At 44.4% G+C, this 57671-nt stretch carries 54 protein-coding genes and 1 tRNA gene (2 of these 55 cut by a window edge); 30 read left to right on the top strand and 25 right to left on the bottom strand.

Translation table 11 applies throughout. The annotated features are described in order from the left end of the window. Window positions 1-894, top strand: partial view of a potassium/proton antiporter gene (locus KIT51_07600; protein UYN88100.1) — the 3' portion only. The gene continues 576 nt to the left of window position 1, outside the view; only the last 894 of its 1470 coding nucleotides appear in the window; its start codon lies beyond the left edge, outside the window; it ends in the stop codon at window positions 892-894. Here KIT51_07600 and KIT51_07595 read toward each other — a convergent pair. Continuing rightward, window positions 891-2078, bottom strand: coding sequence for a molybdopterin molybdotransferase MoeA (locus tag KIT51_07595; GenBank protein ID UYN88099.1), 1188 nt, complete (start codon window positions 2076-2078; stop codon window positions 891-893). The genes KIT51_07600 and KIT51_07595 overlap by 4 nt on opposite strands. 34 nt (window positions 2079-2112) lie before the next feature. On the opposite strand from KIT51_07595, the gene moaC reads away from it, so the two are divergent. Genes moaC through KIT51_07580 form a run of 3 tightly spaced genes read left to right on the top strand, consistent with a single transcriptional unit; the run spans window position 2113 to window position 3972 of the window. Further along, window positions 2113-2595 carry a cyclic pyranopterin monophosphate synthase MoaC gene (moaC, locus tag KIT51_07590; GenBank protein ID UYN88098.1) on the top strand — a complete coding sequence of 161 codons (483 nt, stop codon included), beginning with the start codon at window positions 2113-2115 and terminating at the stop codon, window positions 2593-2595. Beyond that, a complete protein-coding gene (locus KIT51_07585; protein UYN88097.1) occupies window positions 2592-3389 on the top strand; it encodes an ion transporter in 798 nt (265 codons plus the stop codon). Before moaC ends, KIT51_07585 begins: the two co-directional genes overlap by 4 nt. Further along, window positions 3382-3972 carry a molybdenum cofactor guanylyltransferase gene (locus KIT51_07580; GenBank protein UYN88096.1) on the top strand — a complete coding sequence of 197 codons (591 nt, stop codon included), beginning with the start codon at window positions 3382-3384 and terminating at the stop codon, window positions 3970-3972. Before KIT51_07585 ends, KIT51_07580 begins: the two co-directional genes overlap by 8 nt. Before the next feature lie 376 nt (window positions 3973-4348). Here the strand turns inward: KIT51_07580 and KIT51_07575 are convergent, their stop codons facing one another. Both KIT51_07575 and KIT51_07570 read right to left on the bottom strand, forming a co-directional pair. Next, on the bottom strand, window positions 4349-4780 hold the full coding sequence (locus tag KIT51_07575) for a molybdenum cofactor biosynthesis protein MoaE (GenBank protein UYN88095.1): 432 nt from the start codon (window positions 4778-4780) through the stop codon (window positions 4349-4351). A gap of 97 nt (window positions 4781-4877) precedes the next feature. Further along, window positions 4878-5120, bottom strand: a complete 243-nt coding sequence (locus tag KIT51_07570) for a MoaD/ThiS family protein (GenBank protein UYN88528.1) — start codon at window positions 5118-5120, stop codon at window positions 4878-4880. Window positions 5121-5210: 90 nt separating this feature from the next. On the opposite strand from KIT51_07570, the gene moaA reads away from it, so the two are divergent. From moaA to KIT51_07550, 4 genes are all read left to right on the top strand, one after another. Continuing rightward, window positions 5211-6212, top strand: a complete 1002-nt coding sequence (gene moaA / locus KIT51_07565) for a GTP 3',8-cyclase MoaA (GenBank protein ID UYN88094.1) — start codon at window positions 5211-5213, stop codon at window positions 6210-6212. 4 nt (window positions 6213-6216) lie between these two features. After that, a complete protein-coding gene (locus tag KIT51_07560; GenBank protein ID UYN88093.1) occupies window positions 6217-6726 on the top strand; it encodes a hypothetical protein in 510 nt (169 codons plus the stop codon). A gap of 67 nt (window positions 6727-6793) precedes the next feature. Continuing rightward, complete coding sequence (locus tag KIT51_07555; GenBank protein ID UYN88092.1) at window positions 6794-9220, top strand: YfhO family protein; 2427 nt, start codon at window positions 6794-6796, stop codon at window positions 9218-9220. Window positions 9221-9229: 9 nt separating this feature from the next. Beyond that, window positions 9230-9766, top strand: a complete 537-nt coding sequence (locus KIT51_07550) for a GNAT family N-acetyltransferase (GenBank protein UYN88091.1) — start codon at window positions 9230-9232, stop codon at window positions 9764-9766. Here KIT51_07550 and KIT51_07545 read toward each other — a convergent pair. The 8 genes from KIT51_07545 to KIT51_07510 all read right to left on the bottom strand — a co-directional run bounded on the left by KIT51_07545 (window position 9753) and on the right by KIT51_07510 (window position 19085). Next, window positions 9753-10559 carry an SDR family oxidoreductase gene (locus KIT51_07545; GenBank protein ID UYN88090.1) on the bottom strand — a complete coding sequence of 269 codons (807 nt, stop codon included), beginning with the start codon at window positions 10557-10559 and terminating at the stop codon, window positions 9753-9755. The genes KIT51_07550 and KIT51_07545 overlap by 14 nt on opposite strands. Window positions 10560-10562: 3 nt before the next feature. After that, on the bottom strand, window positions 10563-11912 hold the full coding sequence (locus tag KIT51_07540) for a neutral/alkaline non-lysosomal ceramidase N-terminal domain-containing protein (GenBank protein UYN88089.1): 1350 nt from the start codon (window positions 11910-11912) through the stop codon (window positions 10563-10565). Window positions 11913-11976: 64 nt separating this feature from the next. Beyond that, a complete protein-coding gene (locus KIT51_07535) occupies window positions 11977-13410 on the bottom strand; it encodes a TolC family protein (protein ID UYN88527.1) in 1434 nt (477 codons plus the stop codon). 28 nt (window positions 13411-13438) lie between these two features. Continuing rightward, on the bottom strand, window positions 13439-14800 hold the full coding sequence (locus KIT51_07530; GenBank protein ID UYN88088.1) for an ABC transporter permease: 1362 nt from the start codon (window positions 14798-14800) through the stop codon (window positions 13439-13441). A gap of 3 nt (window positions 14801-14803) precedes the next feature. Further along, window positions 14804-16291, bottom strand: coding sequence for an HlyD family efflux transporter periplasmic adaptor subunit (locus tag KIT51_07525; protein UYN88087.1), 1488 nt, complete (start codon window positions 16289-16291; stop codon window positions 14804-14806). Window positions 16292-16401: 110 nt separating this feature from the next. Then, a complete protein-coding gene (locus tag KIT51_07520) occupies window positions 16402-17622 on the bottom strand; it encodes a hypothetical protein (protein UYN88086.1) in 1221 nt (406 codons plus the stop codon). Window positions 17623-17629: 7 nt separating this feature from the next. Then, window positions 17630-18487 carry a hypothetical protein gene (locus tag KIT51_07515; protein ID UYN88085.1) on the bottom strand — a complete coding sequence of 286 codons (858 nt, stop codon included), beginning with the start codon at window positions 18485-18487 and terminating at the stop codon, window positions 17630-17632. Further along, complete coding sequence (locus tag KIT51_07510) at window positions 18477-19085, bottom strand: RNA polymerase sigma factor (GenBank protein ID UYN88526.1); 609 nt, start codon at window positions 19083-19085, stop codon at window positions 18477-18479. Before KIT51_07510 ends, KIT51_07515 begins: the two co-directional genes overlap by 11 nt. 146 nt (window positions 19086-19231) lie before the next feature. Here KIT51_07510 and KIT51_07505 point away from each other — a divergent pair, with 146 nt between their 5' ends. Together KIT51_07505 and KIT51_07500 are read left to right on the top strand one after the other, a co-directional pair. Beyond that, window positions 19232-20002, top strand: coding sequence for a class I SAM-dependent methyltransferase (locus KIT51_07505; protein UYN88084.1), 771 nt, complete (start codon window positions 19232-19234; stop codon window positions 20000-20002). Window positions 20003-20004: 2 nt separating this feature from the next. Further along, on the top strand, window positions 20005-20661 hold the full coding sequence (locus KIT51_07500; GenBank protein ID UYN88083.1) for an HAD family phosphatase: 657 nt from the start codon (window positions 20005-20007) through the stop codon (window positions 20659-20661). 75 nt (window positions 20662-20736) lie between these two features. On the opposite strand, the gene mdh is transcribed toward KIT51_07500, so the two are convergent. Both mdh and tilS read right to left on the bottom strand, forming a co-directional pair. Further along, window positions 20737-21666: a malate dehydrogenase gene (mdh, locus tag KIT51_07495; GenBank protein ID UYN88082.1), complete on the bottom strand. Its 930-nt coding sequence runs from the start codon at window positions 21664-21666 to the stop codon at window positions 20737-20739. A 106-nt stretch (window positions 21667-21772) separates the two neighbouring features. Continuing rightward, a complete protein-coding gene (gene tilS, locus KIT51_07490) occupies window positions 21773-23137 on the bottom strand; it encodes a tRNA lysidine(34) synthetase TilS (protein UYN88081.1) in 1365 nt (454 codons plus the stop codon). A gap of 29 nt (window positions 23138-23166) precedes the next feature. Here tilS and KIT51_07485 point away from each other — a divergent pair, with 29 nt between their 5' ends. From KIT51_07485 to KIT51_07445, 9 genes are all read left to right on the top strand, one after another. Then, window positions 23167-24705 (top strand): Organic solvent tolerance protein OstA, encoded by a 1539-nt coding sequence (locus KIT51_07485; GenBank protein UYN88080.1) that lies wholly within the window; start codon window positions 23167-23169, stop codon window positions 24703-24705. Window positions 24706-24791: 86 nt separating this feature from the next. Continuing rightward, on the top strand, window positions 24792-25496 hold the full coding sequence (locus KIT51_07480; protein UYN88079.1) for a T9SS type A sorting domain-containing protein: 705 nt from the start codon (window positions 24792-24794) through the stop codon (window positions 25494-25496). Between the two features lie 79 nt (window positions 25497-25575). Then, window positions 25576-26388 (top strand): outer membrane protein assembly factor BamD, encoded by an 813-nt coding sequence (gene bamD, locus KIT51_07475; protein ID UYN88078.1) that lies wholly within the window; start codon window positions 25576-25578, stop codon window positions 26386-26388. 2 nt (window positions 26389-26390) lie between these two features. Continuing rightward, window positions 26391-26714: a DNA-directed RNA polymerase subunit omega gene (locus tag KIT51_07470; GenBank protein ID UYN88077.1), complete on the top strand. Its 324-nt coding sequence runs from the start codon at window positions 26391-26393 to the stop codon at window positions 26712-26714. Window positions 26715-26724: 10 nt separating this feature from the next. Continuing rightward, window positions 26725-27927 (top strand): bifunctional phosphopantothenoylcysteine decarboxylase/phosphopantothenate--cysteine ligase CoaBC, encoded by a 1203-nt coding sequence (gene coaBC, locus KIT51_07465; protein ID UYN88076.1) that lies wholly within the window; start codon window positions 26725-26727, stop codon window positions 27925-27927. Continuing rightward, the gene (locus KIT51_07460) at window positions 27920-28819 is read left to right on the top strand and encodes a DUF4835 family protein (GenBank protein UYN88075.1); all 900 of its coding nucleotides are present in this window, start codon (window positions 27920-27922) and stop codon (window positions 28817-28819) included. Before coaBC ends, KIT51_07460 begins: the two co-directional genes overlap by 8 nt. A gap of 91 nt (window positions 28820-28910) precedes the next feature. Continuing rightward, window positions 28911-30563, top strand: coding sequence for a DNA repair protein RecN (recN, locus tag KIT51_07455; GenBank protein UYN88074.1), 1653 nt, complete (start codon window positions 28911-28913; stop codon window positions 30561-30563). A gap of 420 nt (window positions 30564-30983) precedes the next feature. Then, window positions 30984-31472 (top strand): hypothetical protein, encoded by a 489-nt coding sequence (locus KIT51_07450; GenBank protein UYN88073.1) that lies wholly within the window; start codon window positions 30984-30986, stop codon window positions 31470-31472. A gap of 303 nt (window positions 31473-31775) precedes the next feature. Then, window positions 31776-32243 (top strand): hypothetical protein, encoded by a 468-nt coding sequence (locus tag KIT51_07445; protein ID UYN88072.1) that lies wholly within the window; start codon window positions 31776-31778, stop codon window positions 32241-32243. Window positions 32244-32311: 68 nt separating this feature from the next. On the opposite strand, the gene KIT51_07440 is transcribed toward KIT51_07445, so the two are convergent. The 7 genes from KIT51_07440 to KIT51_07410 all read right to left on the bottom strand — a co-directional run bounded on the left by KIT51_07440 (window position 32312) and on the right by KIT51_07410 (window position 40903). Next, window positions 32312-33097 (bottom strand): lipocalin family protein, encoded by a 786-nt coding sequence (locus KIT51_07440; GenBank protein ID UYN88071.1) that lies wholly within the window; start codon window positions 33095-33097, stop codon window positions 32312-32314. 135 nt (window positions 33098-33232) lie between these two features. Further along, window positions 33233-34054, bottom strand: a complete 822-nt coding sequence (locus tag KIT51_07435) for an AraC family transcriptional regulator (protein ID UYN88070.1) — start codon at window positions 34052-34054, stop codon at window positions 33233-33235. A 63-nt stretch (window positions 34055-34117) separates the two neighbouring features. After that, on the bottom strand, window positions 34118-36028 hold the full coding sequence (locus KIT51_07430; GenBank protein ID UYN88525.1) for a RecQ family ATP-dependent DNA helicase: 1911 nt from the start codon (window positions 36026-36028) through the stop codon (window positions 34118-34120). Between the two features lie 70 nt (window positions 36029-36098). Beyond that, window positions 36099-36953: a transporter substrate-binding domain-containing protein gene (locus KIT51_07425; protein ID UYN88069.1), complete on the bottom strand. Its 855-nt coding sequence runs from the start codon at window positions 36951-36953 to the stop codon at window positions 36099-36101. 94 nt (window positions 36954-37047) lie between these two features. Beyond that, window positions 37048-37815 carry an enoyl-CoA hydratase/isomerase family protein gene (locus KIT51_07420; protein UYN88068.1) on the bottom strand — a complete coding sequence of 256 codons (768 nt, stop codon included), beginning with the start codon at window positions 37813-37815 and terminating at the stop codon, window positions 37048-37050. A 6-nt stretch (window positions 37816-37821) separates the two neighbouring features. After that, window positions 37822-39897 carry a ComEC family competence protein gene (locus tag KIT51_07415; GenBank protein ID UYN88067.1) on the bottom strand — a complete coding sequence of 692 codons (2076 nt, stop codon included), beginning with the start codon at window positions 39895-39897 and terminating at the stop codon, window positions 37822-37824. 55 nt (window positions 39898-39952) lie between these two features. Beyond that, window positions 39953-40903 carry a PhoH family protein gene (locus KIT51_07410; GenBank protein UYN88066.1) on the bottom strand — a complete coding sequence of 317 codons (951 nt, stop codon included), beginning with the start codon at window positions 40901-40903 and terminating at the stop codon, window positions 39953-39955. A 90-nt stretch (window positions 40904-40993) separates the two neighbouring features. Between KIT51_07410 and KIT51_07405 the strand changes: the two genes are divergently transcribed. The 8 genes from KIT51_07405 to KIT51_07370 all read left to right on the top strand — a co-directional run bounded on the left by KIT51_07405 (window position 40994) and on the right by KIT51_07370 (window position 44953). Then, window positions 40994-41773, top strand: coding sequence for an SAM-dependent chlorinase/fluorinase (locus tag KIT51_07405; GenBank protein ID UYN88524.1), 780 nt, complete (start codon window positions 40994-40996; stop codon window positions 41771-41773). A gap of 36 nt (window positions 41774-41809) precedes the next feature. After that, window positions 41810-42103, top strand: a complete 294-nt coding sequence (locus KIT51_07400) for an antibiotic biosynthesis monooxygenase (GenBank protein UYN88065.1) — start codon at window positions 41810-41812, stop codon at window positions 42101-42103. Between the two features lie 66 nt (window positions 42104-42169). Continuing rightward, window positions 42170-42253, top strand: a tRNA-Leu gene (locus KIT51_07395). A 35-nt stretch (window positions 42254-42288) separates the two neighbouring features. After that, on the top strand, window positions 42289-42543 hold the full coding sequence (locus tag KIT51_07390; protein ID UYN88523.1) for a GIY-YIG nuclease family protein: 255 nt from the start codon (window positions 42289-42291) through the stop codon (window positions 42541-42543). 195 nt (window positions 42544-42738) lie between these two features. Continuing rightward, window positions 42739-43443, top strand: a complete 705-nt coding sequence (gene bla, locus KIT51_07385; GenBank protein UYN88064.1) for a subclass B1 metallo-beta-lactamase — start codon at window positions 42739-42741, stop codon at window positions 43441-43443. 117 nt (window positions 43444-43560) lie between these two features. Further along, complete coding sequence (locus KIT51_07380; protein UYN88063.1) at window positions 43561-44043, top strand: peptidylprolyl isomerase; 483 nt, start codon at window positions 43561-43563, stop codon at window positions 44041-44043. 14 nt (window positions 44044-44057) lie between these two features. Then, complete coding sequence (locus tag KIT51_07375; protein ID UYN88062.1) at window positions 44058-44483, top strand: DUF4440 domain-containing protein; 426 nt, start codon at window positions 44058-44060, stop codon at window positions 44481-44483. 155 nt (window positions 44484-44638) lie between these two features. Then, complete coding sequence (locus KIT51_07370) at window positions 44639-44953, top strand: RNA-binding protein (protein ID UYN88061.1); 315 nt, start codon at window positions 44639-44641, stop codon at window positions 44951-44953. Window positions 44954-45010: 57 nt separating this feature from the next. On the opposite strand, the gene KIT51_07365 is transcribed toward KIT51_07370, so the two are convergent. After that, on the bottom strand, window positions 45011-46489 hold the full coding sequence (locus KIT51_07365) for an aldehyde dehydrogenase (NADP(+)) (GenBank protein ID UYN88060.1): 1479 nt from the start codon (window positions 46487-46489) through the stop codon (window positions 45011-45013). A gap of 68 nt (window positions 46490-46557) precedes the next feature. Here KIT51_07365 and KIT51_07360 point away from each other — a divergent pair, with 68 nt between their 5' ends. The 3 genes from KIT51_07360 to KIT51_07350 are packed head-to-tail and all read left to right on the top strand — an operon-like array spanning window position 46558 to window position 50622. Beyond that, complete coding sequence (locus tag KIT51_07360) at window positions 46558-48903, top strand: DUF2339 domain-containing protein (protein UYN88059.1); 2346 nt, start codon at window positions 46558-46560, stop codon at window positions 48901-48903. Then, window positions 48900-50114: a DUF3999 family protein gene (locus KIT51_07355; GenBank protein ID UYN88058.1), complete on the top strand. Its 1215-nt coding sequence runs from the start codon at window positions 48900-48902 to the stop codon at window positions 50112-50114. Before KIT51_07360 ends, KIT51_07355 begins: the two co-directional genes overlap by 4 nt. 49 nt (window positions 50115-50163) lie before the next feature. Further along, entirely contained in the window at window positions 50164-50622 is a 459-nt protein-coding gene (locus KIT51_07350; protein UYN88057.1) for a DoxX family protein, read from the top strand. A gap of 60 nt (window positions 50623-50682) precedes the next feature. Here KIT51_07350 and KIT51_07345 read toward each other — a convergent pair whose 3' ends face one another. The 4 genes from KIT51_07345 to KIT51_07330 form a co-directional block, all read right to left on the bottom strand. Next, the gene (locus KIT51_07345; protein ID UYN88056.1) at window positions 50683-51930 is read right to left on the bottom strand and encodes a metallophosphoesterase; all 1248 of its coding nucleotides are present in this window, start codon (window positions 51928-51930) and stop codon (window positions 50683-50685) included. 63 nt (window positions 51931-51993) lie between these two features. Then, window positions 51994-55410 carry an efflux RND transporter permease subunit gene (locus KIT51_07340; protein ID UYN88055.1) on the bottom strand — a complete coding sequence of 1139 codons (3417 nt, stop codon included), beginning with the start codon at window positions 55408-55410 and terminating at the stop codon, window positions 51994-51996. 21 nt (window positions 55411-55431) lie between these two features. Then, window positions 55432-56613 carry an efflux RND transporter periplasmic adaptor subunit gene (locus KIT51_07335; protein UYN88054.1) on the bottom strand — a complete coding sequence of 394 codons (1182 nt, stop codon included), beginning with the start codon at window positions 56611-56613 and terminating at the stop codon, window positions 55432-55434. An 18-nt stretch (window positions 56614-56631) separates the two neighbouring features. Next, window positions 56632-57671, bottom strand: the 3' portion of a protein-coding gene (locus KIT51_07330) for a TolC family protein (protein UYN88053.1). It continues 379 nt past the right edge of the window; 1040 of the gene's 1419 nt are visible here — the last part of the coding sequence; its start codon lies off the right edge, out of view; its stop codon occupies window positions 56632-56634.

The raw sequence follows: 57671 nt of genomic DNA, 5'->3' as shown, positions 1-57671 counted from the left end.
AAGCAAATGTTCATTGGTGGTGGGTTAGGATACCTGATGGGCCGTGCCATGGCTTTCATTATAAACAAGATAAATCTTGATGTTGACGGGCTTTATCCGGTATTGGTTACCGCCCTTGTATTGTTCACTTTTGCAATAACAGATTTTATAGGGGGAAATGGTTTCCTGGCAGTTTACATCAGTGCCGTAATTCTTGGTAACTCAAGCTTCATCCATAAAAAAAGTTTAATCCGTTTTTATGATGGTGTAGCCTGGCTTATGCAGATCATCATGTTCCTTACTTTGGGACTTCTTGTTTTTCCCTCGGAGATTCCTCCTGTTGTTGGTCCAGGAATATTGCTGGCGCTTTTCCTGATGTTTATTGCAAGGCCCCTTAGTGTATTTATAAGTCTTGCATTTTTTAAAATGAACTACCGCGAGAAACTATTTATTTCGTGGGTTGGGTTGCGTGGAGCCGTGCCTATAGTGTTTGCTACTTATCCATTGTTGGCGGGAGTAGAACAGGCCAGTATGATTTTTAATCTTGTATTCTTTATTACTGTATCCTCTGTGTTGCTTCAGGGCACTACGCTTTCGCAAGTTGCCAAGTGGTTGCACCTTTCTGTTCCGCAAAAAATCAAAAAACGGTCTCCCCTTGAGATTGAATTGAATGATTCCTTTAAATCAGAATTATTTGAAGTGGAGTTGGGCAGCAATAATCCTGTGGTTGGTAAATCCATTGTTCAATTATCGTTCCCGAAAACTGCCATCATTATCATGATCAACCGGCATGGAAAATTCATTCGGCCCGGAGGATCCACTGTTTTGGAGGCAGGTGACAAACTGGCCATTCTGGCGGATAATAAAGAGGCGCTTCCCCAGGTATACCAATCACTAAAAATCAATCCTGCCTAACGAAAAAAATAGTAATCGAATACCTCGCCAGCGCTGAAGTGCGATAATGAAGATGGCAACTCCAAAAAGCCGGATACGCCCGCCAGGTTGGCAAAATCGCCTGAGCCGCCTCCGGGTATCGGGTAGGCCACTAATGTGCCGTTTTCATTTTCCACCCGCACTTGCAAATAATAGGTTAAGGGTGGGCTAAATTCAAAAGATGATGCCAGTTTGGCTTTCGAAACCCGCACAGGATTCTGCATTTGATTGTGTATCCACGGTTTGATGTAGCGGTAAAAGCACAAAAAAGTTGACACCGGATTGCCCGGCAGTGCAAATACAATTTTGTTCGAGGCTGATTTCCCAAACCAAAAAGGCTTGCCCGGCTTTTGGCTAACCTGGTGAAAAAGTTTTTGAATGCCCAGGTCGTTCAGTGCTTCGGGGATAAAATCAAATTTTCCTTTCGAGACACCACCGGATAAAATGACAACATCATGCCCCAACAATACATGCTGAAGGCGCTCGTGTATAGTAAACCGATCGTCAGGCAAATGATACAGGCGTGCCTGCCAACCCAACTGAAGCATAGCTGCCTGCAGGGCATAAGCATTCGATCGCCTGATTTGATGCGGTTCCGGAACGGTTCCGATTTCAACCAATTCGTTGCCGGATGAAATTATTGCTGTTCGTGGAAATTCATAAACATGAACTTCGGTTTTACCTACCGATGCCAGCAGCGCAATTTCAGCCGGTGATAGTACTTGCCCGGGTGATAGCACCACCTCGTCTTTACGAACATCGCTGCCTTGATAGTGAATATTCATACCGGTGGAAACATGATCAAGCCGGATGGAAGCATGGCCCTCGGCAATGTCAACATCTTCATATCGGATCACGGCATCAGTACCCTCTGGAACGGTTGCACCGGTCATTACCTCTATACAATTCTCGCTGTGCTGAAGCGAAAGCCTGGGTACACCGGCAGCCTGTACGGATTCGATCTTGAAAGCTTTTTTTTGTGCAAATGCCCTGGCGTTAATCGCAATACCATCCATAGCCACCCTGTCAAAGGGCGGAAAGTCCCTATCGGCCACCACCGTTTCTGCCAATACCCTATTCACTACGTTTTCAACAGGCAACGCTAATGTTGAAAGTTTATAACTTGTACCGCTAAGGATTTGATCGGCTTCGGATACGCTTACCATAAATAAATTTCTAACTTTGATTGAACAACCGTTGATGAAAGGTAAAAAATTAACCCACACTGACGACTCCGGAAATCCACAAATGGTGGATGTGTCCCCAAAAGTTATCACCAAACGAATTGCCCGGGCACAGGCGCATGTTCACGTGGGCGCTGAAATCATCAACCTCATTAAACATAGTGAGCTTGTAACCAAAAAAGGCCCCGTATTCCAAACCGCCATACTGGCCGGGGTAATGGGTGCAAAAAAAACTGCTGATTTAATCCCGCTCTCCCACCCCATTGGTATTGAAGATTGTAAAATTACCATCGCCATCCGTAAAGAGGTTATTGTTATTGAAAGCCATACATCCATAACGGGCAAAACAGGAGTGGAAATGGAAGCCCTGACGGCAGTAAGCATAGCCGCGCTTACCATCTATGACATGTGCAAAGCGTTGTCGCATGAAATCACCATCAGCGAAATAAAACTTCTCGAAAAAACCGGAGGTAAAAAAGACTTTAAACGCAAACCATGACAACCTTACGAAGAAGGCTCTACCTCACGCTGGAGCCCACAGAACGCGGAGGTACACTTGAACGTATCTTTGAAACCATTTTAATCACCACCATTATCCTTAACATTGTGGCCATCATTCTGGAATCAATTCCAGAAATAGAGGCTCAGTATCAGGAAATATTTGATCACTTCGAACAGTATTCAGTGATCTTCTTTACGCTGGAATATGTGGCACGGCTCTATGCCATTGTTGAAAATCCTAAATATAAGCATGGCATTCACGGAAGGTTGAAATACATTAAAACACCTATGGCCCTGGTGGACCTGATGGCTTTTATGCCGTTCTACCTGACATTCCTTCCCATTGATTTACGGTTTATACGAATCTTCCGGTTAATGGCGCTCTTCCGCATGTTTAAGATTACACGCTACATGCAAGCCATGATTATTTTTAAAAAGGTTATTGCCGAGCGAAAAGAACAACTGGTGCTCAGTTTCATCTTTATCATTTTTATTCTGGTCATCATTTCTTTCTTCATGCACCTGGCAGAACGTGAAGCCCAACCCGATAAATTCGGCTCAATACCTGAAGCTATGTGGTGGGGTATGGCCACATTAACAACCGTTGGGTACGGTGATGTAGTACCCATTACACCACTCGGCAAAGTACTTGGTGGCTTGTTTGCCATTGCCGGTGTTGCGTTTTTGGCGCTTCCTGCCGGTATTCTTTCTTCAGGATTTTTTGAGTTGCTCCATAATCCACAATCAAAAAAACATACCTGCCCGCATTGCGGGAAGGATTTTCATGAATGACCCAGGCATTATTAACGGGCTAATATTGGCCGGAGGTAAAAGTTCCCGGATGGGGACGGATAAATCCCTTCTCAACTATCATGGAAAGCCACAACGTGATTACCTGATTAGCATACTATCAACATGCTGTAGAAAAGTTCACCTGTCGTGTAAGGATACTACGGGCATTCCCGATCACTTCGATCCAATCGTTGACCGGTTTGATCTTGACTCACCGTTAAATGGAATTATGAGCGTATTTCAACAGGATCCGGAATCAGCCTGGTTAACGGTTCCGGTAGACATGCCTTTAGTAGACGAAAACACCTTAAGGTTCCTGATCAACCATCGCGATAAGTCAAAAATAGCCACTTGCTTTTGGGACTCAACGGGTAAACAGCCTGAGCCCTTACTTACACTTTGGGAACCTCATGCAATAACTTTATTGTCAGACTATTATAACGCAGGTGGATCAAGTCCTCGAGAATTTTTGTGCAAGCACCCTGCAAACATCATTAATGCAAGCACGCCAAATTGGCTCAAAAACATAAATTCAAAACAGGAATTTGATCATTTTGTAAATTCCTTACACCTCAAACCGTAAACCTGCTTTAAACATTTCCATCGATTGCATGAAAAAGTAAAACATTGCTTCATGCATAAATCTTTCATTGCCTTATTGAAAGGTGAAAAGCTAAACCACTAACAATGAGGGAAATAAAAACTTTTATCAGATGAAGGATACTTTTTAGCACCATTGTTGTTTAAACAAGTGAAGAACCATGGCCGTGCAGAAATACTTACATAGCACCACCATGGTCAGGCATAAAAAGTAACTTCGAAAAGTCTTGAAATAGTTTGGCTATGAAAACAACCACTAAATCACACATCAATCCGATCAATCGCGATCTGATGATTATTTTCTTTACCGGATTATTAATGGCAATTGGTTTGGTAACTGCGGGTATACTGTTGGTAAGTCAGCTATAAACCTTAGCCATATTCGGTTGGGCGGAAACCCACTCTTCCCCATCTTCGAAAATTTCTTTTTTCCAGATGGGAGCCTTTTCCTTAAGCGTGTCGATTATAAATTGGCAGGCTTCAAAAGAATCCCTGCGATGTGGGGAGGAAACGGCAATGGCTACGGAAACCTCGCCTGGTTTCAAAGTTCCTATACGATGGCTAACAGCCCATCCCAGTAATGGCCATCGATGAGCGGCTTCGTCAATGATTTTTCTTATCTCCGCAACCGCCATAGCTTCGTACGCCTCGTATTCCAGCCACAGCACTTTTTTGCCATGCGCTGTATTACGGACAGTTCCAATAAACACATTCACAGCTCCGGCACTCAGGCTGGAGGCGGTTTCAATCACTTTTTGAATGTCGATAGGCTTTGGTGTGATTTTGATCATACGTTCAAACGGTTTAGTTAGAAATAAGAAACCAGAAGGGGAAATTGAAAGTAGGATTTTGACAAAGAAAAAGCAAGGAGAATCAAAAGAAGGATTTTTACCCCCCGGCCACAGGCGGGATTAGGGCAATTTCATCCTCTTCGTTTAACACCTGGCCATCCTCAGCGTAGGATTGGTTTACTGCAATAAATAAGGATGTAAGAGTTGAAAGCCGGGGAAATCGCGAAAACAATTCGTTCTTAAAGTCCGCTACTGTTGATCCTTCCGGTAATTCCACAACCACTTCCTTAGCCCCGGCTATATCGCGGGTGATGCCAAATGTCTTAACCGAACACTTCATGTCAATGCCTTTTAATCCGTTTACACGATTGTTAAACGCGAAATATAAAAAATCGGTACTACTCACAAGGCGATTTAATATCTTTCCACCATGGGTAATGCCAAATTATACGATAATCACGGACGAGCAATCAACTACCTTCGCCTGGCGGTTACTGATCGCTGTAACCTGCGCTGCTTTTATTGCATGCCCGAAGAAGGCATTAAATACCTGCCCAAAAAAGACTTATTGACTTTTGAGGAAATTGAACGCCTGGTAAACCTGTTGGCTTCGATGGGCATAACCAAAATCCGGTTAACGGGAGGCGAACCTTTTGTACGCACCGACCTGATGCACCTGATCCGAAAGATTGTAGCTATTCCGGGTATTCATGATGTTCATCTTACGACTAATGGAGTACTCACCACACCCTACATCACAGAGCTTAAGGCTTTGGGTATTGCCTCCGTAAACCTCAGTCTTGATACACTCGACAAAACACGTTTTCATACCATCACCCGTAGGGATGAATTTGAAAACGTAATGAATACCTTCGAACAATTACTGCTTCATGATATTCCGGTGAAGGTTAATGCGGTAGTAATGGAAGGAAAAAATATTGATGACATTCTTCCCTTAATCGAGCTGACAAAAAGCAAAAACGTTTCGGTGCGTTTCATTGAAGAGATGCCCTTTAATGGTGAGGGTAATCACTATCCAAATCTTACATGGACCTACAAAAAAATATTTGAATACATTCAGCAGTATTATCCAGCGCTTCAAAGGGTTAATGATCCGGATTTCTCCACGGCTTATCATTATGTTGTACCCGGCTACCGCGGCAACATTGGTATTATTGCCGCGTTCAGCCGAACATTCTGCGGAACCTGTAACCGCATCAGACTTACCGCGCAAGGCACTCTTAAAACCTGTTTATACGATGATGGTGTTCTGAATATTCGCGATCTGATCCGCACAGGATGTTCAGATGAAGAACTAAAAAATCAATTACTGAACGCTTTTGCTCACCGCCCTAAAGACGGTTTTGAAGCTGAAGGAAGACGAAGTAAGCATAAACCTGTATCTGAATCCATGTCAACTATTGGCGGTTAATGTTATGAAACAAAAACTATTCTCTATCATCCTCATGAGCCTGTCACTGATGACATACGCTCAGCAAACACAAACAAAAAACTTCAGTGTTTCAGGAAAGGTAAAAACCGAAATGCAAATTGATCAAACCAGTTTACTCAACCACCCTGCTATTGCTATTGGCGATGTTGTAATCACTAATCACTTGGGTGAAAAGAAAAGTACAGCAAAAAATGTAAAAGGCGTTTTGATTCGTGAGGTGCTGACGACCGTAACACCAGATTGTGAAAACCCACGGGAATACAGTGAATACTACCTTGTTTTTAAAGCTATTGATGGCTATACGGTAGTATTTTCCTGGAATGAACTGTTCAATTCAACCGTAGGTGACCAGGCTTACTTTGTTGTTGAAAAAGATGGTAAAAGTATTCAAGACCTTAATGAAAGTATATCCATTCTAGTGCCTACGGATGAACGTACCGGAAGGCGCTACCTGAAAAACCTTACTACCATAACAGTTGGTCGGGCTCAGTAAAATTTCAATTCCCTGATCGTATGGATTATCCATCCAGCGTTCTATTTTGCAGGCTCTATCCATTTGTATGAAAAAACTAAACTTCGCGCAACACATTCTCCCTCATGTAGTTGCTGTACTTATCTTTCTAATTGTTACGGTGTTCTTTTTTGGCCCGGTCTTCTTTGAAAACAAAGCCATCAATCAACAGGACATAACCCAATCGGTAGGAGCAGCCAAGGCACTGCGTGATTTTCGGGAAAAAACAGGTGAAGAGGGTTTGTGGGCACCTAATATGTTCAGCGGTATGCCTGCCTACCTGATCAATGTAGAATGGGGCTACCAGGCTATTACGGGTTTAAAAATTGCGCTTGCATTAGGCTTGCCACATCCGGTTAGAAATATTTTCCTTGCCTTTCTCTGCTATTACATTCTGTTGCTGGCCTTTCGTGTAAAGCCTTACCTGGCCATAGCCGGAGCCATCGCCTTCGGGCTTTCATCGTACATGATTGTTGGCCTTGCTGCCGGGCACAATGCCCGCATTGGCGCCATTGCTTTTATGCCGTTAGTTATGGCGGGTATACATCTAACGTTTACCGGGAAACGAATTTTAGGTTTTGGTTTAACTACCGCTGCACTGGCACTTCACCTGCGCGAAAACCATTTGCAGATAACCTACTACCTTGCCCTGATTGTTTTGGGCTATGGATTGGTGCAACTTATCTATGCTGTTCAGGAAAAGAAAGTCGTAGATCTGGTAAGAAATGTAGCGATTCTTATACCGGCAGCACTTCTGTCAGTCGGTTCATTCTTTGGCCCGTTGTGGTCAATCAGCGAATACAGTAAATATTCTATTCGCGGAAAATCAGAGCTATCAAAACCCGGTACACAGCCCACGGATGGCCTTCGGAAAGATTACGCGTTTGAATACAGTAATGGCATTTTGGAACCAATGACCTTGTTGGTGCCAAACTTTTACGGAGGCTCAAGTATGCAAAATGTTTTTGCCGATGAGGGCAGTGCTGTACGAAAAGCGTTGAACACACAGGGCATTCAATATAATCCGCAGCAAATGGCCCACCCCGCCTATTGGGGCCCACAAAGTCTATCCGCACCTTATTACGCTGGAGCAATTATATTCTTCCTGTTTATTACAGGCATCATTTTTAGTGACCGAAAATACGTGTGGTGGCTGGTACCCTTGAGTGTAATCGCTATCATGCTTACATGGGGTAGCAATTTTGCAGGGTTTAATTATTTTATGTTCGATTACTTTCCCGGTTACAATAAATTCCGGTCGGTAACTTTTGCTATTGTCATCACACTGTTTGCCATGCCGTTGTTAGGCATGACCGGCCTTCAACGCCTGATAGACGCTGGGCTTAAAAATGAAAACAAGAAGAAACTTCTCATTGCCCTGGGTGCCAGTGGCGGACTTTGCTTGGTGTTGATACTCGCGGCAGGCATGTTCAGCTTTTTGAAAGATGGCGAAAGCGGTTTACCCGCCTGGTTTGTAAACGCCTTGCGTGATGAACGGAGAAGTTTGCTTCGGGCAGATGCCTTTCGTTCCCTGACCTTTATTGCTGGCGCATTTATTCTGATCTATTTCGAAGTGTTCAAAAAGTTGCCTTCAGCTTTTTATGGCATGCTTATCTTTTTTGTGTTGATGGATGTTGCCGTTGTTGACAGGCGATACTTTTCAAAAGACAATTATCAACGCAAAAGCAAGAATGCCGGAATACAACTTAGCGCTGGCGACCAGGAAGTACTGGACGACAAAAGCTACTTCCGTGTGATGAACATAAACGGGCCCATGAGTGATGCGCTTACCTCCTATTACCATAATTCCATTGGCGGCTACCATGGCGCCAAGCTGAAACGCTACCAGGATTTGTATGATTCATGCATTACCAAAGAGTTCACTTCCTTTATCAGCGAAGCGCAACAAGGCAGATTTGATTTCTCAAAATACCCGGTATTGAACATGCTCAACACAAAGTACATCATGTACGGACAAAACCGCGAGAACGTAATCACCAACCCTGAGGCAAACGGCCCAGGTTGGTTTGTGCAGGAAATTGTACCGGTGAACTCAGCAAATGAAGAAATACAGAAAACCTGCGGCATTGATTCCAAAACGCAGGCCGTTATTGATGTGTCAAAATTTACTGTTTCCGGATTAACACCCGATAGCAGCGCCACGATACGGCTTATCGAAAACACACCTAACCGGATGACCTATGAAGCCACAACCAATACTAACGGGTTGGCGGTGTTTTCAGAAATCTATTATCCGATAGGTTGGTCAGCCACCATTGACGGAAACGAGGCATCTATTATCCGCGCCAATTTTGTTTTACGCGCACTGGAAATACCGGCTGGCAAACATACTATTGAGTTCCGGTTTGCCCCAAAATCCTATACAACCGGAAACCCAATTACAACGGCCTCATCGTGGTTGGTGTTGTTGATTTTACTGGGAAGTATTGGCTGGAGTTGGCGCACGGAAAATTGATCTTGGGTTGTGAACTCCATTGAAATCCATCCGGCAACCTTGCATGATGCAACCACCTTGGCCCATCTTGGAAAAACCACTTTTTCGGAAACATTTGCACACCTCAACACAGAGGCCGACATGCAAGAATATCTTGCGGAAAATTTTTCTTTGGAGCAGGTAATCAAAGAACTAAACGATTACAATAATAAATTTTTCATAGCCTTGCAGGAAAACCAACCCATTGGTTACATGAAGCTACGATTAGGGAGCCATCCTGATCAACCGCAGCCTACCCACGCACTGGAACTGGAACGGATTTATGTACTCAAAGCGTACCTTGAAAAAAAAGTTGGTTCGGCACTACTGCACCATGCCATAACTTTCGGGCAGGACCTGGGCTACCAAACCTTATGGTTAGGTGTATGGGAGCATAATGATCGGGCTATCCATTTTTATAAGCGTTGGGGATTTACTCCTTATGGCTCACACATTTTTTTATTGGGTACCGATCCTCAAACAGATATTCTAATGAAAAAGGATTTAACGGAACTTACCCGCCTTTAAGCTTTTTCATTTGGGTCAATCCTTTACGGGTTAATGCAGCACGAACCCGATCGGCCAACCATGGCCACAGGGCCGCTAACTTTGCCAGTCGCCCGCGTGATGCCGGAATGCATATCTCCCGCTTTTTTGTTTTCATCAGCTTCAAAAGCTCACGGGTTATATCAGCAGGTTCAAGAGCTTTCAGGGTGCCGGAAAATACAAGGGCTGTTTCATCCTTAAACTGAAGTTCAAGATCATACATGGGTGTTTTCACCAAATCCGGGCACACCACGCTAACCGAAACACCAAAGGGTTTATATTCCATGGCTGCCGCAAGCGAAAAACCCCGGATAGCAAATTTTGAAGCACTATACAATCCTATGCCCGGTATAGGTGCGATACCGGCAAGCGAAGCGATGTTTATGATATGGCCGCCACCCTGCTTCTTCATATAATCACCAATCACTTTGGTACCATACATACTACCCTTGGCATTAATATCCATGTGTTTATCGATAAGGGTTATGTCGGCATTATATATAAAACCGGGTTGAACAATGCCGGCAAAATTGAACAGGTAATTCAGTTGTCCGAAAGCCTCCACTACTTTTCGGAGCAAATCCTGCCATGCCTCTGCCGAACGAACATCCATTTTATAGTGCATCACCTGCCCGTACTCAGGCAATAAATCCGTAACTGTATCAAGGTTAATATCTACCAGGCAAATTTTAAATTGATTTTGGGCCAAGGTTTGCGCGAAATGCAAACCCATTCCACTGCCCGCACCTGTTATAATAGCTACCGGGTGCAGCATGCTTCAAAAGTGATTGTATCCGTTGTGGTCAATGAGGGCTTCGATACACGAGGTAACATATTCGCCATTGCCATAGCCATACCAGTTCATTAAACGCGTCTCGTAATGATTTTGATCAAAATACTTATCGGGAGTTACATACCCTATATAACCGCCATTGAAACTGGTTAACATAACATTTAGTCCATATTTATTGGCATACTGATCGAGGTGATGATTAAACTCACCGGAATAATCGCAGGGTGTGCCGATCATTAATACATTTCCAATCCGCAAAGCATTTAAGTACACCGGGTATTCACCGAAGGCGTAGCGAAAAAGCCAGGGACGTAGGCTAAGCGAGCCCGTAAGCTTGGGCTGCGGACCGGGCAGCAACAACGGCACCCGGTAAAAAGCCAAAACACTACTGCTTATTGATAATAAAGAATCTCTATGCTCTTGAAAATAATTGGCCAGTTCAGTGCCCATCCAAGTGATGCAATCTTCACCCTCCGGAATACGGCAGGCATGGCTGCCCACCGCTCCGGCCATAAACATCGCAAAGGAATATCCTTGTGCTTCCAGGGCATCCACCAAGGCTCCGGGGTAATCGCGCGACAAGCTTAAATCTTTTGAAGTCAAACAGGTAGCATGTGCGGTATAGCTTAGCAAGATTTGTTTACGGTTATTATCCTGTTGTATCTCCACCACCCGAAGCAAGGAGTCCACGGGCCCGTTGCTGATAAGCCTGTTTCGAACAGCATGGGGAACGGCTATTGTTCCGGCTTTAAGTACTGCCGGCCTTACCGTGCGGTTTGCTGTTGCTATGGCCTCTTTTATCTGATCCACCATAAACCGCACCACTTGTTCATTATAAGCACCGTATAAAAAGGCTGCTGCGCCCTCCCCCCAATTACCAATGCTGTTATGGGTATGGGTAGCACCCAAATAAGTATTGTTAAGGGAAAAACCGATTAACGGAAGTTCCCGCTCTAACAAAGTGGTAACGGCAGGTGGGATGATCAGTAAATCGGCACTAACAATGGCTACACGTTGGGCACCATTATGCAATACCATTGCGCGCACAAAAACCGAATCGCGGATACTTTCAATCAGTTTACCTTTTCGCTTTCCGTATCCTGCAGTGGCCACCGGAAATGATGGGGTAAGGTTTACCTTGGCGTAACCTGCATAAAAGGATGAGATGTTTTGGGCTACTGGCGGTAATGATTTTATTTTTTCCTGCATTGTCAGCAACTCATCCGAACGGTCAATGCTCCGGTTAACGGGCGCAATGCTTATCAGGGCGATAAATACCACCAGTGCCAAAAGAGCCCCAAAAAAATAGAGTAAATAACGCAGTATCCGCTTCATAGGTTTTTAAAAGACCAAGATAGGATTCGCAGGGGCAATTTAAAATGAAGAGGCGTGCAATACGCTACTCATGGGTATAAAGCAATCTCCTGTTTGAAAAATCATACAAGGTTAACCTGCGCAAGTCATAGTACGATGTCCAGAATGAACGCAGGGCCCCCACATAACTGCGCTTGGCAGCATCCTTTTCAGTAAGGGCAATATTCAGGTTAGTAATATCGATTTTACCAATGAGATAACGGTTTTGTGAAACCACATAGCGTTCGTTGGCTACTTCATCCGATTTTTTAGTGATTTCAATCTGGCTTAACAAAACATCAAACTGCCCGACTTGCGTGATAATTTCCTGCTCAAAATTTACCTCATCCTGGGCAATCACATAGTCGTTCAGTTTTTTGTTGGCCAATGCGGTTTGCATGCGGGCCTGGTTTCGGCCCCAATCGATAATGGGTACATTCAATGAAAGTGCAAAAGTTTGTTGCTGGGTAGGGTTTTGGTAAATATCCGGTAAGGCCAATCCGTTATTGTTCAATCCGAATGCTGCCGTTAAGTTGGTTTGAAAACGTTGACCACGTGCCTGCGCCACTTCCCTGTCGGCTTCGATCTTTCGCCTTTCAAAGGCAATAAAATCAGCCCGATTTTCTTTGGCCAGTTGCATGGCCTGATCGACAGTGAGGTACAGCGGAGGAATTTCTTCGGGCAGTACTAATTCAAATTGTTCATTGTTACGTAGGCCTAAATAACTTCGCATCTGCAACCGTGCAATCTGTAAATTGATTTTGGCCTGGGTAACATCCTGACGTGAACGCAGAAGCTGCAACTCGGCCTGCAATAGTTTATCCTTTGGTGTAGTGCCTATGTTGTACCGCCCCTCTTCAATTTTGTAGATGGTGTCGTTATTGGCCAGGTTGAACTCTGCTATTTGCAGGTTTATCTGTGCATCCAGCACATCAAAAAACCGTGAAACGGCTGTTTGTGAGATAAATTCCATTTCTTCCACGTAACTCCTGCGCGATTCTTCATAACGAAGGGGCTCAGTTTTACGGTCCCACCGAAGTGTGTTGAAGGCAAAAATGGGCTGGGTAAGTTGAATGTTCATCACCGTGCCGCCCCACTGTTCACCCGGCTGTGGAAACTCAGCCAGGTAATTATTGAAGTATTGCAAACTTGAATTCACCGAAACAGTTCCCCCCGTAAAAAACAGCGGTTGTACCAGGCCCAGGTTAAGGTTATTGTTTGATTGTTCCACTTGGGTATACCGGAAGGAGCCATCCGCCAACGGGGCCTGGCTAACGCTTTTAGTATAGGCAGGTAGGGTGCCACTTAAACGCAACTGCGGATTAAAATTTGACCTGAAAAACCGATACTGCCAATACCGGTTTTCACGCCTCGTTTCGGCCTGGCGCGAAAGTGGCGACTGGCTTTTGGCCAGTTCGATCACATCTTGCAGCGTGTACTTTTGTTGTGCGAAAGTTGGTATGCATATGGCTGTTAACATCCAGGCCAGCATTCCGGTTCGAAATGTATTATTCATAACGTAACGATGTAATAGGATCCTGCATAGCTGCTTTGCGTGCCGGGGCAATACCAAAAATAAGGCCCACGGTGGCGGCCACACCAAAGGATAGTATGATTGATGTAAAACTGATAACGGTTGGAATATTGGCAAAAGAAGAAACCAGCATGGCTAAGGTAACGCCCAGCATAACTCCTATAATGCCACCGCTTACGCTGATCATCACGGCTTCAAAAAGAAATTGTTGCACAATGTCATTCTTTTGTGCACCGATGGCCAGGCGCAACCCGATTTCTTTGATGCGCTCCAATACCGAAGCAAGCATAATGTTCATAATACCAATACCACCAACCAACAATGAAATGCCGGCTATCGCACCAAGTACATAATTAAAAATATCGTTGGTGCGCTGTTGTTGTTTCAATAACAACTCAGGTATTTCAATTTCATAATCTACCACACCATAGTGCCTTCGTTGCAAAAGACGCGACAAGATTTCTGCTGTAGGCGTAAGCATATTCGTTTCATTTACCTGGATTACCAACCGGTCCAGTTGATGGTAGTTGACAGCCGGGCCTGAATCATCCTTGGAGTCATCGCCACCGATAATGATAATCCTTCCCCGACTGAAATTCGGTGTGGGATTGACTGAGTTTTGGGTTACCAGGTCGCGGTTTTTATAACGGATCAATACGGTTTGTAAGGGGGCATACACATCCATATTGAAGTCGCGGATGCCCAACTTGGCAATACTGCTTTCAGAAACATAGCGCTCCTTCATTACCCCAATTATGGTTAACCAGTTAGGTCCAACTTTTATCGATTTCCCTACCGGGTTTTCGGTTGGGAAAAACTTTGTTTTGATTGAGTTACCAATAATACACACCGGTGCCCCTATCTTAAGATGCTCGGGTGTGAACATGGCACCGTCTGACAACTCAAAATTGTAAATATCAAAATAGACAGGTTCCACGCCCACCAACTTGGCCGACCTGCGGATACCGCTTTTAATAATAGTCGACTCTAAAATTATTTCCGGGCTCATTTTGCTGATGCCCGGTATGGTTTCCATGATACTATGAACATCACGAACGGTAAGGCCCGGAGAGAATTTCTTCTTTTCTTTTTCAGCAGAAGCCTCCTCAATCTTTTGTTCTTCTTGTTCTACAATGGGCTTGATAACAATGTTATTGACGCCCACCAGTTTAATCTGTTCCAGTATTTCCTGTTGCGCCCCGTTACCGATGGCCAGCATGGCAATAACCGCTGCTACGCCAAAAATGATGCCCAATGCCGTGAGCAACGAACGTACTTTATTGGCGATTACCGCATCAATGGCGATGTAGAGGTTAGCAAATAGCCGCTCCTTCATAACTCACTGCTTTTCACGGTTGGGCGCTGTACCTGGCGCTGATTTTTCCTGCTGGCCACCTTCCCTGCGTTGGCCCTCCCGTTTTCCTTGTCTGCCTTGCTGACCATTTTGCGGGTTAGCCTGCATTTGAAATTGACCGGCTCCATTGGCAGATACTTTAATTACTTGTCCATTGGGTAGTGTAATTGTTTGTTCGCCTGGTCCTTCCTCTTGTTTCGGTTCTTGTTTCTTGCGTTTGCCGTTCAACTCTGGCAACAAGCGCACATCACCACCCCGTGAGGATGGCAAAGAAAGGTACAGTCGATCGTTCACTTGCAAGCCGGCCAGCACTACCGCATCGTTGGCATTGGTTTCGCCCAGCATAATTTCCTGTTTCACTGTGTTAATTCCTTCCCGTTTAAAAACGTATGTAATGGAGTCGGCCTGGCTGTGCAGGCACTCCAGGGGGATAAACAGTACACTATCCAAAACAAGGGTTACAATTTTATTGCTGGTAGTCATGGCAGGGCGTAGCGAAGGATCGGTGCCGGCAATCTGTACATCAACCTGGAAAACTTTCGCATCACTGTTTGGACGCTGTTCCCCTACGTTGGCCACATTAACCACCTGGCCCGAAAGTTTTTTATCTGGGTAGGCATCTAAACCGATCTCCACTTTTTGGCCCGGCTTAACTTTTCGTACATCTACTTCATTAACATAGGTCTTTGACATCATGGTTGTTAAATCGGGAAGTGTGGCCACCACAGGGTCCCACGTGCTGATTTGTGAGCCTGCCTTTATCGGTTTGTTGTCCCATCCCTTGCGGTAAATAACCATGCCGGGTTCGGGTGCTACAATATTAAAGGCTGAGTTGAGCGTCATCATCCCATTGTACTCATTTTGCACTTTACGCAGTTCGGCATTTACCGTACGCATTTTTTCAATGTTTTGGCGTTTCCTGATCTTGTAATTTTCCAATGCCTGTTCAAGGGCGCGTTGGGATTTCTCTAAATTGATTTCATTTTGTTTGATCGTTGCGGGAGGCTCAAACTTGGATTGCTCAAGGATTATTTTTTTCTCATCTACATCGTACCGTAAATTGATCAACTCATCGCGTGATTGGCGTAGTTGAAGCGTAGTGTCCAATTGTGTTTGAACAAAGTTTGCCTGGGCTTTTTCCAATTCAATCTCTTTATCCTTGATCCGGCCTTGAAATTCAGAACGGTCGAGAGTAGCGATCCAGTCACCACGCTGAACCACGGTACCTTCATTGACAATACTTTGGATGGTGAGGTTATTGACCCGATACTCCCGCAGTTGTGTGGGTGCCTGGATCTTCACCGAGTTTTTAGCCTCCAACTCACCGGTGGTTTCAATTTCCACCCGGAAAGTACCGCGTTGAACCGTAGCAAAAATATCAACAGCATCACCTTTCTTGTTGCTCTTATAAATCATAAAAGCAATTACAAAAACAACAATAACACCTCCCGCAATGATCAGATTTCTTTTCATGATTTTGGTAATAAGATCTTTAACAAAAATAATCGGGTGGCCTTCGTTTGAAAAACCACCCGAATAATAACTTACCCTATTGTGTAACTACTCACCAGTATAAAGCAAGGTTACTGGTTCTGGCCCCTTTTTGCAGAAATTTTTCCAATGGCCGCGTCTTTACTGATCTTTCCTGCTGAATAGTCTTTCAGCACACTACCCTTCACCGAAAGTTCAAGCGATGAAGGAATGCCACAACCCTCGCATTTGGTTAACGTAACATTGAACACCAGCGATTCATTCTCACCGATGCTTTTTAACGTGCGGCCATATTCTACCATATTTTCTTTAAGTTCCTTCTCGAATGCCGGGTACATTTCTTTTACCTTTTTATCCCGCGTAACCTGATCAACATCGTTAAGTTTTGCTGTGGGCATGTTGAACAAACCTGAATTACGGCTTTGATTACTGCTGTACACACGCATGTAGTACACGGCACCAAAATCTTTTAACCGTTCGAAGTAAATGCCCTCATCGGTAAAAAAGGTTGATGCCAAATCCGACCGGTAGAGACGGTTAAATATGCTCGACAACAACTCCAGGTCAGGTTCAACAGCGTCTACCGATTCGGTGTTCACTACTTTAACTTTCCCCAGCGCCTGTTCGCGTGTTAATTTACCTTGCTTAAATGCAGCCATATCGGTCTTTGCAATTTCAGCTGAGAGGTAAGAGCGTTTTGGCGTTGTGAAGAACTGGTTCACCCATACCCGAGGACGATCGCCACGGTTAGTGATTACAATTCGCTCGTTGGCGCCAAGCTGACTGATCATATCGCCATAGTCGACCAGGAAATCTTTTACAGCTACCAAAAGCTTTTCATTATAAGCGTTTCTGACACTGTCCATATCAAGGGAAGAAGTTCTGGAAGCTTTCCCTTTTAGCCTGACACGCTGATCTTCTTCACGTGCGCGTTGCGCCTCTTCACGGGCCTGCTGTTCCAACACGCGAATCTCCTTGCTTGAAGGGCTGGTTACCGAATATGAAAACGATCCGGGGCGTTCACCGTCAATCCATACCATATCACCAAAATCGCCCGAGAAACTCATGGCAATGGGTGTGGTGAAATCGGCCGGGAGACGAAACGTTACCCCATAACCGGCCTGGTAGCTCCCCTCTACTTCCAACCCAAAGAACATCCGTTGTTTATCAAATTGCTGACGGATCAATGTCTTCAATACATTCTCTGCCACCGCTATGTCACGCCCCATGCGTGCCTCATCAATCTTTTGTGCGAATAAGGGCAAGGCCATCAACACAAAACCATAAACTATTTTGCCTGCTATTTTTCTCATTGATTTTTTAATTTTTAGTTGTAAACGATTTTGAATTATCAACCGAAGAGATGATGCTGGTCAAAATCTGTTCGGTTTCATACTTAAATAAATCGGTATTCTGTTCAATTGAATTTAACCTGGCTTGCAATACCTGTAGATCATTCCGGTTTTGTTGCTCAAGGTACCTGGCAAAATCAACCAACAACTCCTCAATATATTTTCGCTGATCGGTTGAATTTAAGGTGAGGTAATCCTTTATCATCCGGGCATTGTCAGCCTGCAAAGTCATGGCAAATTGCCTGATTTGTTCATCCGATGCTTCGGAAACCTGGTGCATCAGTTTGTTCAGTTGCTCGTCAGACCGCGAGGCTATTGTTCTCCTGATGGATTCATCCAGTTTGTGATGTGAGGCAGACCATTGGGCAGTCCATGCTTCGTTTTGCTGCGAAAGCGATTGGTTGATCATTTGCTGGACATCGCTCGAAGTAAGTGCCGGCATAGCCGTTGCCTTCTCCAGGTCAGCGTTCTCAATCCGACTGCCAAACCCGATCGTTAGTGTGCTGTTATCAACAGAAATGTTCAAGCCTGTAAACTTACCTGCCAACATGATCAGGGTTAACGATGCGGCAATGCCCAACATGGTTTTTCCAAACGAAGTGTTCCAGAAATAGTGCGACCGTTGATTGTCCAATACAAGCGGGGGCACGATCACTTCCTTATCGGAAATACCCGCCATAATGCTCCGCACTTCACGCAGTGCTTCAAGTTCGCGCAAAGCATCAGGATGATCCTGCAGGTAACGCTCAACAGTTGCCCTTTCCTTTCCTTGTAACTCACCATACAGGTACGCCATCAGCAATGCTTCATCGGGTTTAAAGTTCATAACCAATTGTTTCTTTTGTAATCTGTCTTCTTTCCAAAATCTTTTTCAATGCATCCAGTCCGTAATACATTCGCGACTTCACCGTGTTTTCAGGAACATTCAGTGCCTCGGCAATTTCCCTGAACTTCAATCCTTCGTACTCTTTCATAATCACTACTTCCCGTTGCTCTGCGCTTAACTCCATCAGGCATTGCTGCAGCAAATCCGACAGTTCCTGTTGCTGGTATTGCCGTTCAGGGTTTTCATTTCTTCGCACGGCTTTTTCCCATGCGGGTGAATCCTCTGCATCAGCATTCACCATATGGTCGAACGAGAGTGACCGCGAGTTTTTTACTTTTCGTGCCTCTTCCCTGCAACTGTTTACCGTGATTTTATATAACCAGCTTTTAAACCGCGTTACCTCCTGTAGAGCCTCAACGTTGCGACACATGGATATGAAGGTTTTTTGACAAGCCTCCATCGCCAGGTCATGATCAAGAAAAAACTTGAAGCAGTAATTGTAAATACGTTTATACCATAGCTGCACCAGTTTACCCTGTGCATTCCTATCCCCTTGCCGGGCGCGCTCGACCAGCGAATCGGAATGCATCAGCGCCATGTCGGGTAAAGTTTCTGCATGCATGAACAAACGTTTTTTGACTGGCTTAACGGCTAAATCTACTCTTGGATGAATGGAAAGTTAAAAAAGTTTTAAAAGGGCAATTTCTTGAGGCAAACTCATTAGGGAGTATCTTAGCGCCTTTTATGAAAAAACTGGTCTCCTTTATAATCAGGAATGTGCCACGTAAATACCTGCAGCGCATTACCGGGCTTGGCCAAAAGGTACTTACTGTTGCGTACACAGGAAATACAGTAATGTGCCCTGTATGCGAAAAGAAATTCAGGAAATTTTTGCCTTACGGACGGATAAGGCCACGCGAAAATGCCCTTTGCCCAAATTGCCTCGCGCTGGAGCGGCACCGGCTTATTTGGCTTTACCTGAAAGAAAAGACCAGCTTCTTTGAGAAACCATTAAATGTTTTGCATATCGCACCTGAAACGTGCTTCATTAACCGTTTTGAAAAACTTCACGGCAAACGTTATGTCACGGCCGACATCGAATCACCGCTGGCCAAAATAAAAATGGACATTCACCAAATGCCTTTTCAGGATAACCATTTCGATGCAGTACTATGCAACCACGTACTGGAGCATGTTACCGATGACATACAGGCCCTGCGTGAAATAAACCGTGTGCTAAAACCCGGTGGTTTCGCCATCGTGCAGGTACCGTTTTTCAACCCCATACCCGATGTTACGTTAGAAGATGCTTCAATTACTGAACCCAAAGAACGCGAAAAATTCTTCGGGCAAGATGACCACGTTAGGAAGTACGGTAAAGATTATGCAAAACGTATAGAGCGCGCAGGGCTGCTGGCCGTGAAAGATCATTTTATTGATGATTTAATGCCCGAAACCCGCGAACGCTTTAAACTTCCCAACGGAGAGATTATTTATAAGGCTATTAAACCCTGATTATGTCAAAACCATTTGCTGTTATTTTCGATATGGATGGTGTTATCGTAGACACGAATCCCTTTCACAAAGAAACCATTAACCAGTTTTGCAAAAAGTATGGCTTTCAGTTAACAGATGAAGAACTGCGCACTAGAATTTATGGGCGCACCAACCGCGAGTGGATAACGGCTTTATTTGGTAAATTAACCGAACAACAACTGGAAGCTTACGCCTTTGAAAAAGAGCAAATGTTCCGCGAGGCCTACGCTGCACATATAAAGCCTGTAGAGGGGCTCATTTCATTTCTTGAAATGCTTGAACAAAACCACATCGTCCGATCCATTGCCACCTCCGCACCCCGTGCCAATGTTGATTTTGTTTTGAAAGGAACCGGTATCGGGAAATATTTTAATATCATTCTGGATGAAAGCATGGTAAGTCATGGCAAGCCCCATCCTGAAATTTATCTCAAATCAGCAAAGGCACTAAACCTGCCAAACCAGCAATGTATCGTCATTGAAGATTCGCTGTCGGGTATACAGGCAGGCAAAGCTTCAGGCTCGAAAGTGATAGGTATTACTACTACCCATGCTCCCGATGAAATGATGGACACCGATCTTGTTATCGACAATTTCAATGCCCTTACGCTCGCCAAACTCATCACCTTAATGCGGTAGCACAGCGCAAAATAAAAGTGCCGGACAATGATCCGGCATTTTTATTTATTTGTGTAGGATTTCAATCCAAAAAGATTAGCCCAATTTATCCAGCACGTCCATTACTTCACGCACGGCTTTACGGCTGGCTTCAAGCAGCGCTTTCTCATCGTTGTTCAAATCCAGTTCAATAATTTTTTCAATTCCGTTTTTACCCAACACAACCGGAACGCCCAGGTAGCAATCTTTAATTCCATATTCGCCATCCAGTTGTACGCACACCGGGAAAACCCTGCGTTGATCGCGAACAATGGCTTCTACCATTTGCGCAGCCGCTGAACCGGGCGCATACCAGGCCGAAGTGCCCATCAGCTTAACCAGCTCGCCTCCTCCAACTTTTGTCCGCTCCAAAATTGCATTGAGTTTAGCACTGTCGATCAGTTCAGTAACCGGAATACCGGCAACTGTGGTATAACGCGGAAGTGGCACCATGGTATCGCCATGTCCACCCAACAACATCGCCTGAATATCCTTAGGCGAAATGTTTAAGGCCTCTGCCAGAAAGGCGCGGTATCGCGCGGTATCCAAGATACCCGCCATACCAAAAACTTTAGTCCGCGGTAGTTTAGAGGAAAGGTGTGCCTGGTAAGTCATTACATCCAATGGATTCGATACTACAATGATGATTGCATTGGGAGAATGTTTGATGATATTTTCAGTAACGGATTTAACAATGCCGGCATTGGTACCAATAAGGTCATCGCGGCTCATGCCCGGTTTGCGGGGCAAGCCGGAGGTTATCACTACAACATCCGAACCGGCTGTTTTGGTGTAATCATTGGTTGAGCCCACGGTACGCGAATCGTACAGATCGATGGGAGCCTTTTGCCAGATGTCAAGCGACTTTCCTTCGGCAATACCTTCTTTGATATCTACCAAAACAATCTCATTGGCAATTTCACGGTATGCCAATACATCGGCACAGGTTGCACCTACGTTACCGGCACCTACAACAGTTACTTTCATATGCGTATAAAGGTTAAGTTATTTTGATTCATTAGCTGCTACCACCAAAGACCGGAGGTTCAAAAGCGTGGCAATTTATTAATCGACCGGCCAAAGAAAAAACATATCACCCAAAATATGGCGATACCGTAAACTGCATTGTTTGGCGCGTATCGGAAGTTATTTTGAAGCGGTTGTCGATGCGATGCCCGACTACCCAAATAACCTGCCCACCCGATTCAAGTACGGTAACCCGGCTTTTATCAGCCAATGAAACTTTTTCATCAATCAACAGGTCGCTTACTTTCTTTCGGTGATCCATGCCTAAAGGATAAAATACATCCCCCGGTTTCCACAGTCGCCAAACCAGGGGAAACTTAATTTTATCGGCATCAAAAAAAGCCTGCCATTTAGTATCCATTACCAACTGGCCTTCTTCCAACACCTCCATGGCCCATGAACCCAATAATGCCTTGGGCTGACCTTTTTGAATAGTTACCTCCTTCCAAATATCAGCTTTCGGAAAAAGTATCAGCGCATCGCGGTCGATAACCAAATCGTGTGCAGCACCAATAAATCGCTTCCCTGCCTGACCGTGAAGTGCGTTAATTGCAGAAACACAAACATCGTAATTAAAACCAAGATGATTAATCAGCCTGAACAATATCGAAGCTCCCCCTGAAGGAAACTGGTCAAAAGCTTCTTTTTTGATAATGATTTTATCATCAAAATGCTCAGCGTATCCTTTTGCCCACTTTTCAAAAGCCCAATCCTGCAGATCCTTCTCCCCAGCCAGTTTATCCAACCCACGCTGAAGGGTTTGTTCCAACGATGGGTTAAGTTCATGCAACAGGGGCATAATGTTGTGGCGGATAAAGTTTCGCTGATAATCGGATGTGCTATTACTGGAATCTTCGCGCCAGGCAATCATCTTTTCTTTAGCATACTTTTCAATATCGCTTCGTGTAGCAAACAAAAGCGGGCGAATGATTTTACCGTTTTTTACGGGTATCCCACAAAGCCCATTTAATGAACTTCCATTTACCCAATTGAGCAATATCGTTTCGAATGAGTCATTCAAATGGTGGGCGGTTGCTACAAGATCATAATTTGCTGACTCCAGCAGTTCTTCAAACCAGGCGTATCGCAATTCACGCGCGGCCATTTGAATAGAAAGTCCGTTTTGCTGTGCATAAACAGCCGTATCGAACCGCCTCGAAAAAAAAGGAAGCGCATGCTGCTCGCAATACGACCTTACAAACTGCTCATCACCATCCGACTCATTGCCGCGTAACCGGAAGTTTGCATGGGCAACACCGATGGGAATACCGGTCTCCCGAAACAACTGCACCATTACCATAGAGTCTATGCCACCGCTTACCGCCACCACTACCCGGCTTTGTTCGTTAAAAAGTTGATGCCGCCTATTATGGTTCAGAAATTGCTCTAACACGCGCCAAAGATACAGCAGCCAACATGAGGTTTTTAGCATGCCCTAAGTTTTTGGTTAATTTTGCCGGTATGCGCTATAGTTTGCTCCTGTTAATCCTTGTTTCGTGCCATTGGGTTTTGGCGCAAAACCGGGTTACCCTTAAACAGGCCGACCAACTGATTGGCGGGGTAAAAGACGGTGAGCGGTTCGATCGGGTAATCGGCAACGTAATCTTTGAGCAAAGCCGAACGACCATCCATTGCGACTCTGCACTTTTTTTCAGGACCAGGAACATTGTCGAAGCTTTCGGAAGGGTGAAAATTATTGAGGGCGACTCGGTAACCATTACTTCTAACCGGGCCGAGTACGATGGAAATACACGCATAGCAAAACTTCGAAGTAATGTTGTGTTTACCAAATTGGCCACCGCCACCCTTTATACCGACTACCTCGACTTCGACCGGCTGAAGAATGAAGCTTACTACTTTAACAAAGGCAGGTTGGTAGATAGCATTAATGTACTGACCAGCAACAAGGGTTATTACCAGGTCAACTCAAACATTGCATCGTTTAAACGAAACGTTGTGGTTACCAACCCAGATTACAACATGAAATCGGATTCGCTGCAATACAACTCCCGTACAAAAATCATTTACTTCCGCACCGAAACCACTGTGACCGATAAGGAAGGCAACACCTTTGTTTACGAAGGTGGTGAATACGATACCCGGTCGCAACAGTCGGACATAAAGCAAGGCCAGGCCGAATCGCAGTCATACACCCTAACCGGAAATAAATTGAAGTTGGATGACCTGCGTAAATTCTACACCGTGAAAGGAAACGTGGTGATGACCCATAAAGAAGAGAACCTGGTTATTTATGGTGACGATGCCTGGTTGGATAAACGAAAAAATATTGCGAAAGTGTTTACCAATGCCTGGCTTACCAAAGTAACCGAAGAAGGAGACACCTTGTTTATGTCAGCCGATACGTTGGTCTCCATTGATAGTGATGACCCGGCCAAAAAAAGATTGCTGGCGTACAACAACGTAAAGATTTTCAAGAAAGATATTCAGGGATTGGCCGACTCGCTGGAGTATCGGCAATCAGACTCAATTATGTTCCTGTACAAAGCACCGGCCTTATGGACAGCCGGAAACCAGATGACTGCAGATACCATCAGCATGTTGATTGAAAACAATACGATAAGCAAAATATTTTTAACGGTTAATGCCTTTGTTATCTCAACCGACACCTTAAAGAACTTTAACCAGATTAAGGGCAGGAAGATGACTGCCTACTTCAAAAAAAACCAGTTGCATCGTGTGGTAGTGGAGGGTAACGGAGAGAGTATATATTTTGCCCTGGAAGATAAAACCAACCTGCTGATGGGCATGAATAAAATCATCTGCAGCAACATTACCATCCGCTTTAAAGATGCCCGGGTTAATAACCTTAGCTTTTATGTGAGGCCGGATGCAGATTTTATACCTCCGCACGAACTCAAAAAAGACGATCTTCTGCTGAATGGTTTCCAGTGGAAAATTGAAATGCGACCCACCCGAAAAGAGGTGGTTAAAAAAACCAACTCACCGCAAATGCCTGCCGCGGAACGAGCCCGGCTTTAATTTATTGTTATCAGAACATAAATATTCGCTTTTCTCCTATGAAATGAGCGGGAAAAAGCTAAATTTTGAAAAACTTCATAAAGTTTATGAAGAAGACTCTACTCCTGGCTTTTATTCTATTTTGGGTTTCAGCTTCGGCTCGGGCACAAAGCTTTGAGGTTTCAGGCTATTTGGAGAACCATCGGGGGTATATCGGGGATTTGATCAAAGCCCCTATACAAATCAAAAACATATCCGGAAAGGCTATTACGCTCATCCTCCGCAAAGATGACTCACAAATTGGAAGCACCCAACGGAGTTTAATATGCCCGGAGGGTAATTGCGAAGCAGGCCATCCCGATGATTTAACCCTTCGCCTTGAGCCCGGGCAAAGCCAAAACCTCGTATTGGCCCTTGATGCAGGGCTTGTTTCAGGATTTAGCACAGTTCGTTACGTTATCCTTAACAAATCGAATCACCTTGATGCTTCCAGCCTTGAGATAAACTTTAGCGTAGAAGAGAAGCCTGTAAAAAGCGACCTTTACAGTTCCCGCTTTATAACCATACACGATGTATACCCCAATCCGGTGAGCGACTTCGCCCACATTGATTACCGGCTCCTGACCGATAAGGTTAAGGCTAAGATTTTGATCCACAACATATTAGGAAGTGCCCTGTCGGAATATGAATTACCTTACCTGGACAATCGTGTTAAAATCCGGGCCGAGGAATTTACAGCCGGTATTTACTTCTACACTCTATACCTCGACAATGAAGGCGTGATGACCCGCAAACTCATTGTTAAGCGATAATTTTTAACCAAAACGCATAGCGCCCAAGACAAAAACATCGTTTTAATGATTTATTACGATGTACTATATTTGCGGGCTTATGCAGGTACGATCGACCGGAATATTTTTCATACTCGTCCTTTTTGTTGGGGTTTCATGCAGTAAATTCAGGAAAATTGAAAAAAACCCTGATTGGCGCGTGAAATATGAGGCCGCATCAAGGTATTACGATAAAAAGGACTACTACAAAGCCTCCGTTTTGTTTGAGCAGGTGATGCCCATAATCCGGGGTTTACCCGAAGCTGAAAAAGCCCAGTTTTACCTGGCCTATTGTCAATTCCACGAAAAGCTTTATTTGTTGGCCTCCGAACAGTTTAAAACCTTCTATGAAACCTACGGTCGAAGCACCCTGGCCGAGGAAGCACGATATATGTACGCCTACTCGCTCTTCAGGTCTTCTCCCGGTTCAAACCTCGACCAAACCGGTAGTATTGAAGCCATGGCGTCCATGCAGGAATTTTTAAACCGCTATCCAAACAGCAAGTACCGGGACCAAGCCCTGGATGTGATCTTCACCACCCAGGACCGGTTAGACCAAAAAGGCTTTGATAATGCCAAGCAGTATTACCGCATGCGCCAGTACAAGGCTGCCATCGTTGCGCTTAAGAATTTTCAGGACAACTTTCCCGATTCCAAACACCTGGAAGAAGCCCGTTACCTGATTATTGCCTCACAATATAAACTTGCCGAACAAAGCATTTATAGTAAGCAACGCGAACGCTACCAGGAAGTAGTAAATACCTATATCGACTTTATTGACCGTTATCCGAGCAGCGCCTATTTAAAAGATGCTGAAAAGATGTACGTAGAGAGTCTGGAAAAACTTAATAAACTAAAAAACTTAAATTCGTAACCATGGCTATCCAATCATCAATTGTAACACGCGATCTTGAAAAAATTGCAGAACCTACTGGCAACTTATATGAATCAGTAGTTATTATCTCAAAGCGTGCCCGCCAGATTGCCGTAAACATCAAAGAAGAGCTAAACAGCAAGTTGGCTGAGTTTGCCACTACGGTTGACAACCTGGAAGAGGTATTTGAAAACCGGGAACAAATCGAGATTTCAAAATTCTACGAACGTATGCCCAAGCCTACCAACACAGCTACGGAAGAATTTCTGGAAGGAAAATTAAACTACAGGTTCCGCGAAGAGACCGAAGCAGGTAGCGAACAATAACAACCACACCATGCTGCACGGTAAGAAAATACTGCTTGGAGTTACCGGTAGCATTGCCGCTTACAAAGCAGCATTTCTTGTGCGGTTATTGATCAAGTCGGGGGCGGAAGTAAAAGTTATTATGACCCCTTCCGCAAAAGACTTTATAACACCCCTTACGCTTTCAACACTATCCAAAAACCCGGTGCTGTGGGAGTTTATAAAAGACAACACCGGCCAATGGAACAACCATGTTGAATTAGGCCTGTGGGCCGATGTAATGATTATTGCACCCGCCAGCGCAAATACTATAGCTAAAATGGCAAATGGCCTGTGCGATAACCTCTTGCTGGCCGTTTATCTTTCTGCACGATGCCCGGTATTCCTGGCACCCGCCATGGACCTGGATATGCTGCAACATCAATCTACAAGCACCAACCTGGAGAAGCTAAAACAGATTGGTAATTTTATTATAGACCCTGCCCATGGTGAACTTGCCAGCGGTTTAACCGGCACCGGACGAATGGCTGAACCGGAAGAAATTGTTGGCAGCCTCATTGATTTTTTTGAACAACGCTTACCGCTGAAAGGTAAGCGGGCTTTGGTTACGGCCGGGCCTACCCACGAAGCACTGGATCCCGTGCGGTTTATTGGCAACCACTCAACCGGAAAAATGGGTTATGCACTTGCCGAAGCATTAGCCGAGAAGGGTGCAACCGTTCAACTGGTTTCAGGACCTACGGCCTTACACACTAACCATGGAAGGATAAACGTTATCCCTGTAACTTCAGCCGAAGAAATGTATAATGCCTGTAATCAGTTGTTTCCACAAGCCGACATTGCCATACTTGCAGCAGCCGTAGCCGATTATAAACCGGCCGTAAAAGCAGATCAGAAAATAAAAAAGAAAGATGAAGCGCTCTCGCTTGAACTGATCAAAACACACGATATTGCCGCTGCCCTGGGTAAACAAAAATCAACCGGTCAATTTATGGTTGGCTTTGCGCTGGAAACCGAAAATGAAACCGCCAACGCTTTAAAAAAGCTCGAATCAAAAAACTTCGATATGATCGTGCTGAATTCACTCAACGACACAGGTGCGGGTTTCGGCCACGATACCAATAAAATAACAGTGCTGGACCGCCAACAACAGGTTACTTCCTTCAGCTTAAAAAGCAAAAGGGAATTGGCGTTGGATATCGTAAATATGATTATCGACAAACTTCATGCGTAATCTGGCCATCGTCATATTCACTTTAGGTAATCTGTTTGCACTCCAGGCGCAGGAGTTAAATTGTATCGTTACCATTAATGTCGGGCCGCGGGTACAAACAACCGACCGGTCTGTTTTTACGGATATGAAGAATGCCTTTCAACAGTTTTTAAATACCCGTAAATGGACCAACGATAGCTACCTGGCACACGAGAAAATTAACTGCAGCATGCTCATAAACATTAATGATATGCCGGCAATTGGTATTTTCAGCGCTTCCGTACAGGTACAGGCTGCCCGGCCGGTTTACAACACCAACTATAACAGCCTGACTTTTAACTTTGCCGACCGCGATTGGGAGTTTGATTACCTCGAATCACAACCCCTGGAATTTAACGATAACACCTACACCTCAAACATCACCTCCATGTTGGCGTTCTACGCCTACACCATTATAGGTATGGACTACGATACGTTTAGTGAACTTGGAGGAACACCTTACTTTCAACGTGCTCTTCAGGTGGTAAATAATGCACAATCCTCTAACCGTCCCGGTTGGCAGTCAGTGGGCAGTATCCGTAACCGGTACTGGCTCATTGAAAACCTCATCAACCCACAGTTTGCAGATGTACGCAAAAACCAGTACACCTACCACCGCCTGGGATTGGATACATTTGACAAAGATCCGGACACCAGCCGTGAAATTATTTTGAAGGGACTAAAGGATGTAAAAAAAGCACGCGACATAAACCCCAACGCAATCGTTATTATTTCCTTCCTTGACGCCAAAGCAAAGGAGATTTCGAATATTTTTTCGAGCGGACAACTTCCCATACGTAAGGAAGCCTACGACTTACTCACCACCATCGACCCTACCAACCGTGCCGGGTATGAGAAAATCCTGAAAAACTAAGGAACCAGCACACCAGGTTAAATCCCTAATTTTTCTTTTGCCATTGGAACTAGGTTAGTGCAACACGTATATTTCGGGACTTAACCAACTTGTGCTTAAACACCTTACCATAAAAAACTATGCCCTCATCCGGCACCTGGAGTTGTCACCTTCCGCAAACCTGAATGTAATTACAGGTGAAACCGGAGCAGGAAAATCCATTATGCTGGGTGCCATTGGGTTGCTTATGGGCAACCGGGCAGATACCAAAGTACTGTGGGATGAAAACGAGAAATGCATCACCGAAGGTGTGTTTGAAATCGGTGCCTATAAGCTGCAGGAATTTTTTAAGGCCGAAGACCTGGATTATGACGACCATACTGTTCTTCGCAGGGAAATAAACCCCGGAGGAAAGTCGCGTGCTTTTATAAACGACACGCCCGTAACGGTAGAAGTACTTAAAAGACTCGGCAGCCAGTTAATGGATGTTCACTCGCAACACGAAACCTTGCAGTTGGGCAACCAAACCTTTCAATTGAGATTGGTAGATGCTTATGCCGGTAACGAAAACCTGCGGGAAAATTATACGGCTGCATGGAACACCTACCAAACAACCAAAAAAGCTTTTGAAAACCTTCAGGCACAAGCCGATACCCTTCAGCAAGAAGCAGACTTTATAAATTTTCAACTGGAAGAACTGGTGCAGGCAGGATTTGAAGAGGGAGACCAGGAAAAACTGGAAGCTGAACTGAAAATCATGGACCATGCCGAAGATATCAAAAGCAGGCTAAACACTTCGCTGGATTTACTTTCACGTTCAGAATTTACCACCCGTTTCGCCTTGGCCGAAGCCCGCGGGCATTTGCAAGCCGTTGCCGGGTATGCCAAAACGTATGAAGACTTATTCCAACGGCTCCAAAGCATGGTAATTGAACTGGATGATATTGTAAAAGAAATCGAGCATGCCGAAGCCAACATTGATTTTGATCCGGAACATGCCCAAAATGTTAAAGAACGGGTAGACATGCTTTACCGCTTACTGAAAAAACACCGGGTAAGTACTGTACATGAACTGTTACAACTGCAACACGAACTGCAACAAAAAGCCAACCTCACCGCAAACCTGGATGACACCCTGGAAAAATCAAGGAAAGATTTTGAACAGGCCAAACACGTACTGAAGAGCAACGCTACTAAACTTAGCCAATCGCGGTTAAAAGTGTTTGGACCTTTGTGTAAGCAAATCACAACCCTGTTAAAAGAGCTCGGTATCCCACAAGCCACACTCAAAATCGAACATCAGCATACCTCACCAACAATAACCGGAACAGATAACATAGAAATCTTTTTTAGCGCAAACAAAGGCATCGCACCTCGTCCCTTAAACCAGGTGGCTTCGGGTGGCGAGTTCTCGCGCCTCATGTTTTGTATAAAGTATGTAATGGCCGAAAAAACCGAAATGCCCACGCTGGTGCTGGATGAAATTGACAGCGGTATTTCCGGTGAAATTGCCATTAAGTTGGGTAAGCTTATGAAGGGCATGGCAAAAAAGCATCAGCTTATTTCCATTAGCCATTTACCACAAATTGCCGCCAAAGCCGATCAGCATTATTACGTATATAAAGATGATGCCCGTGCAAAAACGGTTAGCACTATTAAAGCGTTAAATGATACTGAACGCGTTGAAGAAATTGCCAAGATGATTGGCGGGGATAAGCCTTCAAAAGTGGCGGTAGAAAACGCGCGGGAGTTGTTGGTCCGTTAATGGCAGATCTCTTAGTTCGAAGTTCGAAGTTCAAAGTTCAAAGTTCAAGTTTAGTAGTTCATAGTTTGTACCTCGTAGTTCCTAATTCGCAGTTCGTACCTCGTACCTCGCACCTAACCATGTAATATTTCCCTCCGTTTTCAACCTGCCTGTAAATAGTCAACCTGCAAATGCAGCAAAATTTAAAGGGCAGTAGTATAAAATGCGCACCGTAGCTAGTACAACCAGTCAATAGTTATTAGTAAAAAACTACCATTTTAAATATGTATGTTTTTTGAAATGGTTGCCATGAAGTGCGGTAGTGAAAGTTTTAAATTTGGTTAAACATTTTTGCTGTATTTGAGTAACCTGATCCTTGGGCTATGGATATTGTTTTAAAACATTTCACTTTGAATTGTTAGGTAAAAACGCTGACAACCTATGAACACAAAAACTATTTTTTTTACCGTACTAACTTCTACACTGGCAAGTGTTGCTTTTGCACAAGAAGAGAAACCCAACATAAAGCTTACAAAAACGGAAAAAATATGGATAGCGGCTTATGATGATACCACCAAAGCGCTTGCTACATTGTTTTTGAATAAACGCCATCAAATTCGCAAAGAACAGGAAACCGGATATTATGTATTAGGCGCCTCTGTGGTGGTGTTGGGCACAGGCTTAATGCTGTCATCACACAACTCACCTACAGGATCGGGCGTTGCAATAGAACAGGACATGGACATGAGTTTTGTACCTTTACTTTTGGGTTTTTCAGGCGTTATGTGGTCGGGTATTACTTTGGGTGGAAATGCTTTGATGTTACATCCTTATACCGTAAAAAAATACAATAAATTGGTGGGCCTTCATGCCGCAGGGCAACCGTTACCACGGTTTTATACCAAAAGGCTCACTCCCTTTTTGCGCTAAAAAGGCAGTCGCGGCAAGAAGCCGCGACTCACAGGTATTCTACCCTGCCCAACTTATGCCGTTGTTGGTGTTGTGCAGCGGCCATGCGGGCAGGTCACCAACAACGATTGTTATTAAAAATTTATGGATAATGGCTAAAGGTTTTCGGGGTTACAGCCCGCAACACCAATAAGGGCAAGGGGCCTTCGGCCCGATTTTCTATGATGGTACCACTGAAATTTTAACCCAACTTATGGCCGGTATCCGTTATCGGTTCTGCGATGATTAGTTGTGTAAGCACTTATAAATCAAAGTATTCTCGCTATGAATTTAAAAATCAATTATTTATGCATACTGGTGCTGCTAGCTTCAGCATCAGCCTTCGCACAGGAGCTTGAGACAACTGAACTTAAATTTACCAAGCATGAGAAAATATGGGTAGCAGCTTATGACGACACTACAACAGCCCTTGCCGCATTATTCACCAGTAAACGTTATCCCTACGAAAAAAGGAAAAAGAACTATTTTATGCTTTTAGGTGTCTCCAGCGTAGCCATTGGTATTGGAACTATTTTGACGCTTAATGATCCCAGCATGAACGATGATACCGGCTTCATTCTTATTGTTGCAGGCACATCAGGTTTAATTCTTACAGGATTCTATTTATTGATAGAAAACACTATGCTTTATCCTTACACAGTTAAGAAATACAAAAAACTATTATCGGGTTATGAAGCTGGTGAGCCGATTCCATCTTTCTATTTAAAACGATTAACACCCTTTCTAAAATAAAAAAAGGCGGTCGCGACAAAATGCCGCGACCTATGCCCCTCAACTAAACAACTCAAAATCAAAAATCATCAGGCCTTCACCTGGTGTAAAATAATATAATTGCCGCTTGATTCGTACCCGATAACCAACGTGTCTTCGGTAAGTTCGAGCAAATCGAAATTAATCAGGCTTACCCCAGGGCGTTCGGATATGTAACGGGTCTCATCTTCTTCAAAGCGCCAAATACCTTCTACGTTGGCCGGGCATCCTTCCTCTGTATAGGTTATGGTATACGTGCCGTTAGTGAAATTGGTAATCCGGGTATTGATCTGGCACGGTGTTAATGGCGAATCAAATCCATTAACCGTGCGTTTCTGGTACTTCCAGGTTTTGGATGAACTGCCGGCTATCATTTGTGCACGGGTAAGAAACGGATCGTTTGACACCAACGTGTACGTTTCTTCTACAGCAAAACCAAACAAATTCAGTTTCCATTTTAAGGTGCTTTCCGTAAGGGAAATAATTTCTACCAGAAAGCCATCAAGGGTTAGTTGCTTGCCGTTTACGCTCCAGTTAAATGAGCCTCCAGTTTGGGCCGTGGTACCGTTTGAGCACGGCTCTTGCAAACAGGTAAAGGTTGAAAACTCACCAGTTTTATCGGACTTAAAGCGTATTTTATTGTAGGCCAGTTCACACGTGCCTAAGCACTCTACGTCTTCTAGAACCTTCTGCTCGGCTAGCCTCCATGTTTTTATTGCTCCACCTGATAGCAGGTTTACATCAAAAGATGGTTTCTCATCATCGTTACAGGAGGAAAGCAGTAATGGCAAAATAACCCCACACACAATTAATAGAGAAAAGTAATTCTTGTTCATAGGGTTTAAAGTTTCTGTAGCTTTTTCCAAATGTAATGCCTCGTATGCGGGAACACATTGTAAAAATCCGAACAGTAATAGTTGATACTGTTGATTGGCTTTCAATTAATGAATAATCTTATATGCAACACTCTCTTAGCTGCCCAGAAAAAATTTCTCGAAATCGGTAGGCTTGGCAAAATATTGAGCAGGCGTAGTGCCGGTAAAAAATTTAAAATCGCGGATAAAGTGGGATTGGTCGTAATACCCGCATTCGTGCATGATGTCGTGCCAGGATTTTTCACGGGCACCATTTTGAAGCAAAGCAAATATGCGGTTAAAACGCAGTATGCGGTTATAGAGTTTGGGAGTTACACCCACTTGTTTTTTAAATGAGTTTTCTAAGTGGCGTTCGCTGATGTTAAGATGTTTTGACAGCAGATGCACGGAGCATAATCCTTTGTAATGGTGCATTTCGTTAAGGGCGGCATCTACTACCGAAGGTTTGTGGGCAACTTCAAGGTGTGCAGAAACAAACTTCTCCACAATGACAATACGTTCGTAATCACTTTCAGCTTCTAGTATCCGGGCTGAAACTTCATGGATCTGCTTGCCCAGTATAACATCGCCTGCAACCGATAAGTCGGTAAGTTCGTTCATGGGTACTTTAAACACCGAATAAAAAGCAGCCGGGTAAAACTCGGTGCATAAAACACCAATGTTGCCGGTCATTTCCAGGTAAATTTTTCGTTGGGTTATCGGACCCAACACACCATGGTAAGGGACTTTCTCAGCTTTGCTATCGCTGTACCGGACGGTCTTGAACTGATCGCCATACAAAAATTCAAGCGTTGGAACCACCAATGGTAATATTGGCTGTATATGAAACTGATCCTTTTCAAACTGCACCTCGTAAATACAGTGCCGTTTAATAACGGATTTTAGTTTTTCACCCGGTGGATAAGCTTTAAGATGCATACAACATGGCAATATAACCTTAACAAGCAAAATTGGTTTTCAGGATTAAACATATTGAGTGTATTAATTTTTCAGGCGCAGCTTCCATACATCATCATACTCAAGTTCTCCGCGGTCAACCAGCTCGCGTATAATATCAATAAACATTTCGCTGTCTTTTGGGTTTACTTTTACTTCCAATTCCTCACTGGTCAGCGGCCCTGCAGCCAATATGGTTAAAATCTCATGTTCTAGTTCACTGGTCTCTAATAGATTTTCCCGCTTTCGATTGGCCACACATACATCGCATTTGCCGCATGTCTCCCAACTTTGCTCATCAAAATAATCCAGTATCAGTTGCATGCGGCACCGATGCGTAGCCGTAACAAAGTCTATCATGGCGTTCATTTTTTCTTCGGCTAATTTTTTTCGTGCCTTGAGCCGTTCAATATTCAGCGGAAGGCGGTCTGCATCCTGTCGGGGAAGGATAAAAGTAACTTGCGGACTATCCATAACAGGTTGGTAGACCAGCACCTGTAATGCATGTAAGTGTTTAAGCTCAGCCTTAAGTTCATCAATCGAAATACGAAGGCCCTTTGCCAATTGGCTTTCGGTAATCTTCACAAAATCGGTAAACAATTGTGCGCCATAAAGCCTTAGCAACATTTTAATAAGCGGGTCAAACTTTTCATTAGCCACCTGAAACTCATACAGCCTGGCACGGTCAGCCAGGAAGGTTAAGCGAGAAGGGCTATAAAAACTTTCATTAAACTGGATCAACCCCTCTTCTTCCAATTTTTTTAATGCTCCATAAACTTCATAAGCCTGAAGACTGAAGCGTTCGCAAAAGTTGTGGATATTAAATTCATAACTCTCGCCTTCTCCGCTTCCTTCCGCCAACTGAAAATAGTTTGCCAATGCCTGGTATATTTTTTTGAGAAGATATAGTTCAGGGTGCGCCTGGTTTACTTTCGCCACTAATGAATCGCGGTCCGAATCGTGCCAGCTAACAACCGCATAAGCACGAGCACCATCGCGGCCGGCCCGGCCAGCCTCCTGGTAATAGGCTTCCAGCGTTTCGGGCAAATCCATATGCACGACTACGCGCACATCGGGTTTATCGATGCCCATACCGAAAGCATTGGTAGCCACCATTACCCGGCACCGGCCTTTCATCCAATCATCCTGGTGGGCGACCCGTTGTTGAAAACCCAAGCCTGCATGGTAAACCGTTGCCGAAATACTTTTCTTTGTAAGTAATTCAGTCAACTCAATAGTAGCCTTTCGCGACCGAACGTAAACAATGGCTGAACCGCCAACCTTTTGCAAAACCTCCAAAAGCTTTTTCTCTTTATGCTCGGCCTTACGAACAACAAATGAAATATTATCGCGGGCAAACGTGCGCTGAAAAATTTCATGCCCTTTACGGAAAGCAAGTTTTTCAACAATATCATCCTTAACCTGTTGGGTTGCTGTGGCGGTAAGGGCAATAACCGTTACATCGGGTAAAAGCTTACGCAAGGTTACAATTTGTAAATACGGTGGACGAAAATCATAACCCCATTGCGAAATACAATGTGCCTCATCTACCACAATAAGGGCAACCTTCATTTGCCTGGCACGCGCCAGAAAAAGTTCAGTCTGGAGTCGCTCAGGCGAAACGTAAAGAAATTTAACATGGCCATGAATGCAGTTATCCAGGAGCCTGTCAATTTCAGTGCGCCCCATGCCCGAATGAATGGCCACCGCTTCAATACCCCTTCGCTTTAATCCCTCTACCTGGTCTTTCATTAAGGCAATAAGCGGAGAAATAACCAGGCATATTCCTTCCAACAGCATAGCAGGAACCTGAAAGCAAACCGATTTGCCCCCACCCGTGGGGAGCAGCGCCAGGGTATCCCGGTGTTTTAAAACTGAAGAAATAATTTCTTCCTGCATGGGCCGAAAGGCCATGTGCTTCCAATAGCGTTTTAATATGGAGATGGGTGTTTCCAGCGTCCCCCAATATAAAAGAAAAAGCGGGCCGTTTTGGCCCGCTTTAATTTGTTGTTGAAATATTAAGTTATTACTTACTGGCCGATTGCAAAAGCTTTACACCGGTTTCGCCAAGGTGCTTTTGTAAAATACTTTTGTACTGCTGCGAATTGGTGTACCCGCCCTCGGCTTTAAAAAATTCTTCGAGCAACGGTAACCAATCACTGTTCATGGGCATGATAAAACCAAATTGCTCGGCAGCTTTATCGCCCACCGGATGACGTTTTACGGATTTACGTTCGCTCACAGCCTTTAAGTAAAAAGCAAGATCGAGGTAAGAAAAGGCGTTGGGGTCACTGAATACTTTTTGGTAAACCTCCGGGCTTGTATCCAATGTAACCACTTTCATGGAAGGATAATACTTTTTTAATTCGAGGATTCGCTTTTCGTTGAGTGTGCCCTTTGCTGTGTAGGCTGTAAGCTTGGAAAAAGTGGCAGAAATATCTTCCAGTTTAGCCAGTGTAGGCACATTGTTTTGGGTAATTAAAATCGCGAAATTGGTGATAAAGGGTGGACTGAATTTTACTTCGCGCTTGCGCTCCTCCGTAATGGTAATATTTCCCAATCCAAAAACCCCACCTGTTGAAACCTTCACTTTGTCATACATACCTTTGAAATTTGTACCATCACCCACATACTTTGACTGAAGGGAAACGCCCTTTGTTTTATTTACCCATTCAATAAAGTCGGAGGTAATATCAACGCAAATGCCCGTAAGCTTTCCTGCATCATCCTTATACACGAAACTGGGTGTTTCAACATAAGCAAAGGAAATGGTTCCTTTACCTGCCGATTTCACCTGCGCCCACGTATCCCCTGCGTAACCTTGTGCAAGCAGTCCGCTACACACTACAACCAAAAGCAAAGAAAAAAGCACCTTTTTCATAATCCATTTATTTTAGTATACAGAGTTACGCATTTAGAAGGTTTAAAACCTGAATGAAGTAAGATCAGTGTACCATTTTCTGGTTCTGTGCATTTCACCAGATGATTTTTTCTTTATTCAAAAATGCTGCAATGCCACGTTTACAATCTTCCGTACCGCGTGCGTGTGCATTTTGCTCGGCTGCAAGCCGTAAAGCCTCATCCATTGATTTACCCGCCACATCTGAAATAAGCCTTTTTGTAAGGGCCATGCTGGCAGCAGCATTGGTAACAATAAGCTTGGAAGCGAAAGCGCGCACTTCCTGATCCAGGCTATCTGGCGGAACAACACGATTGATCAGACCGAAAGCCTGGGCCCGCTCCGCTGAAATAAGTTCGCCACCCAGCAACAATTCACGTGCACGGCCTTCTCCGACTTTTCGAAGCAAAAATACTGACACCAGGGCGGGTATAAAACCAATCTTCACTTCGGTATAACCAAACCGTGCCTCGGGCACGGCAAATACCCAATCGCAAACAGTGGCCAGGCCACAACCACCGGCCAGTGCGTGGCCTTGTACCTGAGCAATAATTACTTTGCTGTGGTTATATATTTTCAAATAAAGCTCTTTCAAATGGTTGGAGTCCTTCAGGTTTTCTTCGTAAGAGAAATGCTGAAGTTTCTGCACATAAGCCAGGTCTGCTCCGGCACAAAAAGCTTCTCCTCTCGCCTGAAGGATGATCACTTTTACCTCATGATCGCTTTCAGCCTGATCAAAAGATTGTTTCAATGCAGAAATCAATTCAAAACTTAATGCGTTTCGTTTTTCCGGACGGTTCAGTGTGATAAAAGCTATTCGTTCGCGTACATGATATTCAACCATAGTGTATTAAAGTTTAGTAACAAATGCACCTTGGTGCAAAACCGAATGAACAGGCAAGTTTAACGTTGCTGCTTGATTTAAGATTTTTGAAGCCGCGTAAAAGGTATTGCTGCTGTCAATGATAATAGTTTTACAGGTAACCTGGTCAAGTGTTCTCACATTCCGGATACTGTTATTACTAAGCACAATATAGTCAACTTTCAAACCTTCCGGCAACGAAAACGATTCGCTTGTAAGCTGAACTATAATTTTGCCACTCCATACAAACAGATAGCCACCTTTAAACGAACGCATGAAAGGTAACTTTGTACTGCTATACCGGATACCGCTTATTAACCGATTGGGCCGAACATGAAACCGGATTCGTTCTGCATCATTCAACAAAGTTGAATCAGCACGGAAAAAAGATTTTCCATGGCTACTCCACTCCATAGCGGTTTTTCCTGCTACATGATAAACCACAAACTTCTCAGGCCTAACTTCTCTATAGTAATGATGCCACTGCATCAGCCCTAAAGCGATGGCACAGAAAAGTATGATTAACACAAAAGCAAACCTGCGGAAATGCAGCAGCAATAATGCAGAAACAAGCATTCCCATCAGCAACCAGGTTTGAAAGGTTGTGATGTATATGTTATTGATTAAGCTAAACGGTAATTGCTCGACCCAAAATACCAGGTTATTTAAAACCCACAGAAAAAATTCCAAAATAAACCCAATAACCGCTGCAATGGGGTCAAAAAAACTTACGAGTAGCAACAGTATACCCAGCACCACAGAAATAATGGCACCCGGTATTACAAATAAATTGGATACCAGAAAGTATACCGGAAATTGATGAAAATACAACAACCCTAACGAGCAGGTTGCCAGCTGTGCAGCTATGGAAACACAGGTTATCTGCCAAACCTTATCCCACAACAAATGATTAGGCGACCACAGCCAGTAAAGCTTAGGCTGCATGTACACAATACCAATAACCGCTAAAAATGAAAGCTGAAAACCTACCGACATAATCAGGTAGGGTTCCCACAGTAACAAAATAAAAGCAGCAACACCCAAGGTGTTGTAAATATTAGTTTTATAATTCAAGGGTTTGGACAAGGCCATTACCGAAAACATGGTAACGGCACGCAGCACCGAGGGCGACAAGCCCGTGATAAATGCATACGACCACAGCGCACCTATACCAACCAACGCCAATAGCCATTTGCCATACCGGCCCCTATCAAGCGGCTTAACAAGTACTGAAATAATAAGGTAAATAATTCCTACATGTAAACCCGATACAGCCAACACATGCATGGCACCCGATGATGCATACGCTTGCACAAGCTCATTTTCGAGACCGTCTTTCACGCCCAACAGCAAAGCTGCGGCCACCGTCCGCTCCTGTTCACCTGAAATATATTTTTCGAGTACACGCTCGGCCCATGCACGCACACGATACGAAATCGACACAAAATTGTTTACGGGATTATTGGGCAAAAGCAACACCTGGTTAGCACGTATAAAATGTTGATGGTAAATTTTTCGAAAGGTTAAGAAACGCTTATAGTTGAACTCACCGGGGTTGGCCGGAGGCTGAAGGTCTTGGGGTGAGCCGTTAATCAAAAGTTTATCGCCATACCGGAAGGGCTCTTCAAAATCGTTACGTGAAAAATAAAGCAGCACTTTACCCGAGCACTCATGCCATGAGCCTTGGTAATACACTTGTTGAACCTTTGCCTCTGCCTTCCAGGACTTTTCTTTCTTTTCCGCATAACCGGAAACAACCGCGTAGTACTTATCAATGGACTCAGTCACATGCAACAAGTGGTCGGGCCTTTGCGAATCAGTATGCACAAGAGTATTTACATAACCGCTCACGCCTATAGCCAACAAACCAATTGTTCCGGCAAGTAACGACTTACCCTCTCCTTTCATGATCCACGTAAGGAGTAGGTAAACTGCTACCAATACCATCAAGGCCATCATGGCGATGTGCTGCGGAATAAAATCAGGCTGGTAGATACCCAGTACGATACCGACAATAAAAAAGGAAACAATACGGACGAATGCGTAGGGTGTCCAGAAATGCATAGTTGAAGGTAAAGGAAAACCCTCCCTCATTCAAGCAAAATCGATTTCTTGACCGCTATGGAGTATCACTTTTCTTAGCGTAAGCATCAATAATATCGCGCACAAGCCTGTGGCGGATAACATCCCGCTCGGTAAGTTCTATCACGCCAATACCCTTAACATCTTTCAAAATGCTTACCGCCTCAGTCAACCCTGAGCTTTGTTTCTTGGGCAAATCAACCTGCGAAACATCACCGGTTACAATCATCTTCGAATCAGGGCCCATACGGGTAAGTACCATCTTCATTTGCATGGCCGTTGTGTTTTGGGCTTCATCCAACAAAATAAAAGCATTGTTGAGTGTGCGTCCACGCATAAAGGCAAGCGGGGCAACCTCAATGATTTCACGCTCCATGTAATACTGAAGTTTCTCGAAAGGAATCATATCGTTGAGCCCGTCATAAATCGGTCGCAGGTACGGATCAATTTTTTCTTTTAAATCACCGGGAAGAAACCCCAGGTTTTCACCCGCTTCAACGGCAGGCCGGGTAATGATTATCTTCTTTACCTGTTTATTCTTAAGCGCACGAACGGCAAGGGCCACGGAAATGTAGGTCTTGCCCGTTCCGGCAGGGCCCAGCGCAAAAACAAGGTCATTCTCTTTCACTAATTGTACCAACTTTTGCTGGTTGGGTGTTTTGGCTTTAATAGGAGTACCTTTGGTGCCGTGCAAGATCAAATCATCACCGGCAGTCTCACTCAACACCAACTGCTTTTCGCGGGTAATGTAATTCTGTACATTTTCCTCAGTCAGGCGGCCATACCTGTGAAAATGATCCAGTAAAGCCTGCACAATGTCATCGATCTGTACCACCTCATCGGTGCTGCCCTTTACCATAAGCTGGTTTCCGCGGGCCACAATCCTGCTTTTAGGAAATGCCGATGCCAGTTCAGTAATATTCTTATTCTCGATTCCGAGGAAATCCACCAGGGAAACATTTTCAAGGGTAATGATCTTTTCTATCAAACGAGGTAAGCTTTGGGGTCGCGATTATATGCGTTAAAAGTGTTTATTTTGGAGCGTAAACATACAAAAGAACACGGGGAGCATCAATACATGGCCATTATTACCCTGCTGACAGATTCCGGAGAAAGTGACCATTACGTGGCCGCCATAAAGGCAAAAATATTGTCTACCAACCCGGGCCTAACCATCATTGACATTACCCATCGCATTCAACCCTGCGACCTTGCCCATGCAGCTTTTGTTTTACGGGCTGTGTTTCGGGATTTTCCGAAAGGCACTGTTCATTTGGTTGGCGTTCACGCCACCGGCAGCCGCGAAGATGCAGCCATAGCCTTGCAGGTGGAAGATCATTACTTTGTGGGAACCGACAACGGTCTGTTTGGCCTTGTAACCGATAAGCCCCACCAAAAGCTGGTTGAATTAAACCTGGTAAATAACATTCCCTCCACTTTTCCCGAGCGTGATGTTTTTGCGCCAGCCGCAGCACGGCTGGCCAGTGGCGTAAACATTACCACACTGGGTAAACCCATGCCTACTTTCAAAAAAATGATCGACCGGCAAATGAAAGCCACCAAAAAACAAATTACCGGGCATGTGGTGCGGGTAGATAATTTCGGCAACCTGGTTACCAACATTACCCGCGAAGCGTTTGATATCCTGAGCAAAGGGAAAAATTATACCATTCAGTTTGGTGGTGAAAAATTCAGGAAGGTTCATACCCTTTACAGCCAGGCCGATGAAGGTGAGTGTTTTATGGTTTTTAATAGTTTAGGCCTTTTGGAAATTGGCCTTTATAAAGGCAATGCCTCCGAACTGCTGGGCCTGAGTTATGACAGCATGGTGAATATTATATTTGATGAGCAGGCATAACCTGCAAACATTTTACATGAATCATAATTTTAGTTTATGCTGATCAGGATTGTGCGCATGCATTTTACTGACGCTGGCGTGGATGAATTCCTCCAGATTTTCAATGCCAATAAAGAAGCCATCCGGAACTTTGAAGGCTGCACCCACCTGCAGTTGCTGAAAGATTTTGACACCCCCAATACCTACACGACCTTAAGCCACTGGCACGATGCCGAAAGCCTGGAACGCTACCGGAAATCAGAACTTTTTGGCAATGTTTGGGGACGTGTAAAAAACCTTTTTGCAGAACGATCGCAGGCATTTTCGTTGCAGAAATTTATTGAACTGTAAATTGTGCGAACGTTAAACTTTGTTCATATTTGCAGCCCGATAAAGTGACCTGCAATTCCAATAAAAGCCCGGATGGCGGAATTGGTAGACGCGTTGGTCTCAAACACCAATGGTAGCGATACTGTGCCGGTTCGACTCCGGCTCCGGGTACTAAGCCCCAGAAAAATTTCTGGGGCTTTATGATGATGTGGACAGTCTACGTTTTACGAAGTTTAAAATCAAACAAGCGATATGTGGGCATGACACAAAATCTTACCCATCGTTTACAGCAACATAATTCAGGAAAATCAAAATTCACCTCTGGGCATATGCCTTGGGTTATAATTTACACCGAAAATCATCCCTCAACTGAGGCAGCAAGAAAAAGAGAGAAGTATTTAAAGTCTGCTGCCGGAAGAAAATTCCTCGATCAAAACTGTGCCGGTTCCCTGCCCGACTGACTGCGTCAGCCGTCAGGCGGGGACTCCGGCTCCGGGTACTAAGCCCCAGAAAAATTTCTGGGGCTCATTTTTTCTTTTAGTCTACCAAATCATCTTTCTTCACATCAACAATTTGCAATGAAAATAAGCTTTTTGGTATCCTGTCTTTGTTTTTGCCTTTGGTGCTGTAAAAGCAAGACTTACGAACAGCAACCGTTGGCCTTACCTGCATTGGAAAAGAATGTGCAAACCGTCTACAAGTCAGGTAAGCTGGAAATACTGAAATTGTCTGATCATGTGTACCAGCATATTTCATATTTAAGCACGAACGACTTTGGCCGGGTTGATTGCAATGGCATGATTGTGCTTCAGGATGGAGAAGCAATAATTTTTGACACTCCTGCCGACAACGAAAGTTCAATTGAATTGATCGATTTTTTAACCAAAAAGGTTCGCTGCAAAATCATAGGCATAGTACCTACTCATTTTCACGATGATTGCATTGGCGGGATAGAAACATTTATCCGCAATAAAATTATTGCCTACGCTTCAAGCCAAACTATTTCTTTATTAGCGAACAAAGGTCATCACCTGACTACCTCATTTATCTCGTTTACGGATAGCTTAAATCTGGTAGCCGGGAGTGCTCCGGTATTAATCCGTTACTTTGGCAAAGGGCACACAAGTGATAATGTTGTTGCCTATGTTCCTCACGATGGCGTATTGTTCGGTGGGTGCCTGGTTAAAACACTGGGGGCAACAAAAGGGAACCTGGCGGATGCCACCGTAACCGAATGGCCGGAGACGATTTTGAGGCTAAAAAAATACTTTCCAACTCTAAAAGTTGTTATTCCCGGGCATGGTAATAGCGGTGATGCTGCGCTACTGGATTATACCATAACCCTTTTTGAACAACAATAAATTGAACCCATTATCTCAATCAAAATTAGTTTACCTTTACCCCAACTAAAGCGAGTCAGTTTATTGCCCTAGCGCATCTTTCCTGCCTCCAGTTTGTTCCATCTAACACCAAAACACATGCAAATCGCAAAAAACACGGTTGTCTCAATCCATTATACGCTTCGCGATGACCAAGGTAATGTACTGGATTCAAGTGAGGGCAAAGACCCGTTGTTCTACATACAGGGTATCGGTAACCTGATACCAGGAATGGAAGAAGGGCTGGAAGGTAAACTGAAGGGCGACAAACTGGATATCAAAGTGGCTCCGGAAAAAGGATACGGTGTACGCAACAATGCCCTTATACAAAAAGTACCACGCACCGCATTTGGTGATCAGGAAGTGAGGCCAGGCATGCAGTTCCAGGCACAAACCAGCAATGGAGCACAAGTGGTAACCGTAACCGAAGTTAGCTTGGATAGTGTTACCGTTGACGGTAACCATCCGCTTGCCGGGGTTGGGTTAAACTTCGCTGTTGAAGTGATGGATGTGCGACAAGCTACAGAAGATGAACTGGAACACGGGCATGTGCATGGCCCGGGGGGACACCACCATCATTGATCCACAAGCTTCATATGTTTAAGTGGTTATTGATATTTTGTCTTTTACCGCTAGCGCTTGCTGCCCAACGTTTCCCTCAGGAAGAAGCCGCCATACGGAAGGTAATGCACCTGCAGCAGGAAGCCTGGAACCGGGCCGACATCGAAAGTTTTATGCAGGGTTATTGGAAATCCGATAGCCTAAAATTTATTGGCCGCCAGGGCATCCATTACGGTTGGCAAACCACGTTCGACAATTACAAGAAAGGTTACCCTACACCCGAAGCCATGGGTACGTTAACCTTTACCATCCTTTCACTTGAAATGCTTTCCAATACCTCGGCTTACATGATCGGCCGTTGGCACTTGAAACGCACAACCGATGAACCGGGCGGGCATTTCACCCTTTTGTGGCGAAAAATCAATGGTAAATGGGTAATTGTAGTCGATCATACCAGTTAAGTTTTAGCCCCTCCATGGAACTTTGAACTATTTTTCTACCTTTACAAGGTTAATTGATCATTCTTTCGTTGAAGCCCTTCATGTTTAACCGCATTTGAGTTTCAGGCGGGACCATCAGTTAAAATTTTAATTATTCACTTTATCAGTAAAAACAAATGAACATTTATGTTGCCAACATCCCTTTTAAAGCAACGGAAGCAGAATTGAAGGGGTTATTCGAAGAGTATGGTGAAGTTAGCTCCGCTAAAATCATCATGGACAAGTTTACACAACGCAGCCGTGGTTTCGGCTTTGTTGAAATGAATGATGACTCAGCAGCCCAACAAGCCATTTCATCACTTAATGGTGCTGACTTTATGGGCAAGAACCTGGTGGTTAACGAAGCTCGTCCGCGTACCGATGCACCGCGCGGTGGCGGCAACCGTGGCGGTGGCGGCTTCAGGAAAAATTTTAATCGCGATCAGTATTAAGATTACCGGATATGAAACCATACCAAGCCCTGACAACTGTCGGGGCTTTTTTTTGGATTACTTTTTCCATTCTCCGTTGTACATGCGCCAGATGTTTTGCGGATTTTTCTCCTTCAATTCATTCGGAAGCAATGCCTCAGGACAATTTTGAAAGGCCACCGGCCGGGCAAAACGTTTTATGGCATCGGTACCCACGGATGTAAAGCGCGAATCGGTGGTGGATGGGAAGGGGCCTCCATGTTGCATAGCAGGACAAACTTCAACACCAGTCGGTACTCCGTTGATAATTACCCTTCCGGCTTTCTCCTGCAGGGTACGAAAGCAACTCTGGTATTCAATCAATTCCGATTCTTCACCAATCATGGTTGCTGTTAACTGTCCGTGTAGTTTTGAAATCACCGTATGCAATTCATTCCGGTCTGCACACCGTATCAGTAATGAAAAGGGCCCGAACACTTCTTCTGCTAAAAGGGGATTGCTCATAAATGTTGATGCCGATGCTGATGCCACAATTGCTTTGCCTTGACGTTTGCCGGGCATACCTGATGCTTCCGCTTCAATGCTTACGCCTTTCTGGCTTAATGCCTGCCGAAGTTTCTTCGCATAATTTTCTGCAATGCCGTCATGCAGCATAGTTTCCGGGTGTTGGGCAACAATTTTTTCAGCCAAGGCATTTATAAAATCCTGCAATCCATCGTGTTCAATAGCAATAACCAATCCCGGGTTAGTGCAAAACTGACCTACACCGGTAACCATGGATGCCGCCAGCTTTGTGGCCGTATCAGCAAAATTTTTCTTCAGGCTTTGCGGCAACAAAACCACCGGGTTAATGCTGCTCATCTCTGCAAAAACAGGAATAGGTTCTTCACGCTGGTTCGCTAAATCAAATAATGCTTTCCCGCCTGCAAACGATCCGGTAAATCCAACGGCCTTTGTTAGCGGATGCTTGACCAATGCCTGGCCAACCTCAAAGCCTGCTCCATGTACATGTTGAAACACTCCTTTAGGTACCCCGTTCACATATGTTGCCCGATCAATCGCATCAGCAACCAATTGTGAAGTTTTTGCATGGGCAGGATGTGCCTTCACCAGCACAGTACAACCGGCTGCCAGGGCAGATGCCGTGTCGCCCCCTGCAGTGGAATAGGCCAACGGAAAATTAGCAGCACCAAATACAACCACCGGGCCAATGGGCATAAGCATTTTACGAAGATCAGGTTTTGGTACCGGTGCGCGATCGGGTTTTGCTGTGTCAATGCGTGCTTCCACCCAGGAACCTTCTTCAATATAATCAGCGAACATTTTCAGGTGGCCTGTGGTGCGTGCACGTTCAGCAATAATCCGCGCCTCCGGCAACTCAGTTTCTTCCATGGCTGTTTTCACCAGTTCCTGCCCAAGGCCGTCAATTTCTTGCGCCATTGAACGAAGCAACGCGGCACGCTTTGTTGAAGGAAGGTTCTTAAACGATTGAAAGGTAAAAAAAGCATCGCGCACGGCTACGTCAATTTCTGCCTGGGAAGCATCCTTAAAAGCCATAAAAGTGTGGTTGAATTCAAGACAAAATACAGAACATTTCGTATACTTCAGAAACAAAACCGTTCCCTATGGACGAACCGTTGAAGCAGCTTCAGCAGCTTCTTGAAAAGGCCAGCCAGTTGGAAACCATCCAACGCAATCTCAGCAAGGAAATTGAAGTACTGCGCGGGGAAATAGAACAGGCGCAATCGCGCTTGTCAAAACCCGTTAGGCCGCTTGCCGCAGAAACAAAACCGAAAGAAGAAACACCTGCCCCCAAACCGATACCCATACCGGAAAAAGAACCGGTACTAGCTACTGTTACAGAACCAAAAGCTGAGCTTAAGCAAACTCCAGTAACGCAACCAAAAAAAGAACCGACACCCTGGGAAGAGTTTATCGGAACAAACCTTTTAAATAAAATCGGTATTGCCATACTGGTGATAGGTATTGGTTTCGGTGTTAAGTATGCGATTGATCATGATTTATTAAATCCGCTTACACGTATAATACTTGGTTACCTGGCCGGTGCCGGGCTTTTATTCCTGGCTTTACGGATTAAAAAAGATTACGGGAACTTCAGTGCCGTGTTGCTCAGTGGTGGCATGGCATCGCTTTATTTTGTCACCTACGCGGCTTATGATTTTTATGCACTCATTCCACAAGTCGCTGCTTTTATTCTCATGGTACTGTTTACCGCGTTCACGGTATTGGCAGCACACCACTATAACCTGCAGGTAATTGCCTTACTGGGATTAACCGGTGCCTATGCAGTTCCTTTTCTGTTAAGCGATGGATCGGGAAAAGCTTTGATCCTGTTTTCTTATATCGCCATCATTAACAGTGGTATACTCGTTCTTTCTTTTTTGAAGGGTTGGAAGATTACACATTATACCGCTTTTGCGCTTACCTGGCTAATCTACATTTCGTGGTATTTGTTGGACTATAATTCCGATAACCACTTCTGGATTGCCCTGTCCTTTGCGCTCATCTACTTTATTATTTTTTATTCAGCCCTGCTCGCCAACAAAGTAATTAAAAAGGAGCCTTTTACCATCCCGGATCTTGCATTTCTGCTGATCAATTCATTTATCCATTACGGTATTGGCTACGCGGTCATTAATTCCGTTAACGATGGTGAACAACACCTTGGAATGTTTACCGTATTCAACGCCTTGTTGCACTTCGTTGTTTGCCTGGTGCTTTACAAACGCCAGGAAAAAACAGAACACATCTTCTATTTCATCGCAGGCCTGGTACTTACCTTCCTTTCCATAGCCGTGCCCGTGCAACTGGAGGGAAATTGGGTTACATTGATATGGGCCGCGGAAGCGGTGTTGTTATTTTGGATTGGCCGCTCTAAAAAAATCAAGGCTTACGAACTCATGTCATATCCCCTTGTGGTACTGGCCATCATCAGCCTGACGGATGACTGGGATACATTTTACCAACTTAACCTATACAATCCCGAAAACAATACTTACTTCACCCCCTTCTTGAACATACATTTCTTTACAGGCATTTGGATAAGCATAGCCTTGTATGCCATACACTGGCTTAACAACTATCCCGGTTATGAAGCACCTTTTAAAAGTAAGGACCTTATAATGGTCATTACTTACGGGGTACCAACCCTTCTTTTACTGGCTTTGTATTGTACCTTCTACATTGAGATAGGTTATTATTGGGATTCGCGTATGGCACAAACTACAGTAACGGTTACATACGAAACAACCAGCTATCCCGAACTGGACTACACCCTGAACTCCTTTAAAAGTTTATGGCGGCTTAATTTTTCAGCCCTGCTCGGCATAATACTCTCCATCGCATGCCTTCGTTACAGCAAGGTTGAAAAAACCGTTGTACCAACATTTATTTACAATTATGTGGTTATTGCCGCGCTCATCGTTACCGGGTTGCAAGAACTTGGCGAACTGCGATATAACTACCTCAACCCGCGCCCTTCAGGATATTTTGAAACCGGCATTTGGTACCTGTTATTCCGCTACGTGGTATTTGCGTTAACACTTCCCTTGCTCTGGTTTAACCATCGTTTTACCCAACTGGACTTTGTGCGGGAAGATTTTAAAAAAATGGAGCGCATAGTATTTCACCTTGTTATACTGATTGTGCTAAGTAGTGAGCTTATCCATTGGCTGGATTTCGGCCGCATTTACAATACCGATAAATTGGGCCTGAGCATTCTCTGGGGAATTTATGCTTCGTTTATGATCATACTTGGGTTAAGAGAAGACCAGAAATTTATACGTATTACAGCCATCATAATTTTTGGCATAACGGTACTTAAGCTATTCGTTTACGATATGGCCGGCATGAGCACCATTGGTAAAACCATTGTGATGATCAGCCTGGGCGTACTGATGCTGATCTCTTCATTCTTATACAACCGCAGGAAAAAAGTTAAGGGCTTATGAAAAGAATTGTGTTTAGTGTTACGCTTCTGCTTTATGTTTTTTTCGTATCGGCACAAACAGCATTTCAATACAGAAGGCCTGTTGAGAATGTTCCTGCAGAAGATTGGTATGCTATTCCGTTTCCGGTTGATATTTATCAGAAAATCACTAAAGATTTTTCCGACATCCGGATATTTTCCATAACCGAAAAAGACACAACAGAAATACCCTACCTGGTAAAAATCCGGAAAGACGAAGTATCCATAGAAGACTTTACCCTGCCCCTGCTCAACCAAAGCCGCGCAAATGGAATATTTTATTTTACAGTTCAAGTACCGGCCGGAAAAGTATTGAATACCTTAACGCTGAATTTTCCTGAAAAGAATTATGATGCGCGGGTTAGCATCGAAGGCAGCACCGACAGAAAAGAATGGTTTGCGATCGTCAACAATAAACGAATTGTATCCATATACCAGGATAATATTGACTATACCAATGCCACTGTCCATTTTGCGGATAGCGACTACCCGTATTTGCGCATCCAGGTAAAAGCCGACAAGCAACTTACCCTGGCAGGCGCTTCCTTTAAATATTCTTCAACCAAAAAGGGAAATCCTATTACACTTTCGGATTTTACAGCAACCACTACTACAGAAAACAAGCAAACCAATATACGCATAAGGGCACCTTACCGCACTGCGGTTAACACGCTCACTATCCATGCAACACACAACACCGATTTTTACCGGAGTTACAGATTGACATACGCCACCGACAGCATAAAAACAGAAAAAGGATGGGTACAAAATTATTCAACACTAAAACAAGGCTATCTCACTTCGCTTGACTCCAATAAAATCAATTTTGAGACCCTGATAACCCACGAACTGAAATTAACCATCAACAACCTCGACAATCCTCCGCTAACCATCAATACTATTGAGGCGACTGGCCCGCAGGTTGAAATAATAGCCAAACTTCAACCCGGACAAAACACCTTTCTTTATTATGGCAATGCCCGCCTCCCAACGCCACAGTATGATTTGATCCACTTTGAGGAAAAAATCCCAAAATCACTAAAAATTATTTCCTTGTTGAATGAGGAAACCCTGCAGGCACCGCAACAACAAAAAGCACTCTTTACCCAAAAATTCTGGCTCTGGACAATCCTTATCGTTGTTATCGGCATCATGGGGTACTTTACCCTGCAAATGCTCAACCGAAAGGATTGACCTTCTCCGCTAAATTTTGTAAACTTTGTATTCACCAATACAAAGTACTATGAGTGTCGTTACCGATGTCGAAAAATGGGGTAATGCACATAGACCGGGATTCCTGGATTTCTTCCGTATTATCCTTGGCCTTTTCATTACCTACAAAGGTTTACAGTTTATCACCAGCATGGATGAACTTGAAACCACCGCTGCAAGTTTTAACGTATGGTTTGCAGGCGCTACGCTGGCACATTATGTAGTGTTTGCTCACATACTGGGCGGGCCATTGCTTGCCTTCGGGTTGTTTACCCGCATTGTTTGTGTAATCAACCTCCCGGTACTGATTGGCGCGGTTGTCTTTGTGAATTACCCAAAGGGCTTTTTAAGCGTAGGCCATCACATGGAACTGGAAATGTCGTTGATTGTGTTGGTTGGGTTGATCATTTTCATAGTTTTTGGGGCGGGGAAATATTCCATTGATGCCAAACGTAGAAAAGAGGCCGAAGCCGAAATGAGCAAGACCTAAGACACAAGACATTAGTAATAAGAATACCGTTGTCTTGTGCATAAAGCCTAACCGCTTTCCTTATGCGCGTTTTAATTCGATGATCGTTAACTCGGGTGGTATACCAACCCGGCCAGGATAACCAATGTATCCAAAGCCACGGTTTACATACAGGTATTGATTTCCTTCCTGATAGAGGTCGGCCCATTGTTTATAAACATACTGCGAAGGGCTCCATTTGAAATCACCGATCTCCACACCAAACTGGAACCCGTGTGTATGGCCGGCAAACATCACATCAATATCGCCATAACCCGGACGAACCTGTGCATCCCAGTGGCTTGGGTCGTGCGACAGCAAAAGTTTTACAGCTGCTTCATCGGTATGGGCATAAGCTACATCAAGCTTACCATATTTCGCGAACCTTCCTGCACCCCAGTTCTCAATGCCTAAAATAGCCAGCTTATCACCGCCTTGTTTCAACATCCGGTTTTCATTCATCAACAAATCAAAACCCATCACCTTGTGTACTTCTACCAGGTCGCGAAAGTTTTTCTGTTTGGCTTCCTTTGATGACCACCCCACATAATCGCCATAATCGTGATTACCAGTAACGGAATATACACCCAAGGGCGCGTTAAGTTTACTGAAAACAGGAATATAATCTTTTACTTCGCTGGTTTGATTGTTCACCAGGTCACCGGTAAAAAAAATCACGTCAGGTTTCTCGCGAAGGAACATCTCCACCCCACCTTCAACGGCTGTTTTACTAAAGAAACTTCCGGAGTGGATATCCGACAACTGGCCTATGCGTATCCCGTCAAAAGATTTCGGCAGGTTAGGCAGGTAAATAGTCCTTCTGCGTATGCGGTAATCATGCGCCCCGGAAACTATACCGTACGTCATGGCGGCAAACGGTATGGTGGCGGTTATTACTGCAGCCTTAGCCAAAAACTCCGAACGTGGTATGGTTGTGCCTGATGAACTTGTCGATTGGCCACGGCTAAAATAATCAGCAACCCAGCGAACACCCCGTTGAATGTCATCGATCAAAACAAAAAGTACCCCAAATAATTTGGAGAAGTAAACCATAAACACAGCGGTAAGTACCATATTGCGTAAACTCGATCCATACTTATACGGATCGCCATAGGCATACCATAAAATGGCCACAAAGGTGAGGGCTGTTACAAGCCAAAAGCCATAACGCATTACCGACTTATAGCCAACCGACCAATCTTTACTTACCGTAACAATGGCCTGGTACACGTACAAGTCAATTAGTACAAGAATGCCCAACAAAATGAAAAACGACATAAGCTTGGCCATCAGGATTTAGTTCAAAAATATTTCCGTGACCTCCGAAAACGCAGGTCACGGAAATGAATAAAATCAGGCTATACCGATTTTACGGTTCAATTTCTCAACCAGCAAGTACATTACCGGCACCACCACCAATGTTAAGAAGGTAGCGAAAGCCAGGCCATGAATGATCGTCCACGATAGCGGGCTCCAGAAAATCACGCTATCCCCACCGATATAAAAGTCAGCATCGTAGGAATTCAGGAATTTAATGAAGTCGATATTGATACCGATTGCCAGCGGCATTAAACCAAGTATAGTGGTAATAGCCGTGAGCAGCACGGGGCGCAAGCGGGTTTTACCTGCCTCAGCGATAGCGTTAACAACCGTATCCAGCGGAAGTTTATCAACACCAAGCTCTTCTTTCAAACGTTTCTTTTTCAGTTCAATAAAGTCGATTAATACTATGGCGTTATTCACTACCACACCGGCCAGCGAAATCAAACCCACCATGGTCATAATCACTACAAAGTCCATCCGGAAAATAAATAACCCGAGGAACACACCAATGGTGCTGAACAATACGGAGGTCATTATAATAAGCGGTGCGGTTATCTTGTTAAATTGGGCTACGATAATGAGGAAGATGATGAATACCGCCAAGGCCAATGCACCCGACAAGAAACTCATTTCTTCCATTTGCTTCTCCTGCTCACCGCCAAACTTAAAAGAGTATCCCGGAGGCATGCGGTAATCGGCCAGCAATTCCTTGATCTGGTTATTGATTTCAGTGGCATTAAACCCTCCCAATACGTTTGAGCTGATGGTGATTACGCGTTTTAAATCTTTACGCTTAACTGAACCATACGATGAACTAAGCTCTGCTTTGGCAATGGAAGAAATAGGGACCTGCGAAATTTTACCGGTGCTTTGGTCGCGGAAGGTGATGCTCTTGTTCATGAGTGCATCCAGGTCATAACGATACTTATCATCCAATCGGATTTGGATATCGTAATCATCCTCACCTTGCTTGAATTTTGATACTTCTTTTCCATATAATGAAGTACGAATTTCATTGGCCACAGCATACGAAGACAATCCAAACCTGCGGGCCTTTTCACGGTCAAGGTCAATGACCAACTCAGGCTTCCCGGTTTCCAGATCAGTTTTCAATTTTTCAATGCCTTGTATGCCTGACTCATTGATTTTCTTTTTCATATCCTCAGCCAGGCGCACAAGTGTTGGGAAATCATCACCGCTAACCTCAATATTCACAGGCTTGCCGGTTGGGGGGCCATCGGCATTCTTGTCAACCGTAACGGTAACACCGGGGTATTGGCCTATGGTAGCACGAAGGTCCTCCATAATAGCCGTGGTGCTTTGTCCATCACGGTATTTAAAATCCACAAAGTTGATGGTAATACGGGCTTTGTTGGGGGTATCCGACATACCGATGTTAGAAGGATCGTTCGGATCGCCAGTGCCCTGACCAACGTTACCAATGACAGACTCCACAATGGATTCGTAAGGTTTAATAAACGCGATTACCTTATCTTCAAGTTCTTCTGTTAATTTATTGGTAACCTCAATATCTGTTCCGGTTGGGTATTCAATAAACACATTGATATACTTGGGCTCGTTGATCGGGAAGTAAATAACCTTAGGTGGGAAAACTACCAACAACCCAATGGAGGCGAACAGCAGGAAAATCGTTCCGAGGAAAAAATACTTCGGTTTGGAGCCTTGTAACGCAAAGGAAATTATTTTGGAATACCGGCTTTCGAGGCGCGGTAAAATAGAGGTTTGAAATGCATGCGTTACCGGAGTAAACACGTACACATTCAAAAGTGTAAGCAAACCAAAAATCACCAGCAGGTTACCAAACCACAGGGTATTAACGGGGGTAACATAACTGATCACGATAAATACTGCACCGGCAACGGTTAATGAACCTACTGTTTTAATGGTGCGTGTTTTATTCGATTTTGCCTCACTCTCGTGCTTCATAAACAAGGAAGCGATAACCGGGGTAATTACCAACCCTACAAACAACGATGAAGAGAGTACGACAATAAGGGTAATGGGCAGGTACTTCATAAATTCACCCATAATGCCAGGCCACATGGCCAAGGGCAAAAAGGCAGCTAACGTAGTGGCGGTTGAAGCGATGATAGGCCAGGCAATTTCACCCACACCTAACCGGGTAGCACTTACCAGGTCATAACCTTCTTCATATAAACGATACACATTTTCCACCACCACTATACCATTATCCACGAGCATCCCTAACGCCATAATCAACCCGAACAACACCATCATATTAATGGTGTACCCCATAAACCCTAAAATCAAAAATGAAAGGAACATGGAAAGCGGTATGGCTATACCCACAAAGTACGCATTGCGGATACCCAGAAACAGCATAAGCACGGCCACCACCACCAACACACCTGAAATAATGTTGTTCTCCATGCTGCTCACCATCTCTTTTGTAAAGGATGATTGATCGTTGGTGATGCTGATGGTCAATCCTTCCGGAAATACATCGCGTTTGGCCTTATCTAAAATCGCATTTACCTTTTCGGTGGCGATGATCAGGTTTTCGCCACTCCGTTTGATCACATCCACCATTACTACCTGCTCCTTTTGCAGGCGGGCGTAGCTTTGCCGCTCTTTGTAATCAAATTCTATTTTGGCAACATCTTTCAGGTAAACGATGTTTCCTTTTTCATGCTTTACGATAATGTTTTCGAGCTCACGCGGATCGGAAAATTCTCCCACTACGCGAATATTCCTGCGTATGCCGTCATCCAAAATATTGCCGCCCGAAAGGGTAACGTTCTCGGCCTTAATGGCATTTTCCAAATCGCTGAAGTTGAGCATACGCGCTTCAAGCTCATAAGGGTCAACTTTAACCTTTACCTCCTTTTCATCAATGCCACGGATCTCAACCTTTGAAATCTCTGAAAGCTTCTCAATTTCATCTTCCAGGTATTCGGCATATCGCTTCAGCTCTTCCAGTTTAAAGTTTCCCGAAAGGTTTATGTTAAAAATCGGGAACTCCGAAAAATTCAGTTCAAATACATTCGGATCGGCCGGCAGGTCGGTAGGCAATTCGGGTTTTGCACGGTCAACCGCATCCTTAACTTTTGTCAATGCATCACTCACATCGGTTTTAGGATCAAACTCCACAATAATGGTGGAGTAATCCTGAACCGAGGTTGACTTGATATTGTCAACTTCCGAAATAGTGTTTAGTTCCTTTTCAATAGGCCGGGTAACCAGGTTCTCCATGTCCACCGGTGAGTTGCCCGGATGCGATGTGCCGATATAAATGACCGGTTGTTCAATTTCGGGGTAGCTGTCTTTGGGTAAATCGATGTAGGTCATAATACCCATCACCGTGATCAGGAAAGCAATAAACCCTACGGAAGTTCGGTTCTTCAATGCCCAGGAGGACAACCCGAATTCCTTATCAACTTTCAGATTCGTATTTTTTTCGCTCATAATTTTAGTGCGGTTGCAAGCTTATTTGTTTGCCACTTCTTTAGAATTTTTTTTGGCCCCAAAAATTTCCACTTCAACACCTTCGGTTAAGTCGCGGTAGCCCTGGTCAACAATTTGTTCATCGCCTTTCAACCCGGCCACCACCTCGGTTTCAGTCATAGATGTTATCCCGGTGGTTATGTGTATCTTCTTGGCAAGCAATCTTCCTTCGCGGTCATCCACAGCAAAAATGAATTGACCGTCTTCATCTTTCTGAATGATGCGGGTAGGCACCGCTAAGGTGGCTTCGCTCAGGTAATCGCGTAAGTTCAACACAACAACCTGGTTGGGTTTCACAATAAAATCAACACGCGGAAGTTGAACTTCTACGATAAACGTTCTGTTTTCGGCATTGATTACCTGGCTCACCGAAGCTACTTTGGTATTCAGCTTCTTATCTTGCGATGGGAAATAAACCTCCACCGGATCACCCGTCTTGAACTTTCCGATAAACCGCTCGGATACATCGGCTTTAATATAGGTATCATCAAGGCTTACCACACGTACCAAAGGCATGCCCGGGCCAGCCACTTCGCCTTCACGCGCAGGAAGCTGGTCGATAGTACCACTGAAAGGAGCCTTAATAATAGCCTGGTCGAGTTGTGAATAAGCTGTAGCCAACCTGCGTTCAAGTGACTCTTTATTGTTTTTAGCTTGCAGGTATTGCAATTCGGTGCCAATTTTCTGTTCCCACAAACGGGCTTGTTTTTCGTAAACCGAGTTTGCGAGTTCAAGTGCGGTTTTCAACTCGGCAATGGAGTTACGGATAATATCTGCATTTAAGGAGACCAGCACCTGGCCTTTCGAAACATTTTGACCTTCACGCACATGTACCTTGTGGATTTCGCCACCGGTTTGTGCAGTGATTACAATGTTCCTGCGTGATTCAACGGCACCACGCACTTCAATTTTATGTTCGAAAGCTTTCTTCTCAGCGGTAAACGTTGAAACAAGAATAGCCTTGCTTATTTGACGAGCAAAGTTTGGATCCGCGTCACTGATTTCCTTTTCAAGTTGAGCAATTTTGTTCTTTATGGTTGCCAGTTCAACTTGTGCCTGCTCCAGTTGCTTTTTCTTAGCTTCTAATTCAGCAGCTTTGTCGGTTGGTGCACTGCAGGCTGCAACAAGAGCAGCAAACGCTATGATGAGGTAGGTATTTTTCATATCTATGGGGTTTCAGTATTATTTTTTCTCGTTATAAAATTTTCCAAAGGCTTTTTCCAAATCCACTTTTGCAATCAAGGCATCGAACAATGCGTTGTAATAGTTCACTTGCGATTCGCGCAAGGTTGTCTCTGCCTCCACCACTTCAAAGTTGGAGCCTACACCTTCGGTGTACTTTATTTTGGTAACCGATGCTACACGTGCCGCCAAGGCTGAATTTTGTTGTTGGGCCTTCAAGGTTTCAACATTGCTGGTGTAATTGTTCAAGGCCTGCTTGATTTCCAGGTCAATGTTTGATTTTAGCTGGCGTTCGCCATTTTCAATTTGCCGCAAAGCCAGTCGCTCTTGTTGAACTTTATAAGAACGCTGCAAGCCGCTGAACACCGGCACCCGTAAACTCAGGCCATACGATGAGTAGGAATACCATTTATCGGGCCCTACCACTCCATTATCGCTAAAGCCGGTATTGGTCGTGAATAAGCCACCAATGTTAGGCGACTGCGTGGAATAGCCGAGGTTTGCATAGGCCGACAGTACGGGCATGCCTAAAGCAATGTTGTTTTTCACATTCAATGCCTGCAGTTTTTTGTTGGCTTCAAGCACCTGGTAATCCGGACGGTCCTTGTAATTCCAATTTGCCAGATAGCCATCCAGGTCAAAGCTCAATTCTTCCTCGGTAAGTTGTCCGGCAACTTCAAGTTGCTGGCTCATCGGATAGTTGATCAGGAATTTCAACCGCTCCAGCATAATATCCTGAAGGCGCAGGAAATTGTTGCGTTCGGTGGTCAGGTTCGTCAACGAAACCCGAATACGATCAACGTCAATGGCTTCGGCAAAGCCATTCTCATACATTACCCGCGTGTCCTTCAAAAGGGAATCAACCCGGGCAATGTTTACATCAAAAGACTTTATCCGTTCGCGGTTAACCAGCACGGCATAATAGGCCTTGGTAACATTGGCCACTACATCTTCGCGTGTTTGCAGGGAGCTTTTAACAGCGAGGTCTTTATAAGCATTTGCTGCCTGCAGCCCAACCAGGTACGATCCGTTAAATAAAA

This window comes from Cyclobacteriaceae bacterium (assembly GCA_025808415.1).
Taxonomy (GTDB): Bacteria; Bacteroidota; Bacteroidia; order Cytophagales; family Cyclobacteriaceae; genus UBA2336.
Note: the sequence above shows the minus strand (reverse complement) of the source record. Positions and strands in the feature narration are given on the sequence as shown.

Bases quoted from the DNA above. Each gene is read 5' to 3' on its own strand.
- KIT51_07440 (UYN88071.1), bottom strand. From the start codon at position 33,097: ATGAACAAGAATTACTTTTCTCTATTAATTGTGTGTGGGGTTATTTTG.
- KIT51_07445 (UYN88072.1), top strand. From the start codon at position 31,776: ATGAATTTAAAAATCAATTATTTATGCATACTGGTGCTGCTAGCTTCA.
- KIT51_07515 (UYN88085.1), bottom strand. From the start codon at position 18,487: ATGAACTTTAAACCCGATGAAGCATTGCTGATGGCGTACCTGTATGGT.
- KIT51_07360 (UYN88059.1), top strand. From the start codon at position 46,558: ATGGACGAACCGTTGAAGCAGCTTCAGCAGCTTCTTGAAAAGGCCAGC.
- KIT51_07595 (UYN88099.1), bottom strand. From the start codon at position 2,078: ATGGTAAGCGTATCCGAAGCCGATCAAATCCTTAGCGGTACAAGTTAT.
- KIT51_07335 (UYN88054.1), bottom strand. From the start codon at position 56,613: ATGAAAAATACCTACCTCATCATAGCGTTTGCTGCTCTTGTTGCAGCC.
- KIT51_07555 (UYN88092.1), top strand. From the start codon at position 6,794: ATGAAAAAACTAAACTTCGCGCAACACATTCTCCCTCATGTAGTTGCT.
- KIT51_07510 (UYN88526.1), bottom strand. From the start codon at position 19,085: ATGGCGCTGATGCATTCCGATTCGCTGGTCGAGCGCGCCCGGCAAGGG.
- KIT51_07570 (UYN88528.1), bottom strand. From the start codon at position 5,120: ATGAAGTGTTCGGTTAAGACATTTGGCATCACCCGCGATATAGCCGGG.
- KIT51_07500 (UYN88083.1), top strand. From the start codon at position 20,005: ATGTCAAAACCATTTGCTGTTATTTTCGATATGGATGGTGTTATCGTA.
- KIT51_07585 (UYN88097.1), top strand. From the start codon at position 2,592: ATGACAACCTTACGAAGAAGGCTCTACCTCACGCTGGAGCCCACAGAA.
- KIT51_07530 (UYN88088.1), bottom strand. From the start codon at position 14,800: ATGAAGGAGCGGCTATTTGCTAACCTCTACATCGCCATTGATGCGGTA.
- KIT51_07435 (UYN88070.1), bottom strand. From the start codon at position 34,054: ATGCATCTTAAAGCTTATCCACCGGGTGAAAAACTAAAATCCGTTATT.
- KIT51_07575 (UYN88095.1), bottom strand. From the start codon at position 4,780: ATGATCAAAATCACACCAAAGCCTATCGACATTCAAAAAGTGATTGAA.
- KIT51_07545 (UYN88090.1), bottom strand. From the start codon at position 10,559: ATGCTGCACCCGGTAGCTATTATAACAGGTGCGGGCAGTGGAATGGGT.
- KIT51_07340 (UYN88055.1), bottom strand. From the start codon at position 55,410: ATGAGCGAAAAAAATACGAATCTGAAAGTTGATAAGGAATTCGGGTTG.
- KIT51_07355 (UYN88058.1), top strand. From the start codon at position 48,900: ATGAAAAGAATTGTGTTTAGTGTTACGCTTCTGCTTTATGTTTTTTTC.
- KIT51_07390 (UYN88523.1), top strand. From the start codon at position 42,289: ATGTGGACAGTCTACGTTTTACGAAGTTTAAAATCAAACAAGCGATAT.
- KIT51_07535 (UYN88527.1), bottom strand. From the start codon at position 13,410: ATGTTAACAGCCATATGCATACCAACTTTCGCACAACAAAAGTACACG.
- KIT51_07345 (UYN88056.1), bottom strand. From the start codon at position 51,930: ATGGCCAAGCTTATGTCGTTTTTCATTTTGTTGGGCATTCTTGTACTA.
- KIT51_07350 (UYN88057.1), top strand. From the start codon at position 50,164: ATGAGTGTCGTTACCGATGTCGAAAAATGGGGTAATGCACATAGACCG.
- KIT51_07420 (UYN88068.1), bottom strand. From the start codon at position 37,815: ATGGTTGAATATCATGTACGCGAACGAATAGCTTTTATCACACTGAAC.
- KIT51_07460 (UYN88075.1), top strand. From the start codon at position 27,920: ATGCGTAATCTGGCCATCGTCATATTCACTTTAGGTAATCTGTTTGCA.
- KIT51_07480 (UYN88079.1), top strand. From the start codon at position 24,792: ATGAAGAAGACTCTACTCCTGGCTTTTATTCTATTTTGGGTTTCAGCT.
- mdh (UYN88082.1), bottom strand. From the start codon at position 21,666: ATGAAAGTAACTGTTGTAGGTGCCGGTAACGTAGGTGCAACCTGTGCC.
- moaC (UYN88098.1), top strand. From the start codon at position 2,113: ATGAAAGGTAAAAAATTAACCCACACTGACGACTCCGGAAATCCACAA.
- bamD (UYN88078.1), top strand. From the start codon at position 25,576: ATGCAGGTACGATCGACCGGAATATTTTTCATACTCGTCCTTTTTGTT.
- KIT51_07450 (UYN88073.1), top strand. From the start codon at position 30,984: ATGAACACAAAAACTATTTTTTTTACCGTACTAACTTCTACACTGGCA.
- KIT51_07520 (UYN88086.1), bottom strand. From the start codon at position 17,622: ATGAGAAAAATAGCAGGCAAAATAGTTTATGGTTTTGTGTTGATGGCC.
- KIT51_07400 (UYN88065.1), top strand. From the start codon at position 41,810: ATGCTGATCAGGATTGTGCGCATGCATTTTACTGACGCTGGCGTGGAT.
- KIT51_07375 (UYN88062.1), top strand. From the start codon at position 44,058: ATGTTTAAGTGGTTATTGATATTTTGTCTTTTACCGCTAGCGCTTGCT.
- KIT51_07525 (UYN88087.1), bottom strand. From the start codon at position 16,291: ATGAAAAGAAATCTGATCATTGCGGGAGGTGTTATTGTTGTTTTTGTA.
- tilS (UYN88081.1), bottom strand. From the start codon at position 23,137: ATGCTAAAAACCTCATGTTGGCTGCTGTATCTTTGGCGCGTGTTAGAG.
- KIT51_07370 (UYN88061.1), top strand. From the start codon at position 44,639: ATGAACATTTATGTTGCCAACATCCCTTTTAAAGCAACGGAAGCAGAA.
- KIT51_07365 (UYN88060.1), bottom strand. From the start codon at position 46,489: ATGGCTTTTAAGGATGCTTCCCAGGCAGAAATTGACGTAGCCGTGCGC.
- KIT51_07540 (UYN88089.1), bottom strand. From the start codon at position 11,912: ATGAAGCGGATACTGCGTTATTTACTCTATTTTTTTGGGGCTCTTTTG.
- KIT51_07560 (UYN88093.1), top strand. From the start codon at position 6,217: ATGAAACAAAAACTATTCTCTATCATCCTCATGAGCCTGTCACTGATG.
- moaA (UYN88094.1), top strand. From the start codon at position 5,211: ATGGGTAATGCCAAATTATACGATAATCACGGACGAGCAATCAACTAC.
- KIT51_07505 (UYN88084.1), top strand. From the start codon at position 19,232: ATGAAAAAACTGGTCTCCTTTATAATCAGGAATGTGCCACGTAAATAC.
- KIT51_07405 (UYN88524.1), top strand. From the start codon at position 40,994: ATGGCCATTATTACCCTGCTGACAGATTCCGGAGAAAGTGACCATTAC.
- KIT51_07470 (UYN88077.1), top strand. From the start codon at position 26,391: ATGGCTATCCAATCATCAATTGTAACACGCGATCTTGAAAAAATTGCA.
- coaBC (UYN88076.1), top strand. From the start codon at position 26,725: ATGCTGCACGGTAAGAAAATACTGCTTGGAGTTACCGGTAGCATTGCC.
- KIT51_07580 (UYN88096.1), top strand. From the start codon at position 3,382: ATGAATGACCCAGGCATTATTAACGGGCTAATATTGGCCGGAGGTAAA.
- KIT51_07425 (UYN88069.1), bottom strand. From the start codon at position 36,953: ATGAAAAAGGTGCTTTTTTCTTTGCTTTTGGTTGTAGTGTGTAGCGGA.
- KIT51_07415 (UYN88067.1), bottom strand. From the start codon at position 39,897: ATGCATTTCTGGACACCCTACGCATTCGTCCGTATTGTTTCCTTTTTT.
- KIT51_07380 (UYN88063.1), top strand. From the start codon at position 43,561: ATGCAAATCGCAAAAAACACGGTTGTCTCAATCCATTATACGCTTCGC.
- KIT51_07485 (UYN88080.1), top strand. From the start codon at position 23,167: ATGCGCTATAGTTTGCTCCTGTTAATCCTTGTTTCGTGCCATTGGGTT.